Origin of the sequence: Pseudoalteromonas sp. T1lg65 (assembly GCF_051930985.1) — a bacterium.
GTDB lineage: Bacteria > Pseudomonadota > Gammaproteobacteria > Enterobacterales > Alteromonadaceae > Pseudoalteromonas.
Genome location: NZ_CP196837.1, coordinates 3,456,888 through 3,514,558, shown reverse-complemented (window position 1 = coordinate 3,514,558; position 57,671 = coordinate 3,456,888). Strand labels below are relative to the sequence as shown.

At 43.7% G+C, this 57,671-nt stretch carries 41 protein-coding genes, 1 tRNA gene and 1 pseudogene (2 of these 43 cut by a window edge); 27 read left to right on the top strand and 16 right to left on the bottom strand.

All coding sequences use genetic code 11. From position 1 onward, the window contains the following. The 9 genes from ACSLBF_RS15600 to ACSLBF_RS15560 form a co-directional block, all read left to right on the top strand. A protein-coding gene (locus tag ACSLBF_RS15600; RefSeq protein ID WP_440054276.1) for an amino acid adenylation domain-containing protein crosses the window boundary here: on the top strand, positions 1-4,842 show its final stretch. The gene continues 5,055 nt to the left of window position 1, outside the view; 4,842 of the gene's 9,897 nt are visible here — the last part of the coding sequence; its start codon lies beyond the left edge, outside the window; it ends in the stop codon at positions 4,840-4,842. Beyond that, a complete protein-coding gene (locus ACSLBF_RS15595) occupies positions 4,842-16,901 on the top strand; it encodes an amino acid adenylation domain-containing protein (RefSeq protein ID WP_440054275.1) in 12,060 nt (4,019 codons plus the stop codon). Before ACSLBF_RS15600 ends, ACSLBF_RS15595 begins: the two co-directional genes overlap by 1 nt. Positions 16,902-16,953: 52 nt before the next feature. Beyond that, complete coding sequence (locus ACSLBF_RS15590; protein WP_440054274.1) at positions 16,954-17,922, top strand: TauD/TfdA family dioxygenase; 969 nt, start codon at positions 16,954-16,956, stop codon at positions 17,920-17,922. 145 nt (positions 17,923-18,067) lie between these two features. Next, on the top strand, positions 18,068-19,456 hold the full coding sequence (locus ACSLBF_RS15585; RefSeq protein WP_440054273.1) for a serine hydrolase domain-containing protein: 1,389 nt from the start codon (positions 18,068-18,070) through the stop codon (positions 19,454-19,456). Between the two features lie 233 nt (positions 19,457-19,689). Then, positions 19,690-20,241 carry a YcjF family protein gene (locus ACSLBF_RS15580; RefSeq protein WP_440054272.1) on the top strand — a complete coding sequence of 184 codons (552 nt, stop codon included), beginning with the start codon at positions 19,690-19,692 and terminating at the stop codon, positions 20,239-20,241. Between the two features lie 78 nt (positions 20,242-20,319). After that, on the top strand, positions 20,320-20,496 hold the full coding sequence (locus tag ACSLBF_RS15575; RefSeq protein WP_440054271.1) for a hypothetical protein: 177 nt from the start codon (positions 20,320-20,322) through the stop codon (positions 20,494-20,496). Positions 20,497-20,573: 77 nt separating this feature from the next. Further along, entirely contained in the window at positions 20,574-22,235 is a 1,662-nt protein-coding gene (locus tag ACSLBF_RS15570; RefSeq protein ID WP_440054270.1) for a cyclic peptide export ABC transporter, read from the top strand. Continuing rightward, a complete protein-coding gene (locus ACSLBF_RS15565; RefSeq protein ID WP_440054269.1) occupies positions 22,232-23,332 on the top strand; it encodes an SPFH domain-containing protein in 1,101 nt (366 codons plus the stop codon). Before ACSLBF_RS15570 ends, ACSLBF_RS15565 begins: the two co-directional genes overlap by 4 nt. Positions 23,333-23,392: 60 nt before the next feature. Next, the gene (locus tag ACSLBF_RS15560) at positions 23,393-24,454 is read left to right on the top strand and encodes a DUF6765 family protein (protein ID WP_440054268.1); all 1,062 of its coding nucleotides are present in this window, start codon (positions 23,393-23,395) and stop codon (positions 24,452-24,454) included. Between the two features lie 698 nt (positions 24,455-25,152). Here ACSLBF_RS15560 and ACSLBF_RS15555 read toward each other — a convergent pair. From ACSLBF_RS15555 to ACSLBF_RS15545, 3 genes are all read right to left on the bottom strand, one after another. Then, positions 25,153-26,199, bottom strand: a complete 1,047-nt coding sequence (locus ACSLBF_RS15555) for a hypothetical protein (protein WP_440054267.1) — start codon at positions 26,197-26,199, stop codon at positions 25,153-25,155. Positions 26,200-26,295: 96 nt separating this feature from the next. Next, positions 26,296-27,009, bottom strand: coding sequence for a LytR/AlgR family response regulator transcription factor (locus ACSLBF_RS15550; RefSeq protein ID WP_440054266.1), 714 nt, complete (start codon positions 27,007-27,009; stop codon positions 26,296-26,298). Continuing rightward, on the bottom strand, positions 27,002-28,510 hold the full coding sequence (locus ACSLBF_RS15545) for a sensor histidine kinase (RefSeq protein WP_440054265.1): 1,509 nt from the start codon (positions 28,508-28,510) through the stop codon (positions 27,002-27,004). Before ACSLBF_RS15545 ends, ACSLBF_RS15550 begins: the two co-directional genes overlap by 8 nt. A gap of 232 nt (positions 28,511-28,742) precedes the next feature. On the opposite strand from ACSLBF_RS15545, the gene ACSLBF_RS15540 reads away from it, so the two are divergent. Next, complete coding sequence (locus ACSLBF_RS15540; protein WP_440054264.1) at positions 28,743-29,642, top strand: ABC transporter ATP-binding protein; 900 nt, start codon at positions 28,743-28,745, stop codon at positions 29,640-29,642. Continuing rightward, positions 29,639-33,127 carry a M1 family aminopeptidase gene (locus tag ACSLBF_RS15535; RefSeq protein WP_440054263.1) on the top strand — a complete coding sequence of 1,163 codons (3,489 nt, stop codon included), beginning with the start codon at positions 29,639-29,641 and terminating at the stop codon, positions 33,125-33,127. The genes ACSLBF_RS15540 and ACSLBF_RS15535 overlap by 4 nt, the downstream gene beginning before the upstream one ends. 904 nt (positions 33,128-34,031) lie before the next feature. On the opposite strand, the gene ACSLBF_RS15530 is transcribed toward ACSLBF_RS15535, so the two are convergent. The 9 genes and pseudogenes from ACSLBF_RS15530 to cutA form a co-directional block, all read right to left on the bottom strand. After that, positions 34,032-34,283: a hypothetical protein gene (locus tag ACSLBF_RS15530; RefSeq protein ID WP_440054262.1), complete on the bottom strand. Its 252-nt coding sequence runs from the start codon at positions 34,281-34,283 to the stop codon at positions 34,032-34,034. Positions 34,284-34,527: 244 nt separating this feature from the next. After that, a pseudogene (locus ACSLBF_RS15525) lies at positions 34,528-34,932 on the bottom strand (transposase); the annotation flags it as partial. Positions 34,933-34,958: 26 nt separating this feature from the next. After that, a complete protein-coding gene (locus ACSLBF_RS15520; RefSeq protein ID WP_440056250.1) occupies positions 34,959-35,132 on the bottom strand; it encodes an AlbA family DNA-binding domain-containing protein in 174 nt (57 codons plus the stop codon). A gap of 379 nt (positions 35,133-35,511) precedes the next feature. Continuing rightward, a tRNA-Ile gene (locus tag ACSLBF_RS15515) sits at positions 35,512-35,588 on the bottom strand. Positions 35,589-35,957: 369 nt separating this feature from the next. After that, complete coding sequence (accC, locus tag ACSLBF_RS15510) at positions 35,958-37,304, bottom strand: acetyl-CoA carboxylase biotin carboxylase subunit (RefSeq protein ID WP_440054261.1); 1,347 nt, start codon at positions 37,302-37,304, stop codon at positions 35,958-35,960. A 20-nt stretch (positions 37,305-37,324) separates the two neighbouring features. Continuing rightward, positions 37,325-37,780 carry an acetyl-CoA carboxylase biotin carboxyl carrier protein gene (accB, locus tag ACSLBF_RS15505; protein WP_440054260.1) on the bottom strand — a complete coding sequence of 152 codons (456 nt, stop codon included), beginning with the start codon at positions 37,778-37,780 and terminating at the stop codon, positions 37,325-37,327. Between the two features lie 35 nt (positions 37,781-37,815). Further along, positions 37,816-38,262 carry a type II 3-dehydroquinate dehydratase gene (gene aroQ, locus ACSLBF_RS15500; protein WP_440054259.1) on the bottom strand — a complete coding sequence of 149 codons (447 nt, stop codon included), beginning with the start codon at positions 38,260-38,262 and terminating at the stop codon, positions 37,816-37,818. Between the two features lie 202 nt (positions 38,263-38,464). Next, positions 38,465-40,234, bottom strand: coding sequence for a protein-disulfide reductase DsbD (locus ACSLBF_RS15495; RefSeq protein WP_440054258.1), 1,770 nt, complete (start codon positions 40,232-40,234; stop codon positions 38,465-38,467). Then, a complete protein-coding gene (gene cutA, locus ACSLBF_RS15490) occupies positions 40,234-40,554 on the bottom strand; it encodes a divalent-cation tolerance protein CutA (protein WP_440054257.1) in 321 nt (106 codons plus the stop codon). Before cutA ends, ACSLBF_RS15495 begins: the two co-directional genes overlap by 1 nt. A gap of 128 nt (positions 40,555-40,682) precedes the next feature. On the opposite strand from cutA, the gene ACSLBF_RS15485 reads away from it, so the two are divergent. The 4 genes from ACSLBF_RS15485 to ACSLBF_RS15470 all read left to right on the top strand — a co-directional run bounded on the left by ACSLBF_RS15485 (position 40,683) and on the right by ACSLBF_RS15470 (position 44,380). Then, a complete protein-coding gene (locus ACSLBF_RS15485) occupies positions 40,683-41,189 on the top strand; it encodes an FxsA family protein (RefSeq protein ID WP_440054256.1) in 507 nt (168 codons plus the stop codon). A 144-nt stretch (positions 41,190-41,333) separates the two neighbouring features. Continuing rightward, entirely contained in the window at positions 41,334-41,621 is a 288-nt protein-coding gene (locus ACSLBF_RS15480; RefSeq protein ID WP_336567574.1) for a co-chaperone GroES, read from the top strand. Positions 41,622-41,669: 48 nt separating this feature from the next. Beyond that, positions 41,670-43,316, top strand: a complete 1,647-nt coding sequence (groL, locus tag ACSLBF_RS15475) for a chaperonin GroEL (protein ID WP_440054255.1) — start codon at positions 41,670-41,672, stop codon at positions 43,314-43,316. 536 nt (positions 43,317-43,852) lie between these two features. After that, on the top strand, positions 43,853-44,380 hold the full coding sequence (locus tag ACSLBF_RS15470; protein ID WP_440054254.1) for a hypothetical protein: 528 nt from the start codon (positions 43,853-43,855) through the stop codon (positions 44,378-44,380). A 75-nt stretch (positions 44,381-44,455) separates the two neighbouring features. On the opposite strand, the gene ACSLBF_RS15465 is transcribed toward ACSLBF_RS15470, so the two are convergent. After that, the gene (locus ACSLBF_RS15465) at positions 44,456-45,169 is read right to left on the bottom strand and encodes a hypothetical protein (protein WP_440054253.1); all 714 of its coding nucleotides are present in this window, start codon (positions 45,167-45,169) and stop codon (positions 44,456-44,458) included. A 204-nt stretch (positions 45,170-45,373) separates the two neighbouring features. On the opposite strand from ACSLBF_RS15465, the gene ACSLBF_RS15460 reads away from it, so the two are divergent. From ACSLBF_RS15460 to ACSLBF_RS15420, 9 genes are all read left to right on the top strand, one after another. After that, on the top strand, positions 45,374-46,156 hold the full coding sequence (locus ACSLBF_RS15460; protein ID WP_440054252.1) for a sporulation protein: 783 nt from the start codon (positions 45,374-45,376) through the stop codon (positions 46,154-46,156). A 215-nt stretch (positions 46,157-46,371) separates the two neighbouring features. After that, complete coding sequence (locus tag ACSLBF_RS15455) at positions 46,372-47,316, top strand: CHAD domain-containing protein (protein ID WP_440054251.1); 945 nt, start codon at positions 46,372-46,374, stop codon at positions 47,314-47,316. Between the two features lie 24 nt (positions 47,317-47,340). Further along, positions 47,341-48,240: a DUF350 domain-containing protein gene (locus tag ACSLBF_RS15450; protein ID WP_440054250.1), complete on the top strand. Its 900-nt coding sequence runs from the start codon at positions 47,341-47,343 to the stop codon at positions 48,238-48,240. 48 nt (positions 48,241-48,288) lie between these two features. Continuing rightward, positions 48,289-49,980, top strand: coding sequence for a polyamine aminopropyltransferase (locus tag ACSLBF_RS15445; RefSeq protein WP_440054249.1), 1,692 nt, complete (start codon positions 48,289-48,291; stop codon positions 49,978-49,980). An 80-nt stretch (positions 49,981-50,060) separates the two neighbouring features. Continuing rightward, a complete protein-coding gene (locus ACSLBF_RS15440; protein ID WP_440054248.1) occupies positions 50,061-50,474 on the top strand; it encodes a DUF2170 family protein in 414 nt (137 codons plus the stop codon). Between the two features lie 15 nt (positions 50,475-50,489). Then, complete coding sequence (locus tag ACSLBF_RS15435; protein WP_440054247.1) at positions 50,490-51,179, top strand: PspA/IM30 family protein; 690 nt, start codon at positions 50,490-50,492, stop codon at positions 51,177-51,179. A gap of 64 nt (positions 51,180-51,243) precedes the next feature. Continuing rightward, positions 51,244-51,882 (top strand): DUF4178 domain-containing protein, encoded by a 639-nt coding sequence (locus tag ACSLBF_RS15430; protein WP_440054246.1) that lies wholly within the window; start codon positions 51,244-51,246, stop codon positions 51,880-51,882. 53 nt (positions 51,883-51,935) lie between these two features. Beyond that, positions 51,936-52,202 carry a hypothetical protein gene (locus tag ACSLBF_RS15425; RefSeq protein ID WP_440056249.1) on the top strand — a complete coding sequence of 89 codons (267 nt, stop codon included), beginning with the start codon at positions 51,936-51,938 and terminating at the stop codon, positions 52,200-52,202. Positions 52,203-52,614: 412 nt separating this feature from the next. Further along, positions 52,615-53,097, top strand: coding sequence for a DUF3016 domain-containing protein (locus ACSLBF_RS15420; RefSeq protein ID WP_440054245.1), 483 nt, complete (start codon positions 52,615-52,617; stop codon positions 53,095-53,097). Between the two features lie 44 nt (positions 53,098-53,141). On the opposite strand, the gene ACSLBF_RS15415 is transcribed toward ACSLBF_RS15420, so the two are convergent. Continuing rightward, positions 53,142-53,435 carry a prephenate dehydrogenase gene (locus ACSLBF_RS15415; protein ID WP_440054244.1) on the bottom strand — a complete coding sequence of 98 codons (294 nt, stop codon included), beginning with the start codon at positions 53,433-53,435 and terminating at the stop codon, positions 53,142-53,144. A 239-nt stretch (positions 53,436-53,674) separates the two neighbouring features. Between ACSLBF_RS15415 and ACSLBF_RS15410 the strand changes: the two genes are divergently transcribed. Continuing rightward, positions 53,675-53,884, top strand: coding sequence for a hypothetical protein (locus tag ACSLBF_RS15410; protein WP_440054243.1), 210 nt, complete (start codon positions 53,675-53,677; stop codon positions 53,882-53,884). Positions 53,885-53,926: 42 nt separating this feature from the next. Here ACSLBF_RS15410 and epmB read toward each other — a convergent pair whose 3' ends face one another. Further along, positions 53,927-54,940 carry an EF-P beta-lysylation protein EpmB gene (gene epmB / locus ACSLBF_RS15405; protein ID WP_440054242.1) on the bottom strand — a complete coding sequence of 338 codons (1,014 nt, stop codon included), beginning with the start codon at positions 54,938-54,940 and terminating at the stop codon, positions 53,927-53,929. 41 nt (positions 54,941-54,981) lie between these two features. Between epmB and efp the strand changes: the two genes are divergently transcribed. Together efp and epmA are read left to right on the top strand one after the other, a co-directional pair. Next, positions 54,982-55,548, top strand: a complete 567-nt coding sequence (gene efp / locus ACSLBF_RS15400) for an elongation factor P (protein WP_440054241.1) — start codon at positions 54,982-54,984, stop codon at positions 55,546-55,548. Between the two features lie 81 nt (positions 55,549-55,629). Then, positions 55,630-56,604 carry an elongation factor P--(R)-beta-lysine ligase gene (gene epmA / locus ACSLBF_RS15395; protein ID WP_440054240.1) on the top strand — a complete coding sequence of 325 codons (975 nt, stop codon included), beginning with the start codon at positions 55,630-55,632 and terminating at the stop codon, positions 56,602-56,604. Here epmA and ACSLBF_RS15390 read toward each other — a convergent pair. Next, a protein-coding gene (locus ACSLBF_RS15390; protein WP_440054239.1) for a methyl-accepting chemotaxis protein crosses the window boundary here: on the bottom strand, positions 56,601-57,671 show its 3' portion. The gene runs 144 nt beyond the window's last position; 1,071 of the gene's 1,215 nt are visible here — the last part of the coding sequence; its start codon lies beyond the right edge, outside the window — the gene reads right to left on this strand; the stop codon is at positions 56,601-56,603. The two genes, epmA and ACSLBF_RS15390, sit on opposite strands and share 4 nt — an antisense overlap.

Sequence of the window (57,671 nt, the reverse complement as noted above, 5' to 3'; positions counted from 1 at the left end):
GCAGAGCGTCTGATCGATGCCGAAAGCGAATTTATATTACTGGATGACTTGTTTGAAAGTGACGGTAACTTCAGTGGTTACCCAAAGACCAAGGAAGGACTGCCTGAAGGGAGCTGTGAACAAGATCTTTGTTATGTGATTTACACCTCCGGTTCAACTGGCAAACCAAAAGGGGTGCCGATCACGCATGCCAACTTAAATAGCTATTTGCAGCATGCACTGAGCCACTACTTTGTAGCAGAATCAAGCTGTAATAAATCAGTACTCAGCACCCCGTTGGCATTTGATGCCACCGTGACTGCGTTAATACCGCCTTTGATGCAAGGTTTTGAGGTTGAGCTGTTACCTGAAGATCATAGTCAGTTGAGCCTACTGACTGAGCGTTTGTTGGACAGTCGACCTTGTTTATTTAAATTAACGCCTGCGCACTTAAGGGCAGTACTGGGTTTGGCAGCAAAAAACGCTCAGAGCCACGCAGCGCATATCTTGGTTATTGGTGGTGAAGCGCTTGATAGTGAACTTCTTCAGCGGTTTGCCCAGACGTTGCCTAACAGTCGCTTTGTCAATGAGTATGGCCCAACTGAAGCCACTGTGGGCTGCACGACCTTTACCCTCGATGGTGCTAAAGCGGATGCAAGTTTAACGCAGCACTGTGATGTTAGTATCGGCGCTCCGATCACTGGCGCAAACCTGCTGGTATTGGATGAGTTTGAGCATCTGGCACCGCCAAATACACCTGGAGAGCTGCTTGTATCTGGTCCTATGGTTAGCCCGGGCTATATCAATCAGCCTAAACTCACGGCACAAAAATTTGTTTCGCAATCTTGGTACAACGATGCCAGTAACGTGATTTTGAAACGGTTCTATCGTACCGGCGATCGAGTGAAGTGGCAGAGTAAAGCCGCAAAAGCTGCGCCTAGTTTACGTTATTTAGGGCGCGACGATGAACAGGTCAAATTACGAGGTTATCGCATTGATTTAGAGGCCGTCCGCAGTCAGTTATTAAACTTGGCTGGTGTGAACGATTGCACCTTGACAGTTGATACGGAGCAACAAACACTCATCGCTCATGTTCTTTGGAGCGAAGAACGTTTGTTTGATGAAACCAAAATACGCGCATCCTTAGCTGAATATCTACCCAGTTATATGCTACCGGCCAGCTTTCACTGTGTGGCAAATATACCACTGACTGCCAATGGCAAAGTCGACAAAAAAGCGCTAGCAGAAGCGTTCCAACGTATTAGTCGAAGTAACCAAACCAAGTCACTGCAAGATGTGCCGTTAACGCCAATGCAAAGCTACTTACGCGAGTTATTTAGTCGCGTGCTGTTGAATGACCACATAACCCTGCATGACAGCTTTTTCGAATTAGGTGGGCATTCACTGCTGGCAATTAAATTAATTAGCCATATTCGTGAAGAAAAGCATTTAGATATCACCTTAGAGCAGCTATTTAAAACCCCGACGATCGCCACCTTAGCTGATGCGCTTAACAATAGTGAGGTAGTTAAAGCCGCTTCTGAGATAACCGCAGTATCGCGTGATGAAGACTTACCTTTGTCTTTTGCACAGCAGCGGCTGTGGTTGATTGACCAAGTACAGGGACAAAGTGCGCAATATCACATGCCGGCAGAGTTTACCCTGCACGGCAAACTAAATGAGAAAGCCCTGTCAAAAGCCGTTGATGCGCTGTTTGCACGTCACGAAGTGTTGCGTACGGTGATTATTCCGAGTGAGGGACAGAAGCCGCCATTACAAAAGGTCCTCGCTGCGAATACCGGTGCGATACAGGTTGTCGACCTGAGTTTGCTCACCACACAGCAGCAGAATCAAAAATGGCAACAGATAACAGTACGGGCCAGAACACAGGCTTTTGATCTAACCCATGATGTTGTGCTCAGAGTGCATGTTGCCAAGTTTGCAGATGATCACCACAAACTACATTTTAACATGCACCATATCGCCAGTGATGGCTGGTCAATGTCCCTGTTAGTGAAGGAAGTTATTGCTTTTTACCGCCACTTTAGTGCCGAACCTGACTTCCAGTTAGACCAAAAACTGCAACAACCACTGCGTGTCCAATACGCTGATTACGCATACTGGCAACGGCATTCATTACAAGGTGAGTTTCACTCGCAAGCATTAAATTATTGGCGAGCCCAGTTGGCGGATTGTCCTGTGGTACATCAGCTACCGCTGGATTTCGCGCGTCCAAAACAACAGCAATTAGCAGGACAAACACATATACAAAGACTGCCAGCAGAGTTGACGCGCGCGATTCATAAGCATGCCAAGCAACAAGGTGTCACCTTGTACATGTGGCTGAACAGTGTGTTCGCATTGCTCGTGATGCGCTTTAGCCAAACCAATGATGTCTTGATTGGCTCACCAGTCGCAGGACGTGAGCAGCCCGAAGTTGCCGATTTAATTGGCTGTTTTGTGAATACTTTAGTGATCCGAGCGCGCCATAGCGATGGCTTAACCTTCAATGCTTGGTTAACTAAACAGAAACACGAAATTCTGGATGCGTTTAAATATCAGGCGCTGCCGTTTGAGCAGTTGGTCGAAGCGCTACAGCCTGAGCGCAACTTAACACATCAACCTTTGATCCAAATTTTGTTTGCAGTGCAAAACAATGAAATCACGGATTTTGCGTTACCAGGTTTGCATATTGAAGCAGAACCTGCAGATGCGCCAACGATGAAGTTTGACCTTGAAGTTAATGCCATTGAGCAAGGTGACGGTATTACGTTGGAGTGGAACTCCAGTTGTGCACTGTTTAAGCCGCAGACTATATCCATGATGGCGGATGCATTTGCAACCTTAATTGACTCCGCACTGCGTGCTCCAGAGAAGCCAGTAGAAACACTCGCGCTTCAAACCTCAGAGCAACAACGACGACTGCTTAGTGCACATTATTTACCAGCTCATGTTGGGTGTGAGGAAGGCACAGTCATCGCCAAGCTCAATCAGCAGCTAGCAAACGAACCGCATCATCCTGCGGTGACTGACAGTAGCGGTACCGTACTCAGCTATCAAGCGCTATGTCGCCAAGCTTTACAGCTGGCAGCGTACCTTCAAGAGCAAGGACTACAAACGCAGGAAACCGTGGCTCTTAGCTTTACACCAAGCAATCAAATGCTGGTGGCGATGCTCGCAGTGTTCGCATCAGGTGCGGTTTATGTGCCTGTCGATCCCAAATTACCAACAGAGCGCCAACGCTTTATCGTCAAAGATGTGCAAGCAACTTGGTTGTTAACCTCTGAACCGGCGCATGAACAGACATGGAATGAAGTGGATTTGCCATTAACCGTGCTCAACATTAAAGACACCTCACTTTGGTGTGACAGAGCGGTTGCATCATGGATACCAGAATCTGAACCTCAGCAGTTGGCCTATGTGATCTACACCTCGGGTACCACAGGCACGCCCAAAGGGGTAATGATCAGCCATGCTAATCTGACGCATTACCTTCAACATGCCAGTGAGCGCTATTTTAATGCCGATTTACGCGGCTCCGTGGTGTGTACGCCATTGGCGTTTGACGCCACGGTAACGTCTATTTGGGCTGCGTTGTATGAAGGTCTCTGTGTGCGCTTATTGGGTGAAGGGGACACCATGTTGCCACAGCTTAAACAGCAGTTGTGTAGCGACGAACCTCAATTGTTTAAGCTCACGCCTGCACATCTGCAAGGTGTACAAGCATTGCTTGGAGATAATCAACCACCAGCAGCAAGCAAGGCAGAGCATCAAATAGTTGTAGGTGGGGAAGCGCTGGCCTGTGAAATCTTGATGGCTTATCAACAGGTGTTACCCAACGCGCGTTTTTATAACGAATATGGACCAACCGAAGCCACAGTGGGATGCAGTGTACAGCCATTGACCGCGTTGGAGGCGCAAACCTATCACCAGCAAGGTGAAACCAACGTTCCTATCGGGCGTGCCATCAAGGGTACGCAGTTAGTGGTCTTAGATAGTCACCAACAGCCAGTGCCTGCAGGGGTGATTGGTGAGTTGTATATTGCTGGTAACAATTTAGCTTCTGGTTATTTTGCTCAGCCTAAGCTCAGCGATGAGAAATTTGTCCGCTTACCTTGGGGCATAAATGGTAGCCAGAAACGTTACTATCGCAGTGGTGACTTGGTTCGTTGGATGCTGGATAAGCACGGTCAACCGACACAGTTGCAATATCATGGTCGCATTGATGAGCAAGTGAAACTTCGTGGTTATCGCATTGAACTAGATGAAATTCGTCATCACTTGCTGGTGCAACCTGAAGTGCTACAGGCCAGTGTCGTGCTAAATAGCAAAGGCGATAATTTAGAAGCCTACATTGTAAGCCCAGAGCTTTGTATTGGCGAAGTTTTACCGAAATCTCTAGACGCTGATAAACACGCCGCGCTCAATGCTCGTTTACAGCAAGTGTTGCCTGATTACATGCTGCCACAACGCGTGATTTTGATTAACGATATTCCGCTTACCAGCAACGGTAAGGTAGATAGTCGCACGCTGCGTAAGATGGGAGAAGTTTGCGCCGTAGCCAACATTTTTGTAGCCCCCAGAAATCAACTAGAAGTGACAATCAGTGAGGTGTTTGCGCGGGTACTGCAACAGCCGCAAGTCGGTATTCAAGATAGCTTCTTTGCGTTGGGTGGACATTCATTACTGGCAACTCAGTGTGCAGCAGAACTAGAACGCAAACTCGAGTTAAAAATTCCCGTACGGATCTTATTCGAACGCCCAACTGTGATGGCCTTTGCGCAATGGTGTGCGATTTGCCAAGCGCAAAATCACGTCAATGACGACACCGGAAATGACGCTTCAGAAGAGATGTTTTTGTGATGGATAAACAACTTCAACATATCGAAGAATTGATCGCTGAAGCTTTATCAGCAGGGATCACTTTATACGAGAAAAATGGTGGCTTGGCGTTTAAACAAACCCAAGGGTTCCCTGAGCATTTGAAGGCTAAAATAGTTGAGAGTAAAGGCTTGCTGATCGATTATTTTCAGCAGCAAAACTTTAACCAGCATCAAGCCGGTAATGAAGCGGACATTGTTATTAGCAAAGCCGCAACCGATCGCAGTGCGCCGCTGAGTTATGCGCAAGAAGGGTTGTGGTTTATTGAACAGTTGCAAGGCAGTCATCAATACTATATGCCTGCCGAATTTATTTTGCAGGGCAAGGTTGATCATCAAATACTTGCCAACGTGGTGCGGCTGATCATTGTCCGCCACGAAGTGTTACGGACTCAATTTATCACTGATAATCACAGTGGCAAACCGGTGCAAAAAGTTCGCGATGAGTTTGAGACGCCCTTCAAATGGCTAGATATTAGCGGCATTACCGCTGCGCAACGCGCCGAGTTTATAGCACAAAAAGTATCCGAGTTTCATGATCAACCATTTGATTTAGAAAGTGATCTGTTGCTCAGAGTGCTACTCATTGGTTGTGGTGATTATTATCATTTGGCTTTTAACATGCATCACATCGTGTCCGATGGTGCATCAATGGCAATCTTGCTGCGAGAGTTCCACACTTTTTACCAAGTGCTCAGTGGTGAGCAGGGGATGGAGATGCCGGCGCCGCTCGAAATCCAATACCGGGATTTTAGTTCGTGGCAACGTCAGCATTTGACGCGAGATTATTTACAACCACACCTAAGTTATTGGCGAGATAAATTAGCCAATCTTGAACCGTTACAATCGTTGCCTACGGACTACCCAAGACCTGCGGTACAAGCATTACAGGGGCAACTGTACCGTCATCAATTAGATGAGGCACTAAGCCAAGCCATTCAAAAACAGTCTACACAACAGCAAGTAACTCCATTTATGTGGTTATTGAGTAGTTTTATGCTGTTTATTGGCCGAATTAATCAAACCGAAGAAGTGGTGGTTGGGACTCCTGTACTCGGGCGAGGTCATCAACAGCTGCAACCGCTTATCGGTTTATTCGTCAACACTCAAGTGATGCATGCTGATATTGATGGTGAATTGCCATTTTCACAGTGGTTACAAAAGCAAAAAGTGGCTATTTTGGAGGCATTTGAATATCAAGACTTGCCCTTCGATAAACTGGTTGAGTCACTCGCTGGTACGCCAGATCTAAGTCATCACCCGATTGTACAGATTTTGTTTAGCTACGATCAGCAAACAACATCAGTGACGCAATTTTCTACCTTTACTATGAGTGAAGTATCGGGTTCGAAAGACGATTTGTGCGCGGTAAAATGTGATATTGAGCTGTACATCACGCACTCAGAGAGTGGTTTGTGTCTGAATTGGAAATTTGACCGAAATCTGTATTTGCCTCAAACCATTGCCCATTGGTCAGCTTGTTTCGAACAACTATTAAAGCAAAGTACCGTGTTTCCAGATACCAAGTTGGATAGACTGGTGTTATTGCCGGAGCGAGAAAAACAAAAACTCTTAGCGCAGCCGCAATATCGCGAAGCCGTCTGGCCCAAGCAAGGTACTATTTTATCTTTGTTCGCACAACAAGTATCACAATTTGCAGACCGTGAAGCGCTTACCGATGGTGAGCACACGCTTACTTATCAACAACTCAATGCTCGTGCGAATCAATTAGCGAGATTTCTTCAGCAGCAAGGAATTAAAGAGCACAGTTTATTAGCGGTTAGCTTGTCGCGAAATAGTGATTTAGTGGTGACTTTGTTGGCGGTTCTAAAAGCGGGTGCGGCGTATGTCCCCATAGATCCTGATTATCCTGCCGAACGCATCCAGTATATTGTGGATGATGTAGCGAGCGAATTCTTGTTATGCGATCAAGGTTCTGAAGCCGCGATGTTTGGCCTTGCAAAAACGCTAGTCAATATTGAAGCGAGCAAACCTGTCTGGAGTGCATTGCCAGAGCATGACCTGACTATTCAAATTGCACCACAGCAACTGGCATACATGATCTATACCTCTGGTACTACGGGTCGCCCCAAAGGCGTGCAAATTGAACATCGCCAAGTTGTACGATTGTTGCATGTAGACCCTAACTATTTTGATTTTAATCACACCGACATTTGGAGTTTATTCCACTCCTTTTGTTTCGATTTTTCCGTATGGGAAATGTATGGAGCATTGTTGTTTGGTGGAAAATTAGTGGTTGTTGATAAAGCGACATATAAAGATCCTCAGGCTTTTGCTCAGCTGCTCGTTGATCAGCAAGTCACCGTGCTTAATCAGACCCCAAGTGCATTTTATGTGTTGCAAACAAGTCTGTTATCTTTACGCCAATCAAGACAGGACATCGACAGTGCACTTCGCTATGTTATTTTTGGTGGTGAAGCACTGCAACCCTCTAAATTACAAGCGTTTGCAAAGCATTATCCAAGTTGTCAGCTGATCAATATGTATGGCATCACTGAAACCACAGTACATGTCACTTTTAAGCGATTAACGACGCAGGATCTCGCGCTCGGTGTGAGCAATATCGGATTACCTATCCCAACGACGGCTTGTTATATCTTAGACAAACACCAACAGCTATTGCCACAAGGTGCGGTGGGAGAGCTATATGTTGGTGGTGAAGGCGTATGCCGAGGATATTGGCAGCGTGAAGCGCTTAATGCTGAGCGTTTTATTTCGGATCCATTTACATCACACCCTAGCGCTAAATTATATCGTTCCGGCGATTTAGTTCGTGCTTTACCAAATGGTGAGCTTACCTATGTGGGCCGTATTGATGATCAAGTTAAAGTTCGCGGATATCGAATAGAACTGGGTGAAATAGAAAACCAGCTACGCCTGTATCCTGCACTGAGAACGGCGACTGTACTGTTAAATCAAAATGATCCTGACAATGTTAGGATTTCGGCATTTGTGGTGCTAAAGGAAGAGTGTGCGAGAAGCGGTGTTGGTGAAGCGGTGCGCCAGTTTCTACGTCAAAATCTACCTGAGTTTATGCTACCAAGCAATGTTATTGCCGTTGCTGAAATTCCCTTAACCAGCAACGGCAAAGTAGATAAAAAAGCCTTGCTTGCGCTGGACACGATACAAGCTGAAGGCGCTCACTACCAAGCGCCGCAAGGTAAAATCGAACAAGGTCTAGCCAATATCTTTGCTGAACTATTGGGGTGTGAGCGGATTGGCCGACAAGATAGCTTTTTCTCTTTAGGTGGACATTCTTTGCTTGCTGCGCAGCTAGTTAATCGGGTGCGCGAGCGATATGGTTATGCGCTGCCGCTGCGGACCTTGTTTCAAAGTCCCAGCGTACAATCTCTGGCAGAACACCTACCGTCTTTACCGTCGCAAAATGAGTCCTTCACCATTCATCCGGTAGATAAAACATCTGGTGTGCCACTGTCTTTTGCTCAGCAGCGGTTGTGGACTGTCGAGCAGCTAACGCCAAATGCGGCACAGTACCAAATTTCAGCTGCCTATCAACTGGTTGGTGAGCTGGATTTAGAGGCGTTTGCTAAGGCATGGCAGGCTATCTTTACTCGTCATGAGGTATTACGAAGTCAACTAACGACAGATGCGCAAGGTGAGCCAAAGCAGTGGCTAAAAATGTGCATTGATAACCCGGTGAGCTATCACGATTTGCGTTTACAAAGTGATATTCAGCAACAAATCAGTTGGCAAAAGCTATGTAGAGATGATGTTCAACGTGGTTTTGATTTTTCTCAAGATGACATGCTGCGAGTACTCGTAGCTCAAACTACGAAGCACAGTTTCAATTGCTGGATAAACATGCACCACATTGCTTCCGACGCATTATCATTATCGATCTTAGTGCATGAGCTGTCGCAGTTTTACGCCCATTTTGCTTTTGCTAAGCCGTTACCAGAATGTCTGCAACAAAAGCTGGAGATACAGTATGCCGATTTTGCTGTGTGGCAGCGTCAACAGCTAGAAGGGCAAACACTCATTGAGCATCAGGTGTTTTGGCAGCAACACCTTCAAGACGCACCGCCTTTGCACCAATTGCCGTTGGATAGACCTAGACCAAAGCAACCTAACTCCAAAGCATTGGTGTATCAGCAACCACTTGATTTAGCTCTGTCGCAGGCGCTAGAACGTCAGTGCGAAGTATTTCAAGTTACGCCGTTTATGTGGCTACACACTGTTTTTTCGTTATTGATAGGCCAGTTTTCCAATAGTCAGGATGTAGTGATTGGAACGCCATTTTCAGGGCGTCCGCAGCGACAACTAGAGTCTTTAGTGGGCTTTTTCATTAATGTGCTGCCTATTCGCATGCAGTACACACCTGAACAGTCTTTTACCTCTTTATTGACGCAACAGAAGCAACGTATTTTAGATGTGCATCAGCACCAAAGCATGCCGTTTGAGCAAATTGTGGAATTGCAACAATTGCCACGAGAACTAAGTCATCACGGTATTTTTCAAATTACGTTTGCGCTCAATCCACAAGTGGATATGGTGCCTCAACTCGCAGGCTTGTCTGTCATTGCACAGAATGAACAACCGCAGCAAGTGAAGTTTGACCTGGAACTCAGTTGTACCCAAAGCGCATCAGGATTACGTTTCAATTGGACTTATGCCAGTGCGCTTTTTGATGGTAAAACGGTCGAAACTTTGGCTGAGAGTTTTATCTACCTAGTAGAGCAAGTATTAGCATCACCGGACATTGCTATTGCTGAATTAGCATTACAACCACCAGCTCAAGAGCAACATGCTAAATTACAAGGATATGTTGATACGTCGTATTATCAGCATACGGTACTTGAGCGATTTGAACAGGCCTTACCACATTTGGCGGACGAAAGTGGGCTGTTTGAAGCAAACACTAATCAAGCGTTGAATTATGGTGCTTTGCAAGAGCAGGCTTCGTTACTTGCTCGTTATCTGGTGTACAAAGGTGTTAAACCTGAGCAGCCAGTGATGGTCGCGATGTCAGGTGGTATTGATTTTATCGTGAGTATTCTGGCGGTACTTAAAGCGGGGGCGTGTTATGTGCCACTGTCTCCAGACTACCCCAAAGCCAGATTGAATTACATTGTTGGCGATTGCCAAGGTGATGTGCTGTTGATGAATGATCATTCCGCAGCGAAAATTAACGCGTTAGCCTTAGCTCAATGCCATGTGCTCAACATTAATCATTTAGCGCTAAGCCCGGCACAGATCCCGCTGCAGATTGAATTACCACAGGTATCACCACAGCAGCTTGCGTATGTTATTTATACCTCAGGAACCACTGGCAATCCCAAGGGCGTGATGATCACCCATGCTGGGCTTGCCAATTTATGCGCTTGGCATCAACGCTGTTTTGCGGTAAACCAACATAGCGTCGCAAGTCAAACAGCCAATATCGCCTTTGATGCCGCTAGCTGGGAAATTTGGCCTTATCTTAGTGCAGGAGCAAGCCTAGTTTGTATTGATAAAACAATCTTGAATTCGGCCAAGGCGCTGAGTGAGACATTATCTGCATATCAAGTTTCTCATTGTTTCTTAGCCACACCGATTGCAGAAGCGTTGCTACAAGATGCTGCTTTTGTTCCGACGACGCTGGACTATTTATTGGTTGGGGGTGACAAGCTTAATGCCATTGATGTGACCCAGAGACCGTTTAAAGTGATCAATAATTATGGTCCCACCGAAACTTCCGTTGTGGCCACTTCGGGCATGGTTGATAGTCAAATCAGTGGTATAGAAGCGCCGGATATTGGTGTACCAATTGATAATACTTGTTTACATATTTTAGATCCCAATGGTAAGCCAGTACCTGCTGGTGTCGTTGGGGAGTTGTATATTTCTGGTGTTGGTTTAGCGCGAGGTTATTTGCATCGCCCTGCGTTGACCCAAGAACGTTTTGTGACGTTAACGCTCGGTGAAAACGAGCAACGGCGGGCCTATAAAACGGGAGATTTGGTCAGGTTAAAACACACCGGTAAATTAGCCTACGTTGGGCGTAACGATAGTCAGGTTAAGCTGCGTGGCTACCGTATTGAGTTGGACGAGATCATCACCCAGCTACAGCACTTACCTGAAGTAAAAGAATGTTCAGTAGAAATTGTATCGCGTGAAGTTGAAACCGCAAAGCAGCTGATTGGCTTTGTGGTGGGTGAACAATCACAACCACAATTAACCAGCTCACAGCTACAGCATATTCAGCATCAACTAAAACAAGTGTTGCCAGAATATATGATACCAAGTGAGCTTATTGCACTTGAATCGCTGCCACTGACGGCGCATGGGAAAGTAGATCACCGCACTTTACAGCGTATTGCACAGCAACAAAATCAGCCTCCTTTGGCTGCTGAACAACAAGGCGATCCTGTTACCTCACTACAATCCCGACTACTGAAGATTTATCGCCAAGTATTGAAAGTGCCAAGCTTATCTGTCCGTGATGACTTCTTTAGCCAAGGCGGTGACTCTATTTTGAGTATTCAAATTGCGGGTCGCGCAAAGCAACAAAATATCGACTTAACCGTTGCTGAGGTATTTTCTTATCCCTCTGTCGAGCAATTAGCACAGTATTTAGAGGAAACTCAAGCCATTGTTGCTGTCGAGTCTCGACAGCCGTTACAGGGTAAGTTGCTGCCTTTACCAATTCAACAGTGGTTTTTTGAACAACCACTGGCACAACCACAGCATTGGGATCAGGCTGTGTTGGTGGCAGTAGATAAGCAACTGAGCTGGCAACAGTTACAGCAGGTAATTACTGCATTATTAGCGCAACACGATGCATTACGTATGGTGGTGAATCATGAGCAAGAGTTACAGGTACTGAGCGAAGTGCAGAGCGAGGCAGTTTGCCACTTTGAAATATTGCGTGACTACGCTGAATATTGGCAATCTGCAATGGCTAAGGCATGTGACAAATTTCATGCAAGTTTCGCCTTTGACAATAGTCCACTATTTAAAGTTGTACTGTTTGAAACCCCAGTCCAGGAAAGGGCAAATCGCTTGCTATTAACTGCGCATCATCTACTCGTGGATGGCGTTTCGTGGCGCATAATACTGGCTGATTTAGAACAGCTTATCAGTGCTAGTCTATCGCAACAAATCACCCAGCTGCCTGCCAAGAGTGCGGACTTAGCTGCAATCGCTGCACGATTCGAAACGCTAGCCAAGTATGCCGATTACCGTCATTGGCAAGAAATCGCGTTGCTTGCAAGTCATCGTAATATGTTCAGTCATATCGATGACCCAGCACCATCAGAATCTGCCCCTATAATTAGCCATACTTTACGCTTGCCTCACGGCTTGACGCAAAACTTGCTCAGCGAAGCTAATCATAGTTATCAAACTAATATCCAAACCTTGTTGCTGGCAGCACTGCAATGGTGCGCATTACAACATTATGATACGCGCTCGCAAGTAGTGATGCTCGAAGGTCACGGTCGCGAACAGTTATCTGGAAAAGTCGCAAGTGATCGCACCATTGGTTGGCTGACTGCGATGTATCCGGTGCCATTATTTAGCAATGCGGATTCGATCCATGATGTGATTTATTCTGTGAAGGAACAACTTGCTAAGTTATCACCGCAAGCAAGTTTATATGGCGCAATTCGTTATCTACATCCGCAACAGTCGGTACGAGAATCATTGGCGATCGACACCAGTCATCAACTGTTTTTCAATTACTTAGGGCAGCTTGATACGGTTATTAATGATAGCGGCGTATTGCAAGATGCTGATGAATCAATCGGTGCGCTTATTAGCGAGCAAAACTTGCCACATTACGCTGCCCAGCTGACTGCTGCTGTGGTTTCAGGACAATTACAAATTCGTTTTGAAGCGGCTACAAGTGTGATGGGACAAGCACGCGCGCAACGATTTATGCAGCAATACCAGCGTTGTATAGAAGGTATTTCTGAACATTGTTTAGCAATGCGTGCGCAGTATTACACGCCGAGTGATTTTCCGTTGCTGGAGTCAGTGAGCAATCAACAGTTACAGCAGTTAGTAGAACAATATACAGAGCAACAGATAGAGGATATTTATCCGCTGAGTATGTTGCAACAAGGCATGTGGTTCCACAGTCAACAGCAGTCCTCAACAGCCTATCTTGAGCAAGCAAGCTTTTTATTCAATCAAGAGTTTGATTGTGAGGCGTTTATTTATGCATGGCAGCAAGTAATGTCGCAGCATAGCATTTTGCGTACAGCGTTTAATGCCATTTTATCGGTGCCGGTTCAGTTAGCCATGAAGCATTGTGATTTGCCGTTAGAAATCGATGCACCTGCAGCGGTGATCTCGGGATCTGAGTCGGAATATTTACGACAACTCGCAGAGCAAGAATACCGTCATGGTGTTGAGTTAACTACTGCACCTGGCATGAGGTTGCGGATAATCCCATTTAAATCAGGCTTTTTTGGCGTAGTGTGGACCTATCACCACCTGTTGATGGATGGCTGGTCAACACCTGTGTTGTTTAGTGAATTACGACGGCATTATCAAGCTAGAATTGAGGGGCGCAGTGTTTACTATGTGACTGACAACTACCGTGATTATATTGAGTTGTTGGTAACTCGTTCCGACATACAAGAGCGTGCATTCTGGCAGTCGCAATTGGCTGGAATCGATACGCCAACACTGCTCTGTGAGCAAATTAGCCATGCTACCGTTGCTGCCAACTCCGGCTCGACGGTACAAGAAGTGTCACGGATCTTACCTGACAGTTTATTATTGTCACTTGAGCAGCTTGCTAAACAGCAAGGGTTGACGCTAAACCACATTATTCAGGCGGCTTGGGCTTACTGGATAAGTAACGTATGTGAGCAAGACTATGCGCTGTTTGGTCAAACGATAGCGGGTAGACCTCGTGAGTTGGATCGGGTTGAGTCTCGAGTTGGACTGTATATCAATACTCAGGCGGTCGCAGTGTCGATTAATCAAGAAATACACGTGCTTGATTTCCTCAAGCAAGTGAAATACCAGCTGTCTGCATTGAGTGACTACCCGCACACGCCTTTAACGGTTGCCCATAGTCTAAGTGGAGTTGATAACGGCACTACGTTGTTTGATGCTTTGTATGTTTTTGAAAACTACCCAACTGATCCGCTAAGTGCTGGGGAAGACGGTGGACTGAAACCGAGTTACGCTGCGTATCGCGATGAAACACATTATCCAATTTCCTTGATAGTGGGAACTGGTAAGCAACTTTCACTGACCATCAGCTACCAAAGTGCACTATTCAGCGACTCGACGGTTGAGCAGGTGTTGTCCAGCTTACTGCTATTATTACAGCAATTTACTCAGCAGCCGTTGTTACCGTTAACAAAACTGAGACTACAGCCAAGCCTCCAGAATTTAGACAATCAATTGACCATTGACACGGTATCACTCAATAAAGCACCAGCGTCACAACACCCGTTTACTGGGAGTTTGTCTCAGTGTTTTGAAAATATCGCGCAGCAGTATGCAGGACAATGCGCTGTAAAATACTATTCTAGCCTTGACGGCTCGGTGACTGAACTCAGCTATCAGCAGCTGAATCAGCAAGCTAATCAATTAGCGCGATACCTTATTGAATACCTCGATAAAAAAGCGCCAGAACAAGCAATTATTGCAGTATGTTTGCCGCCTGGTATCGAGTTAGTGGTAACCACATTGGCGGTACTAAAAGCGGGAGCAGCATATTTACCTATCGCACCTGCTTTGCCTGAGCAAAGAAAAAACTACATGCTGGAAAATGCGCAGGCAGATCTGCTGGTGGTGTGGCAGCAAGATTGGCAAACAGCACTATCGTCACAGCGTGTTGTATGTGTGTCAAAGTGTGCAGCAGAGGTGGCTCAGCAACCCACCGAGAACTTAGATAGCCCATCCGTTGAGTCAGATTTGGCTTATGTAATTTATACCTCAGGAACAACTGGACAGCCAAAAGGGGTGATGGTTGAGCAACGTAGTGTATTGAACTACATAGCGTTTATATCACAGCAATACCAAATATCTGAGTCTGACAACTATCTACAATTTTCCAGCTTCAGCTTTGATGTATTTGCAGAAGAGCTTTTTGCTTGTTTGCTCAATGGTGCCACCTTGATTAGTGCACCCACATCTGAATTATTAGACCCGAACAAGCTTGCGCAGTTAAGTCGGGAGGCTGACATTTCATTGATGAGCTTACCTACGGCATTTTGGCATCAGTTAGCGGTGACTCATCTGGAATTAGGGAAAAAGTTGCGGTTTATTACTATTGGTGGCGAGGCCATGCAGGTAAAAGCCCTACAAGCATGGCAACAGCATTACGGAAAACAGATTCGCTTGATCAACGCCTATGGACCGACCGAGACAACTATTTCAGTGACCCTCAAAGAAGTTACGCATCATCAAGGAAATCAAATAACCATTGGTCAACCTATCGCGGGAGTTGCTTTACATATTTTGGATAAGCAGCTTAGGCCTGTTGCCGACTATCAGAGTGGCGAACTTTATGTTAGCGGTATTGGATTAGCCAGAGGGTATTTGGCGGATGAAGTAAAAACCCAACAAGCCTTTATAACGCATCCGGACACGGGCGTAAGACTCTATAAAACGGGTGACCGAGTGCGACTTGATAAACACGGTGAAGTGGTATTTTTAGGCCGCGTTGATGAACAAGTCAAAGTGCGAGGCTATCGTATTGAATTGGCTGAGATTGAACAGCAGTTACTGAACCAAACCAGCGTGTTAGGTTGCGCGATTATTGTGAAACAGGACCAAGCCGGTGTCGCGCAATTAATTGCCTTTGTCGAAGGGGGGAGTTGCAAACCGGAGCAGTTAGCCAAGGCATTAGCTGATGTTTTACCCAATTATATGGTGCCGCACTTCATTGAAGTCGTTGATGCTTTACCTTTAACCACTAATGGTAAGGTAGATCGCAAACAGTTGTCTCAACTTGCAGAGACAATGTTCAAGGCGAAGGGGGGAAGCGCAAGCGCGCTCACCACCATTACTCAGCAACTTATCGCCAAACAATTTGAACAGCTGCTCGGTGTTGAAAGCCTTGGGGCAGAGAGTGACTTTTTTGCACTTGGCGGTCACTCACTATCAGCAATACGTTTGGTAGGAGAAATCAATGCTCAATTGAACCTCAACTTACCGCTAGAATTGGTGTTTAAACAGCCTACCATCGGCGCATTAGCTGCTGAGTTAGAAAGGCTGCAACAGCGCCAAGAAAGTGCAGCAGACAATACACTCAACACACTCGTTTGCTTACAACAAGGTGAGGCGGGCTATACCCCGATAGTGTTAGTCGCAGGAGCGGGCGGATTACTCATGGCGTATCAGTCACTACTTTACCATATTGATAAGCGTATTCCTGTATACGGCCTGCAACCAGATGAAATTGCCTTAGAACACGCCGTGGTAACTTCGCTTGAGAACACCGCTGCTTGGTATGTTGACGCCTTATCTACCATTGGCACACACGTGCACCTGGTTGGGCATTCGTTTGGTAGCTTTATTGCTTATGAAATGGCAATTCAGCTTCAGGCCAAGCAAAGCCCACCTAGCTCTATAACGATATTGGATACGCCATTACCAACAGTTAGTGCAAGAAAGTTCACTAATGAACAAATTGCACAATATGTACTGCAAAACTTAACAGAGTTTTTTCAACTAAAACCGCGACAAAATGAAATCAGCGACTATATTCGGTTGACTGAATCAGAGCGTATGTCTTGGTTGGCAAATTACTTAAGGCAAGCTGGCTATTTATTCTCTGAACAACAGCTAACACGCTTTCAGTGTGTTTTTAAAGCCCAATTAGAGGCTGATGTGGAATTTAAGATACCAGTGGATGGCATTCCTCTTACCGTTATTAAAGCTAACCACACTACGGAATTTGAAGGTCGTCCAGTATCAGCAGATATGGGATGGACGTCTTTAAATCAACACGTTACCTGTGTCGAGATCGCTGGTGAACATCTAACGATATTGCAATCAGGGCAGGTAGAGCAGGTCGCTGAACAATTACAGCGTCACTATGTGTTGCACTAATTAGGTAAATACGAAGGTATACATTACTCATGACTTTTAAGGATGGGAAACAATGGATCAAGCATTATCACTAGAAATGGAATCGGCAGGTACAAGCCAAGACCTCTGGGTCCATGACCTTTCTGCGCAAAAGCAAAGCGGATTGGCATGGGTAAAATCACATGTGGACGAAATCAATAGCTGGGTAGACAGACAAGGGTTGGCGTTAATTCGTGGTTTAAACATCGTCAGTAGTAACCAGTTTGGCACTATTCTGGAAACGATTTTTCATGAGCCACTGAGCCAGTATGTGTACCGCTCTTCGCCGCGCACAGCGCTAAAAAACAATATTTACACCACTACGGAATATCATGCCGATCAAGTGATTTTGCAGCACAACGAAAATGCGTATTCCAATAGCTGGCCGATGAGAATGGGCTTCTTCTGCTTGGTCCCCGCCAAAACGGGTGGCGCGACACCTTTGGCTGATAGTCGCGAAGTGTATCAGCGAATACCTACTCCGCTGAGAGATAAATTTGAGCGTCTTGGTGTGTTGTATGTACGTAACTACGGTGACATTGATTTACCTTGGCAAGAAGTGTTTCAAACCGAGGATAAACAGCAGGTAGAGCAATATTGCGTCAAAAATCATATTGAATACCAGTGGTTGGATGACGATCGCTTGCAAACTAAGCAATACCGTCCCGCAGTTGCGGTACATCCAGACACTGGTGAAAAAGTATGGTTTAACCAAGCACATTTGTTTCATTGCTCAGCAATGGATGCGCAGCTCCCTCAACAAATGCGAGACAGCATCGGTAAAGAGCGATTGCCAAGAAATGCCTATTTCGGTGATGGCAGCGAGATCAGCGCTGCAGAAATCACGCAAATTAATGATGTCTATAAGGCGGTGACATTCTCATTTGAGTGGCAGCGTAACGACATTTTGTTGCTCGATAACATGCTATATACCCATGGACGTCAGGCGTATACGGGAACGCGTAAAGTGCTTGTTGGCATGGCAAAAATAGTCAGTGAATAACGGACGTTGGTGAACGCCACGTGTGATCCCGCTGATTAAGATGAATTAATGAACTGTTAGTAGTTAAGTAGTTGGCAAATGACATGATCTACATCCGGTTTATAGCCAAAAGTAGGTTAACTCAAAGGAACGTAAGGAAATAACCATGAATAGCTTTCCCTCATCACCACTGCGAGTGTTGGCTTTGCTTGCTGTTAGTCTATTGCAAACCTCGTGCTTGAATGAAAGTGTTGCTAAAGACATTCAAATCACAACGTCACAAATCACGCAGATTGATGCCTCAGTCAGAGAGTACTGTGACAAAAATGTGTTTTTTGGCACGGTCTACATTACCTCGGGCGACCAAGTGGTTTATCAAAATAATTGTGGTCCGCAAAACATGCAGTACGAAGTGGACAATACCATTGAATCCAAGTACCGCATTGGCTCAAACACCAAAGCATTCGCTGCGGCGATTTTGATGAATATGCTAGAGGGAAAAGACTTAAAACAAGAAACCATTGGTGACTATTTGCCGTGGTTTCCTAAAAACCAATGTGCGGATGTCTCGCTACATAACTTGCTAGCGATGTCTTCAGGTATCAATAACTATAGCGATAACTCGGAAGTCTATGACAACTATGGCTGGCGCCCTTACTTATATGACTCCGGAACAGGGGTTATAGATTTTAGTAAGCGTTTTTGTGCATGTGAGGCGCAAGGTGGTCAACCCACATTTACCCCTGGAACGCAGTATGAATACAGTAACTGTAATTACTTCTTAATCGGTAACATCATTGAGCAACTCGCAGTTGAGAATAGTGGTGACACGGACGAAATAAATAAAATCGGTAAAAGTGAAATTAAGCCTGAGTTTTGGTTCCGCAATATCGTAAAAGAGCAGATCCTAGACAAAATCAACATGACAGAAAGCGGTGGCTTCAGTCCTATCGGCGTTTATCCGAATATGACCACGGGTTATATCTATAAAAATAACCAATATTTGCAACTGGCTAATGGTCGACCTCCTGCAGTTGGTGGTCCCGGTGTCTACAAAGACATTCTAGAAAATCCATATAGCAACCCGCTGGTTCTTTATTCTGCTGGTGAAATGTACTCAACGGTCGTGGATATGCACAAATGGGATCAAGCGCTTTACACCAACGAGATCTTAGATGAACTGCAAAGACAAGCGGCATTTGCGCCTTACTCAAATACGGGTAGCAGTTCGGAGTGTGAATATTATGGCTATGGTTGGTTTGTCACTTATGTGGATCCTAATGTTTATGGCAAGGTCGCTGATTGTCCACAAGACCCAAGCCAAGCCAATCTATTGAAATATGAAAAGTTTTTACAATATTCAGGAAGCTACCCCTATTCATGGGTAACCAGCTTCACGCGTTTACTAGAACGCGATCAAAGCGTCATGGTGTTTAGTAACTACGTTAAAGAAGGAATTGAGTCAGATTGTATCTCGCAGGAGATACGCAACATCATTTTCTATAACGACCCGCATAGAACCACGAGTTGTCAGCAAGACTTGGATAACTCATAGCGGAGTGAGACAAATATAGTAAAGGAATAGCCTGTAGTTGGGTGCATGTAGTTTGTTGGTGTCTGTTGTCAATTAGCACTGTTAGGCCGTTCGTTGTAACGAATTACTTCCCCACTGGTGTGAGGAATGTAAAAAAGGGCAAGCCATCGCTTAAGCATAATGAGTAACACAAGCTTAAGCTTTGGTTTGGTGTGTTCAACAACTGTTTAAATCTAACTCATAGAGGATTAAGTATGACAACGACAAAAACAGCGAAGGACGAGAAGGCAACTGATAATGTGAGTCAACCGGAAGCAACGGTTGTAGACGCACAAGATCAAGCTGCTGTTGCGCAGATGGTTGTCGACAAATATACCAAATGGTCGTTTGGCTCTGGTTTCATTCCAGTACCTGCGGTTGATTTGGTGGCGTTGACAGGCATTCAAATGAAAATGATTGGCGAAATCGCGAAAGTGTATGGTCAGTCATATGGTGAAAACAAACTGCGTGGCACCGTTAGTGCTTTGATCGGCGGTTCATTCCCGCAAACCCTAGGGGGAGCAGGTCTGAGCAGCTTCTTAAAGTCAGTGCCAATTCTTGGCACGCTTAGCGCAATTGCGTTTATGCCAGTAGTTTCTGCTGCATCAACTCATGCGATAGGCTCGACCTTCATTCGACACTTTGAAAACGGTGGAACATTGATCAACCTGGATTTAGCTAGCATGAAAGGTGACATCTCTGAACTAGCGGCAAAGTATCGCGCGAAAAAAGGCAATGCAGCACAAGCAAGTAGCGCATCAGCGTAAGCTTGCAGCGAAATTAAATAAACCAGCAGAGCTTCTGCGATGTTGGTTTATTTATTCAACGACGTTAAGGAGCAAAAAATGTTAATAGCACTTTATGTGGTACTTTGTATTTTATGCGGTTATTGGGGTAGAAATACTTTTGCGGGACCTGTGGGTTTCTTTCTAATTTCGTTGGTTTTTACACCGATTATCGGCTTGATTATTTTGTTGGTGGCGGCACCGAAAAAGTCACAGTCGTTTCACGAGGAAGAATAGTTTTTATTAGTAAATAACGCGGATCACCCCCTTTGGGGACTGGGCGAAGTAACAACAGCAAATAAAAGATAATAACAATGGTATTGTATGATTTAATCCGCCGAAATATAACGATAAAGAAACGGACCTTCGTTCTATTAGGATGTACCTCAGGTCTGGCAAACGCGTTGATCTTGGCGCTGATCAATAACGTGGCAGCGAATATCTCTGATATTCACAAAGAAAACAACATCTTGTATTACTTGGTGTTGTTTACACTGACGATTACTATTTATGGACTAACGCAGCAAAGACTGATGAATAAAGCAGCAAGAATGGTAGAAAAAGCCATTGATAAGCTGCGCGTCGACTTATTTGAATGTGTTCGTAACACCGAGCTTTCGACCCTTGAAAGAATCGGCAAAGAGAGAATTTTCAACACCATTAGTAAAGAGCTACAAACCATTTCACAGTCGGCGCAATTATTTGTGATCATTGGGCAAGCGATAAGCTTGGTCTTTTTTACTTCTTTGTATATCGCATGGCATTCGTTTATCGCGTTTCTGCTTATTTCCGTGTTAATTCTCGCTGGTGCCAGTATTCACCGGCTGAGAGCAGACGAAATCCAGCGTAATATGCGCGTTTCGTTCGAAAGTGAAAATCAGCTGATCCAGCGCCTATCGGACTTGCTTGATGGCTTTAAAGAAGTGAAGTTAAGTGACCCAAGAGCGGACGATTTAGAAGGGCAATTTAAGCGTGATTCAAGCCGCGCTAAACGAGCAAAAACCACCACGCAAACGCTATTCGCTACAGATTTTGTCCTGTCACAAATAACCTTTTTTGTTGCAACAGGTGCGATGGTATTTATCGTCCCCATGCTCTCCGATGTTTACTCCGATGTGGTAATAAAAGTGACCACCGCTTCGCTGTTTTTAATCGGTCCAATTACCAGTATTGTCGGAGGGATTCCTATTTATACAACCGCAACGGAAGCGGCGCAAAACGTGTTGCAACTTGAAAAAGATTTACAGCAGATTCAAGCGCAAGAAGCGCCTGTTAGCGCGCCGGTTCAAAGTCAATTGAACAGCTTTAAAGAAGTACAACTGCAAGGCGCGTTTTATCAGCATAAATCTAAAGCTGGAGACCGCCCGTTCTCAGTTGGACCGGTCGATTTAACATTAAAACAAGGGCAAATCACCTTTATCACTGGAGGCAATGGCAGTGGTAAAACGACCTTTATTCGCATGTTGACTGGATTGTATGAGTTACAGGCCGGACAAATAGTCTTGGACGGTCAGTCGGTAACGGATAGCCGCCGTTTTACTTACCGTAGCTTGTTTACCGCAGTATTTGCAGATTTTCATTTGTTTAAACAGCTCTATGGCATTCGCAACGTGGCACAAAGTGAGGTTGATGAATGGCTAGAGTTTTTAGAAATGAATAATAAAGTCAGTGTACAAAATGGCGAATTTAGTACCGTTGATCTGTCATCAGGACAACGTAAGCGTTTGGCACTATTGAGTACGATTCTAGAAAACCGGCCTATTTATATCTTTGACGAATGGGCGGCCGATCAAGACCCGATTTTTCGCCGCAAGTTTTATGAGCAAGTGTTACCAAGGCTAAAAGCCAGAGGCAATACGGTGATTGCCATTACCCATGATGACGCTTACTTCCATTTAGCAGATGTGCATCTGAAAATGGTGGAAGGGCAGTTAATGGAACATCACGAAGTTGAACAAGATGGAGTCTCGTCATGAACATAGTCATTTCTTCTGAGTTAGCACTGATCATTATTATTGGCTCTGTTCTAGCGCTGATTTTATCAAACCTGACAATGCGCTTATTGAAGCGTTTTAAACCACGCTGGCATAGGCGTATTCGCTCTTGGCGTTTTAAAGCTGGGATCAGCTTATTGGTGTTTTTGTTCATTTTTGTGGCACTAATCAAGGTCATTTTTGTCCGCTTGGACTCTGGTCAAGTTGGGGTATTATGGAAACGGTTAGGGGGGGGGACGCATTTAGAAACCCATTTTACCGAAGGCACGGTGTTGGTTTATCCGTGGGATAAGCTAACGATTTACTCTAGTCGCTTTCAAACTGCATCGACAAAAGTGTATGCCATTACCTCTGAAGGGTTGCGGATAACGCTAGATGTAACTGTACGTTACCGTCCCTCTATCAAATATATTCCGTACCTTCATCAACTCGTTGGGCCTGACTACTTAAATGAAATGATTTTGCCTGAAGTGGGCGCTGCGGTGCGTTCACTCGTTTCCAATTTTACGGCCGAGGATGTGTACGGCAAGCAACGCTTGAAAGTTCAAAAAGAACTACTTGATGAAGTCTTGGCTGAATTGGAAATTCAAGAACAAACAATACTTGGCGACATGCACAAAGAAGTTGGTTCACACCGTTTGGTGAATCTTGATGATATGCTGATCCGCCGAGTCGATGTGCCTGATAAAGTACACAACGCGATTATTTCGAAAGTGAATCAAAAGTACCTAAATCAAGAGTATGATATGCGTCTTGAAGTCGCGGATAAAGAAGCCGAGCGGAAGCTAAGAGAAGCCAAAGGTATTGCCAACTTTCAAAAAGAAGTCAGTGGTGGCATATCTGAAACTTACTTAAGATGGCGCGGCATTGAGGCAACACTTGAGCTGGCAAAATCGAACAACAGCAAAATTGTAGTGATTGGGAGTGGTAAGGATGGGTTACCACTTATCCTTAACACAGAAAATAGCTTGGCAGAACCAATTACTAATCAGTTGAGTGAAATGGATAAGCAGCCTCATCAACAGAGAAAGCTAGAAATTGCTGATCAGGCACACCCTAAAGGTGACTTAGACAAATAACTTAAGCGGAAAAAGGATATTTGACGCAAGAGTTGGACAGATAAAAGTAAGGAAATAACAGTGCAAATAGACTTACACCATGGCATGACTTGGGTCGTAGCTAGAGCCGCAGGATTTAGCGCTGAGCAAGCGAAAACCATCGCACATGCCGCGCAATACGTGGATGATGCGACCAATTATGGCCATATTGAGTTTGATAATGGAGCGGCATACGAACGGGTTGCAACGGCACACAAAATGTTGGACTACAAAAACCTCGATAGTCTTAAAAATATGAAAGTGTGGGTGCCGTTTCACTTTTTACCGGGCAATGGTGGACTGCCCGCGGGCGAAAACCCAGATGGCAGCTTTATCCAAAAATTGGTATGTAAACCCGGCTCGTATGTGGCGCAAGATATGGTTAATGAATGTATCGCTGATAAACATCGGCCTTATGCGCTGCACCGTTTAGGGATCACGTCTCACGTATTTATTGATACTTGGGGACACCAAGGTTTTGCTGGAATTAATCACAAAATAAATGAAGTAACAGACATTGAAGATCTTAACGGTGAAGCTGAGGAAGGCTGGCTTGAACGTATTACAGAGTTCTTCAGTGGTGTCGCTCAAGATGACATACCCAGTTTAGGTCATGGCCAAGCGTTATCTCACCCAGATAAACCGCATCAACATTGGCGCTATATCAATGGACTAGGCGAAGTGGTTGAGCGCAACAACATAAATGATTTTTTGCTTGCAGCGGATGAACTTTGCAAGGTCTATCAGCAGTATCTTGGGGTGCCAACCACAGGACTGAGTCAGTATGTCAAAACCGAGATAAGTAAGTGCTTTGTTGAATTTGATATGGATGATGGCGAGCAACGTCATCAGTTATGGCTTAATGCAATCGCAGAGGATAGGTTTGACTTAGGCGCATATCAGCTTACTTACATTGCAAAAGGCGAAGGATCTTGGAAGCACCAAGCGCTCGGCACCACTCGTGCCAAAGGAGATGAAAAAGTTTATCCGTATTCCCCTGCCTTTTTGACGTCAGATTGGAAGCTGTTTCATGATGCTGCAAAGAAACACCGCCTGACTATTATTGATGATATTTTGCCGAAATATGGAATTTGCGTAAGTTAACTCCGCTTTGTTATACAGCCTATAAAATAGGCTGTATAACGCCCCCGAGCTAAGTTCTCTGTCACATAGTTTTTTTACAGGTAATTTTTGTTCTAGAGAGTCATGCAGGAATTTGTTATCAATAAAAAATAACAATGACGCGCAATCATTCATTGCTGAGGCTACCTATTCAAGGACGGAGAGCATATGCCTAAATCGAAAGTGATTACCATTGAAGAGAGCTATCAAAAACAACGTGTCTCAGTGGACGAACACTGGAAACAACCGATGAAGAGTCACAAGGCGCTTTTTCGATGTTGTCAGAATATTAAAATGGCAGCGTTTATATTAGCCACTATGACGGTTACAGTAAGTGGGAGCGTCATCCACATGGAGATGAGCTGATACAGGTGTTAAGGGTCAAACGATATTAGTTTTACTAGACAATGGTCAGGAACAGCGAAACCGGCTTTCAGTAGTTCAACTCTTAGTCATTCCTCAAGGTATGTGGCACCGCTTTCAAGCTCCTGAAGGAGTGCGCATAATCACAATCACTCCCCAGCCGACAGAGCACAGAGTAGATTTTCCAGCTGAAGCATAACTAACGAGTAAATGCTAACAGCTTGATTTTAAGTACAACATTACCATTTTTGATTAATCGCCGCCATTTATTGCCGATGATGAGCAATGGTTTATATAAATCGTTTTGTTCTCGGTGTTTACAGTGCCAATATTTTTCCGTGTGGAAATTTATCAACGGCTGCTCTTAGTGTCGGTATTGTATTTTTTGTTACATGTACATAATTTGGCTCAGAACGATCGTGTTCACTATTGTGAAAGTTTAATTTTAGCGTAGCTTGAATACTCGCAGCCTTGATGTAGACAAGGGTTAAATTTATTAGATTGTATTGGTACTCAGGGTTACAAATTTCTTTTCGAAAGATGTAGCGCACTCTATCTTCAAACGCAGAAGGTAAATCGTAGAAAAATTCAGGAGAGACTTTTTGGTTAGCTAACGCAGAGTAAAACTCTACGGCCAAGGCAAGTTGAAAATACCTTAGCGGTCCATACTTTAAACCGTGAATTTTGAGTTCAGGGTCGTACATTATTAGGTTCAGAGCTTCAATAAACTGAGGGGTGGTTTTACCTCTAAATAGAGTTTCACCTGAGTGTGTGGTTCTTCTGTATGTACGAAGCTCCTCTTTGATACGTTTTAGTAGCTTTTTGTTGCCATGAATAGCATGTAAAACGTTTTTTTTCGCACATTCAAACAGTGCTTGATTGCCCGCGATAAAAACGGATTCCAGTATTCTATCGGGGAAAGGCTTATTGTTAGATGGATGGTAGAGTAGTGACTCTTGCCCAGCGCATACACGTTTATGTTCTACGGTACAGTGTGTGTTTTTTTGCATGCCAAAATCGTCAACGTTCTCTATTTTAGCGATTAAATCATTTATTTCTTCTGCGTTAATATGGTGATGGACTGTATGTGAACCTTCGGGTCTTTCTTTGCTGGTAAGCAAAATAAAATCTTGATCACCAACACCTGCTCCATCCATCCTCCCACCACTGCCTGCACGTAATAGAGCTACGTTAGAAATTGTATTCAAATGACTGAAGCGAGATTGAGCTAAAATATTTGTATTTTCTTCAGCTGAAAATCCAAATAAATAACCAGTAGGGAACATACGTTGTAGGTGCGCGATAAGTATTTTTTCAGTCACTGGCAAGCTATTTATTTCTAACTTACGTATATCCATTTCCATTTAGCTATACCTTTTTTATTCTTTGTCTTTATAAGATTAAATCACTAGTCAGAATTTAAGTAATATTTCTTACTGCCCTCATTGGGGTATTAGCCACTAATACAAGCGATTGTGCAGCTGATCTTTATACGCTCGACCAATGCTCATCTCATTCCCGTCGAGCAGCATGACTTTTTGGCCTTTGATAAAGTCGATATGGGACAAATTGATGATGGCGGATTTGTGAATACGAACAAATTGGCTGTGTGGAAGTTGTTCTTCAAAGCTAGATAGCGTGCGAGGCGTGAGCACGCTTTTACCCTCACGCCAGACCTTAACGTAATTGCCATAGGCCTCAAAGCAGCTAACATCGCCTAAGTTAATCAGTACTTGCTTTTTATCTACAGTAATAAAAATAGTGTCTTGGGTTTGTGCCGTGACTTCTTCGACTTGATTGGCCTTTTGCCGTAACTCGTATTGGGCAGCTACCTTGTTGCAGGCTTGCAAAAAGCGCTCAAAAGAAAACGGTTTCAATAAATAATCATCAACACTCAACTCAAAACTTTCCAACGCATATTCTTGATATGCGCTGGTAATGATCACCTGCGGTTTAGTTTTTAGCACTTTTAAAAGGTCTAACCCACTCAGCATCGGCATGTTGATGTCGAGAAAGAGTAAATCGACCTGCTGGGTTTGCAAAAAGCTGAGCGCGTCAGTTGCGCAATAGCATTGCCCAACGACCTCAATAAAGGGAACGTTATCGCTGTAGGCTAGCACAATATTATGTGCTAGCGGCTCATCATCGATGATAAGAACATGGAGTTTATTCATTTGCATCCAGTTTTATTGCAAGCGAAGCGCTAAATTTGTAGTCACTTTGTTGAGTTTTCAAGGTATGTTTATCGGTATAGGCTAACGCTAATCTGCGGCGCAAGTTTTCAAGTCCAACTCCACCTTGTTGCTCATCTTTGTTGGAGATGTGTGATGTTGATTCAGGGACTGAGTTTTCGCAGATGATAGCTAACTCGTTGTCTATTAAATGCATTGAAAACCTTAGCCAGCAACTTTGATTACTTACATCAATACCGTGTTTAAATGCATTCTCAAGCAACACCACGATAAGTAGTGGGGCAATTGAAAGCTGAGATTGGCTTGCTAAGTTCGGATCTATGTCTACTTCAATCGTGGCTTTGTGACTAACTCTGAGTTGCTGAAGTGCTAGATAGTCTTTTAAATATCCAAGCTCTTCTTGGACACTCACTCTATTTTGACCGCCTTTATACACCACAAATCGCAGTAGGTTGGCAAGTTGTAATACCGCATCAGGTGCTTGCGGAGATTTCGTCAGCACCAAAGAATATAAGTTATTGAGGGTATTAAATAAAAAATGGGGGTTGATTTGTTGTTGTAACCATTTCAGCTCTGCTTGTGTACTTTTTTGAGTTAATTCAGCAAGTTCGGCAGATTGCTGTTGCCACTTAAACACTAAAATAATGGGGAGACTGAAAGCCATAATTAGAAAAGCGATGCGTAAATTCCACGTATCAAAAGGGTCTTGGTTACCACTTGGTAATAGCGTGAATTCAACGTTTTGATTGATAGGCAGCAGCAAAAGCAACTGACTCAGTACGGGGGAGCACAGCAGCAAGAATATGGCAGCACTCACCAAGTAGTAGAAAAAGCCATGACGCGCCATAACCTTGTCGATAAACACATGGTGATTGAGCCAATAAATACCATAGCCACAGCCGTAAATAATTAAAAACTGGACAAAGTAAATGAAAAACGCATCGAATCTCAGAAAATTTCTTTTTAGATCAATGAGGATATGAATGGGCTGATTTTGCATTGGGTCGTCAATAGAATTAAAAACCAAGGCCCAAAGCACACTAAAAAACACCACGATTGCAAGTAAGATACGATCAAGCGTCAAAAATTGCTTGAGCGTTGAAAATGTCACCGGCACGATAAATCGTTTTGCAAGTAAGCCCAATTCAACAGCAAATAAACTGATAAAAAACGTGGCGTTTTGTTGAAAAATCGCGGCATATTCTCGAGCGTTATACTGCAATGTGAGATGGACTAACGGCAAACCAACAAACCCAACAAGCCACCATAATAACTTAGTCGTGCTCATTTGCGTTTTAGTCATGCTTTGGAACTTACAAATGAGGATAGGACCAAGCAGAAATGTCGCGCCAGTTAATGAAGGTAGCGTGTTACGCCAAGTAAGCGCATCGAAGGTTAGCCAAGTGTAGAGTAAAACAAAGGCAACATAAGGGCTGACAAACGATAAAAGTGCAGTCAGCTTGTTGTCGGTGACACGACCCATTCGAACAACCCTGTTTTTCTAAAAAATTACGTACCAATCTGCCGTGACTTAGCAGTGAAGTCAGCACATAAATGTTAAACGACATTATTTCGATGATAAACGACACATTTTACTTATAAGTTGTTATTTGTGTTGTTCATCATCGCGTTCCTATAGTTGGTCATTCAAGCATGGAAGTCAAACCTAATATACTGAAAACTAAGATAACAGTAATTAATACGGTGGTATTCCCATGTTATCAATCGCGGATCTTAGTAAGACTTATCACAATAAAAAAGGCCCAAATAAACAGGCTTTAAACGGTGTGACGTTTACAGCTAATGCAGGCATGTTTGGTTTATTAGGACCAAACGGGGCGGGTAAATCCAGCTTGATGCGAACCATTGCGACATTGCAGAAGCCGGATTCTGGCAGCATAGAGTTTGCTGGGCACGATGTTATCCGTCATCCCGATTACATGCGTCAGCATTTGGGTTACTTGCCGCAAGAATATGGTGTTTACCCTGGTGTTTCTGCCTATGACTTGTTGGATTATATGGCTAAGTTGAAGGGTATTAGCTCAAGCTCGCAGCGAAAAACACAGATCAACACATTGCTAGAACAAGTCAATTTGGCCGAACATCAACACCGAGCCGTGAGTCAATTTTCAGGAGGAATGAAACAACGTTTTGGAATTGCACAGGCCCTGCTCGGAGAGCCAAAAATCTTAATTGTGGACGAACCGACGGCAGGACTAGACCCTGAAGAGCGTAACCGTTTTCATAATCTTTTAGTGGACATTAGCACTGAAAAGGTTGTGCTTTTATCGACACATATCGTTGAAGATATCGCAAACCTTTGCCCCAACATGGCGATTTTAGCTCATGGCCAAATCATCCAACAAGGCTCGCCAAAGCAGCTTATCGAACAGGTGAAGGGGAAAATTTGGCAAATTACAGCAAGTAAAGAGCAACTGAATTATGAGCTTGCACACTACCAAGTGATTAGCCAACGTTTATTCGCAGGACAGCTGACCATCCATGTTTATAGCGACACTTGTCCGGGAGAAGGCTTCACTCTAGTCGATCCGGATCTTGAAGATGCCTATTTCAGCGCGCTGTACTTAAACAAGCACGGTGGAGGTGAGTCATGATAGGAAAATTGTTGTTATCTGAGCTCAAAGTACAAGCAAATCACTGGAGTTGGTTTTGTGCCTTATTGCTGTCGTTCATATTTGGTGCGTTTGTGATCAACAAACAAACTCCCGATATGGATATTCAGATTTCTGGTGTTTACTTTCTGATTAAAACATTCGCAATTCAACTGCTTATATTACCCATTGTAGTGGCGGTATTTTCTGCCAATGCCACCGTGCGAGACTCTGAAAATCGCACGGTAGAGCTGGTTTATGCCGGATGTCGTAGTTTGCAGATGTTGCTATGGGCAAGGTTTATAGCACTTATTGCTGTGTGCTTTTCGGTATACATCAGCTTTGCCTTTGGTTTGGGTTTAGGGCTATTAAATCAAAATCCAGCGTCGGTGTGGCTGGCTTCAACCACAATTGCAATAAGTTTACTTGTATTGGCACTCCCCGCAGTGGTGTTGATTGCTGCCATCTTTTTCTCGGTAGGGATAACGACGAGGCGCGTTGCGTATTTATATGTAGTAGCGTGTTTGTTGTTTTTTGCTTATCAGTTTTTCTTGGTTATTAATGGCTCGCCTTTGATGGCAAGGGCAACGCCTCCATCCGCTTCATTATTGACTCTGTACTCATGGTTAGATCCGTTTGGTTTAAGTGCTTATTTTGAACAAGCTAAAGGGTGGAGTCCTGAGCAAAAAAACCTTCAATTGCCTTGGATGGAGTCAACATTACTTTTAAACCGAGTATTAACCTTGGGAGCCGCGTTGTGTTTAACGTATTTCGTTGTACGTGGTCAATCGCGTGACCCTCACCTAGACTCGCAAAATGCTCACTCTTGGTTTCAATCAAGAAAAGGGAAAGTATCTCGTCGTTCTTTAAGTCATTCCTATTTGCCCTTTTCACAAACCCTGACAATCGCCAAAATGCAATGGCAACTCAGCGTTAAAACTAAAACGTTTATGTTGATGTGTTTGATGTTAAGTGTGGCAGTCGCAACGGAAATTTATTCTGGTTATCAGTATTTGGAATCACTCGGAACTTCCGCTGTAGCGTCAACTATGATTACGGTTAATCGGTTTATTAGCGATGTGTTACCAAGGTTCGGTGGTTTATTCTTATTGATCCTTGCCGCAGAGGTATGTTGGAGAGACAGTGAAAGTAACATCAAGCCTTTGGTGGACTCAACACGCATTGCCAATAGCAAATTGTTATTTGGGCGCTTAATTGCCTTGCTTTTTGTTCCGATATTTTTTGTGACTTTGGCCGTATTTGTGGCGGTTTTAATGCAATTGCTCAACGGCGGAGAGATCAATGGTTGGGTGTATATCGCGCTTTATCCATTAATTGCACTGCCGTTAATGTGGCAGGCAGCGCTTTATCTTATATTGAATTCATTGCTGGCGAATAAGTATGTTGCGTTGGGTGCTAGCTTAGTATTGTTTATTGCCACCCAAACGAGTGTGATGGCCTCTATGGGACTTGAGCATCCATTTTGGACACTTGGCCAACTTCCTGAATTTAGTTATTCAGAGATCACAGGTTTTGGCGCTCAGTTAGATGGTTTTACAGGTTTTATGCTGTTTAAACTGAGTATCATTATGGTGCTAGGAGCTATCGCACTACACTATTTCAATCGTGGTGAGGAGCGGGTACATTCCTTTAATCGCGCTTTTCCTTGGCAGCAGAAAGAAAAGAACTTGCTGGTTTCGGGTGGAATAGTCACGCTTATCAGCGTAGTGAATATTTTTTATCAAACCAGCATTGAAGGGAATTATCAATCCAGTACAGCGAGGCATGCTTTCAAAGCAAGCTATGAGCAAAAATTTGCCTCTTATAAAGCGTTACCAACGTTAAAACCCAAACAAGTCAAAACCTGGTTTGAACTGGATTTGAATAGCAAGCGCATTGCCGTAAAAGGGGAATATGTGCTGGAAAATCGCACCAATTCACCAATTTCACAGTTACTCGTAACAACCCCTGCACCGTTTAATTACAGCCAGATCGAGGTAGCAAGCGGTGAACTTATCGAGCACGATGCGCAATTGCACACACGGTTATACAAACTATCCAAGGCGGTAATGCCAAATGAAAGCACGCGTTTTAGTTTTGCGGCTGAATATCAGCAAAACGGATACTTGCCGTTACCAGCAGACAACTACTTAAGTAAGGATTTCACTTACCTGCGCTTTTTGCGCTATCTACCTTGGTTTGGGTATATCAAACATTATGAGTTGCAACATCAAAGCGTTCGCGACGACTATGCGCTACCTGCCCTTGAGCGTCGTACTTTAGAAGAAGATCTAGAACACTATCAAGGCGATATGTCATCACTCTATGACTGGGCACAATTAGACACTACAATTGTGACAGGCAGTGACCATGTTGCCGTCGCGCCAGGCAAGTTGGTTGAGCATCATACCGTTGAGGGTACAAGTGTGTTCCATTACCAAACAGGCGGACCAGTTCGTAACCTTGGATATATTGTGTCGAGCCCGCTAGAAAAACACAGTGGCGTTCACGACGGTATAAAAATTGACATCTTTGCACCCGAGGCTAAACAGCAATATACAGCGTTACACATGCAGGCAATTAAGGACGCCCTGCAATATGGTAATCAGCATTTTGGTAAGTTGGGCTTCAACCAGCTTAACCTATTCAGCGTTGCTGATTTCTTCCCTGCAACAGGTTACGCATTACCACAGAGCATATTCATTGGCGAAGATGTTGGCTTTCATGTGGATTTGGACAATGAGCACGGATTTGATCACCTATATCGCAGAACCGTGCATGAAGTCGCACACCAGTGGTGGGGACATGGACTGAATGGAGCACCAACCGAAGGTGAAGCCGTACTCGTTGAAACCCTAGCAAAGTACACAGAAATGGTGTTATTAGCGCAGAAATATGGTGAAAAATACGTTAAACAGTTAATTGAGTTTGAACAGCAGCGGTACTTTGCTGGTCGAGCATTTGCTAACAGTAAAGAATTGCCACTCTATCGCGCAGATGACAATCATCTTGTTTATTCAAAAGGAGCTGCGGCAATGTATGCGTTGCGTCAGCAGTTAGGAGAAAGTGCAATTAATCGCGCTCTAGCTGATTTGTTTAAACACCACCGTTATCCGAATAAACCTGCGACTACACTGGATTTAATCACCTACTTAAAAGCCGCAAGCGATGACGAGCAACATCATCTGATTGATGATTGGTTTTCCAAGGTGGATGTAGCCGACGTTTCAGTAACAACGCTAGAGCGCAATCAGTCAAGTGCAGGTGAACAGCTACGGTTTTGTGTCGATGGTGCAGAGAACATGAGCGTACCCGTTGCGGTGTATAACGAACACGAAAAATTAATTGCCCAAAAAGTGATTATGCCGAGCGCAACGCACCCTTGTGCCTATTGGCAACTCACAAAGAAGCCTGATCTGCTGGTCTTAGACCCTGATCTGCTCTTACTCGATAGCAATAGAGACAATAATCGTGTTTACGTTAACTAGCGAACATATTACATGCCCTAACTGTGTATGGAGGCTAGGGCGCTTTAGCCAATCAACAAATTTGAGAGTGAGTATTAGATTTCGGCGTTTTAGGCCTGAAGCAAATTAAGATAGGAAGCAGTGTTGTTTTGAATAGTAATGGTGGCCTCTTCTGGAGTCGAAGCAGAGACCTAACGATTATGAGGCTCCATTGGCAAGTTTGTAATCGCTCGGTTTGTGCAGCTTTGAAGTTGGCTCAGACCATTAGCTTACGAGTTTCGTTACCAGCGCTTGGCTGAGAGGTCACATTTATTGGTAACAGTTTAATAAGTATTATTTTCGAGCGATAATTCTGAAAAGTTACTACTCAATCGTACCATGCTATTGCTGCATTTTTCCCTAATCCAATTGTTTAAATCACCCCTAACCCATGCAACAGATCTGCACTCCTGTTTGTAATATTACAGAAAACTCTAATTAAACATGTCTCATGTTAAGGGAAGTGGACATAACGAATGCAGTGAGAAAAAGCCAACTGTTAAAAGCCCCGCACTGCAATGGCTTGTTATGTGTAAACAATACTCAAATTTAAGAAAAATACTTTGATGCTACGCCAATACCAACAAGTAAAATAATCAAGACAACCCAATGTCTTTTTGAACCATCTAAATTTTCACCACACACGGGACAAGATGAAGACGCGATTGTAGTATTATTAACGTGTGTTGTTTTAACTATTGGAGAAATAATTCCAGATTTACACTTTTTACACTTCATAAATATCCATTTTAATTAGAACCAAACTCGATGTTCAATTTACCAACGCCGCAAATAAACGGCAAAAATTAGTTGGCTAAAATTTGTGAGGTACGAACAAAGCCAGCTGTTTTTTGTCCGCACTTTTTAATTTGCCTTGTTATGTGCACTAATCACCACCGCCTCCCCCACAGTCTCCACTACTCCCAGAGCAATCTGAATCATAGGAGTTAGTGCTGGAGTATATACCTGCACTACGTGACGTGACTCTGGACCTGTGCTTTTGGTGAGGGCCAGAAAGCGAACTAGCTAACATTACCACCCCAGCAATCACAGCAAGCCAAATCAATAATCCAGAGCTTCCCGATATGATATTAATAACTCCAATTATTAATAGAATGGCACCTACAAATCCCTTCATGTAATCCTCCTTTTTCCATCAAAGTTAAAGCAGATAAAATGTTATCAAATACACTCTCAGCACAACGAGCCTGTAGAATAACTCGTTTCAAATTTGTTTTTGTAATCCACAAACGATAACTGAGTTCCTATTTTGATTCAATCGTTTAGTTGGGTGTGAGTAATTATTTTAGGGCGTTTGGTTTAAGCTGGTTTGTTGTGGTTTAAGAGGCGTTTCGGAGCTGTTAGGTCAGGTTGTTATTGGCTTACGACACCCTTTCTCGTAACTTTTCGATATTGTGAACAAGGCAGTATAGCTGCCATTGCGCATTGACTTTTACTTGACCGCGTAATGTAAGCTTATTCATCCCTTTATTCACCGTGATGTTGCCGAACACAGGTTCGATACATCCAAGTCGCTTGCTGTATTGTCGTCGTCCCATTGGGCTGTCTATTTTCACTTTCATTTTATCGATGAAACTGATTATGTTGCGTGATTCATCATTCTTAAACTGCACTTGTCGCCCTGTTTTTATCGGTGGTTTTCGCATACATTGCTGTTGCAGGGGGCAGATTTTACAGTCTTTTAAGTAACCGCAGAATCGCGTGTATTCGTGATGATGACTTTTTACCTGAGTACCACTTCGCCACATTTCTTTACCTGCTGGGCAGCAGACTTTGCTAGACACCCAATGAGTTACATTGTAACCCCTACAGCTTGGAAAGTACCGTCACCTAACTCCTCAACACCTAATAAAACAGTTCCGCCATTTGTGTTTGCAAACGCACTGTATGTCTCCCAGAAATCTTTAGGTAAGTCCTTCTTGGACTTTTTACACTCTAGCTCATTACCTTCGCGAAGTTCTGTAATACCAATCTTCTAAATTAGTCGATCAATTTTGAGTCGAAAAAAGCTAGTTGATAACACCGCTCTCGCGTCCTGCTAACGCTTAGGTACCTATATCCGTATAGGCAAGACAAAAATTTTGCTATTTAGTTGTTCTAAATGAGAAGTTTTTAACGCAGTTAGCAGCAGGTTTTATCTCTCAAATTGATCAGATGCTTAAGCGGATTGGTATAATTAGCTCGGACTAGACTCGTTATTGACCATTTGTCATGTAGGCTCGATATTTAATGTTAGGAACATTGAACCTTGTTTCACTCAAAACTTAAAGGGGATACTAAAGTAGCACAGAGGTAGCACCGAAGAGAGTCGGTTAGTAGTTAATAACATGGAAAAGTAGAAGAAATGGTGGCCCCACCTGGACTCGAACCAGGGACCTAACGATTATGAGTCGTGCGCTCTAACCAACTGAGCTATAGGGCCATTTGTGATTTTAGTGCTCATAAATTCATCCTGAAGAGGTATCCTGTCGGCTTCCTGCCTCCACCTCATCAAGCTGCGAAGCGTTGCTTCGTTCTTGACTCGCCCAACTGAGCTATAGGGCCATTTGTGTTTCTAAGAATTTACCTAGTAGAAGTGTAAACCCCTGAAAGCGCAGGCAGTATAAAAATTTTTACCTGCAATGTCACTACTAAATCTATAAAAAACTGGCATTCATTGTCTGATTGGTTAATAAAAGTGCAATGCGGAGTGTTGGTTATTTGGGAACGGGGTGGGGGATGTTTAAATCCTAAGGTATAGATAAAAAGAAACTGGCGAGTGCCAGTTTCTTTTTGGAGAACGAATTTGTTCTTATTTGTGCATGCCTAGTTTTTTCTCTAGGTAATGAATGTTGGTACCGCCATTTTGGAAGTTTTCGTCAGACAAAATCTTCTTGTGTAATGGGGTGTTGGTTTTGATACCGTCAATCACTAGCTCGTTAAGTGCATTTTTTGCACGTGCTATAGCAACATCACGGTTTTCACCATAAGTGATCAATTTACCAATCATTGAGTCATAATGCGGAGGTACTGTGTAGTCTGCATAAATATGACTGTCCCAACGAATACCTAAGCCGCCAGCAGGGTGGAAACGCGTGATTCGACCCGGTGACGGGATAAAGCTCTCAGGATCTTCGGCATTAATACGGCATTCAATGGCATGACCACGAATAACAACGTCGTTTTGGGTGATTGAGAGCGGTTGACCAGCTGCAATCTTAAGTTGCTCTTTAATCAAGTCTACACCAGTCACCATTTCTGTTACCGGATGCTCTACCTGAATACGGGTATTCATTTCAATGAAATAGAACTCACCGTTTTCATACAAGAACTCGAATGTACCTGCGCCACGATAGCCGATTTCGATACATGCACGAGTACAACGATCACCAATGTACTTACGCATTTCTGCAGTAATACCCGGTGCAGGTGCTTCTTCCACTACTTTTTGGTGACGACGCTGCATTGAGCAGTCGCGCTCACCCAAGTGAATCGCATTACCTTGGCCGTCAGCTAGAACTTGAACTTCGATGTGACGAGGGTTTTCTAGGAATTTTTCCATGTAAACCATGCCATTACCAAAGAACTGTTTCGCTTCTTGTTGCGTTAACGCAATTGAGTCTACTAGCTCTTTTTCACTACGAACAACGCGCATACCACGACCACCACCGCCGCCTGCGGCTTTGATGATTACTGGGTAACCAATGCGTTTAGCGATTTGAACATTACGCTCGTTATCTTCTGTTAATGGTCCGTCTGAACCAGGAACACAAGGTACGCCCGCTTTTCTCATCGCTTCGATGGCTGAGACTTTGTCGCCCATTAGGCGAATCGTGTCACCTCTTGGGCCAATGAAAATAAAGCCACTTTGCTCAACTTGGTCGGCAAAGTCAGCGTTTTCTGACAAAAAGCCGTATCCAGGGTGAATTGCCACAGCGTCAGTCACTTCAGCAGCTGCAATGATACGAGGGATATCTAAATAACTTTCGCTCGCAGCCGGCTTACCGATACAAATTGTTTCGTCTGCAAGAAGAACATGTTTGAGATCACGGTCAGCGGTGGAGTGCACAGCAACCGTTTTAATCCCTAGTTCTTTGCAGGCACGCAATACGCGAAGTGCAATTTCACCTCGGTTTGCGATGACTACTTTATCTAACATAATGTTGACCTTCTGCGAAATTATTCGATGATAAATAGCGGTTGGTCGAACTCTACTGGCTCACCGTTTTCAACCAAGATTGCTTTTACTACACCGGCTTTATCTGCTTCGATTTGGTTCATCATCTTCATCGCTTCAACGATACAAAGTGTGTCACCTACGTTAACTTTTGAGCCAACTTCAACATAGTTAGACGCAGTTGGAGAAGAAGCTGCGTAGAAAGTACCAACCATAGGCGATTTTACTTGATGACCTGTAGGTGCAGCAGGGGCCGCCGCTTCTTCAGCCACTGGTGCAGCAGGAGCTGCCGCTGGCGCAACTGGTGCAGGAGCTGCAAAATGCTGTGGTTGAGCATATACCGGAGCATTACTATGGCGATTGATACGGACTGACTCTTCGCCTTCCGTGATCTCTAGCTCTGCAATACCTGATTCTTCTACTAATTCAATAAGTTTTTTAATCTTGCGAATATCCATTTTTTGACCCGCCTGTAAATTTAAATTTGAGTTATCTATTTTCGCAGTTTGGCTATTGCTGCATCAATTGCTGCTCTATAGCCCAACGCGCCTAAACCGCTAATTACCCCTTCAGCCATATCAGAAAAATAGGATTTATGGCGAAAAGGCTCTCGTGCATACACATTGCTCATATGCACTTCATAAAAAGGAACTTTGATACAAAGTAACGCATCTCGTAGGGCAATACTGGTATGAGTAAATGCCGCAGGATTGATGATAATTGCATCACAAGCATCAAATTGGTTGTGTATTGCCTCAATTAACTCAGCTTCACTATTACTTTGTAGGTGAGTTAATACAACCTGCTGACTATTTGCATAGTTGGTTAAGGACTCCACAAGCTCTGCAAGAGTCTGTGTGCCGTACTTCTCTGGCTCACGGCGACCTAACATATTTAAATTAGGTCCATTAATGACAAAAATGTGTAATTTTGCAGGCATAATACGTGAATTTCCTTTAACTCAACAATCAACTAGTTATTTTTTATACACAGGTACATAACTTAAGCTGAATTGAAGTAAATAGCAAATAATTCTGTATTTCGAGGAGTATTATAGATATTTCGAGGTAAATAGCAGCAAAATACTGGTCTAATGAGAGGGTGAGGGGTAACTCACATTACCCCAAAATGGTATTTTTAGGCTATTTTTTAACCTTTCTGAGGTGCTCGGCAAACTCGCCAGCCCCCATGAAGCCTGTGATCCGCAGCTTTTTGAGCTCTTTTCCATCAGAATTGAAGATCAACATGGTAGGTAAACCGAAAACGTCGAAGTTTTGCATAATTTCCATCGTTTTCTCGTTACTTTCCGTAAGATCGAGTTTTATCAGGTTAAAGTTTTTAAATTCATCCTGCACTTTTGGGTCTGGAAATGTATAGTTTTCGAACTCTTTGCAGGCTACACACCAGTCAGCATACAAATCGACGACAACAGGTTTATCGGTCTTTTCCAAAAAGTCATTTAACGCAGCTAAGTCCGCTAATTTAACAAATTGACCTGTTGGTGTAGAAACGCGTTGTTGAGTCGTTGCTGATTCACTTGGGAATAGGTAGTTCTTTGTTAGTGTAAATCCACCAATAAAGAACAGCATGGCAAATGCCCACATAATCGACTTAGCTTTCCCTGCATTTAACGTGGTCTGCCAAAAGTGTAAATACACCGCGGTTGCCATGCTGAGTAATCCAGCAAGCAATAAGATCACTTCGAAAGGTAAAATGCGCTCTAGCAAAATAAGTGGCACAAACAGCATCACAAAGCCAAATAGTGTTTTGACTTGTTCCATCCAACCGCCAGCTTTAGGTAGGAGTTTACCCCCCGAGGTGCCGAGCAATAGCAGCGGTAATCCCATTCCAAGGCTAAGTGCGTAGAGGGTTACTCCGCCAATCACAAAGTCACCTGTTTGCGCTACAAACAACAGTGCGCCAGACAAAGGAGCGGTAGTACACGGAGAGGCGATAAGACCCGACAACACGCCCATACTAAATACACCTAGATAATTACCACCTTGCTGCTTGTTGCTCATTTGCGTCAACTTATCCATCATGCCGCTAGGAAGCTTGATTTCGTACCAGCCAAACATAGATGCAGCTAATATCACGAACAGTAAGCTAAAGCTGATCAAAACGGTTGGATGTTGTAAGTAGCCTTGTACTTGGCCACCAAAATAGGCAACAACTAATCCGAGTAAGGCGTAGGTGACAGCCATCCCTTGTACGTAAACAAACGAAAGACTAAATGCTTTTCTGGTTGATAGGCCTTGTTGTCCGGCAATTAAGCTCGACAAAATAGGAAACATAGGAAACACACACGGCGTGAAAGCTAGACCGATTCCTAGACCAAAAAAAGTTAAAATATTGGCCAGTAAACTGCGTTGTAATAGTTGCTCGGTAAAAGATAAGTCTTCGTTATCGACTTGTTCATCGCTTTCGACGTCAATGTCGTCACTATCATCATTGTTGCTCATCGCTTTGCTGGCGATGACACTAAGTGGGATCTCGACGATTTCAGGTGGATAACATAAGCCTGCCTCAGCGCAGCCTTGATAGCGAACTTTAACATAGGCGCCCTGTTGGATATTAGACAGCTTAGAAATGATAGATAAATTGTTAAAGTACACTTCGGTCCGACCAAAGAACTCGTCTTCAATCATCTTGCCTTGTTCAAGCTCTGGCACTTCAATGTCGGCTTGTTTTGCAATAATCTGCAGATTCTTCTTATATAAGTAGTAACCCGGCGCGATGTCCCAACCCACAAATAAGGTGGAGCCTTGTTGATCAAAATCGAGTTTAAAAGCCTCGTTAACAGGTAAGAAAGTTTGCTGTTGTGCCGGAGCGAGTAAATCGTCGAGTACCGAGTTATTTGCCTGCGTGCCAAAAACAACAAACAGTGAGAAAAAAAACACCAAAAAGCGCATTAACGTAATACCTCATCCATCCATTTAAAGTAGTCGGGGTTGCCGCCGGTTATATCAAGTACCTGAACCTCTGGTACCTCATAGCTGTGCAACTCACACAGTACATCAATCGTGTTTTGTAATTTGTCGATGTGGGTTTTTATTAGCAGTTTTGTCTCGTTGCTCTGTTCTACCTGTCCTTGCCATGAGTAAAATGACTCTATATTAGGGATTAGGTTTACACATGCCGCGAGCTTTTGTTCTACTAATTCACGTGCGAGATGTCTTGCTTCTTCAATAGAATCACAAGTGGATAAAACCAGTTTGTAAGTGTTTTCCATGATGTTTCCAACAGAAGTTAGTGAATCAAATACTATCTGATAGCGAATACATTCGAAAGTACATGAGATAATCAGCTTGAATTAAGACCTGCCGACCCATACTTATCTTTCAATATTATGGAGACTCTATGTTTAAAATATTATTTATCCTGTTTGTTGCAGTACCTGTCATTGAAATAGCCTTGTTAATTCAAGTAAGTGATGTCATCGGCGGATTTGCCACCATTGCACTTGTTATTGCCACCGCGATATTAGGAGCAAAACTGGTTAAGCAACAAGGGCTAGGTGCTTACGTGAATGTGCAACAACAAATGGCGGCAGGACAAATGCCAGCGCAAGATTTGTTTACGGGTCTTTGCGTAATTATTGCCGGAGTGTTTTTGATGACGCCGGGCATCATGACGGATGCAATTGGATTTTTGTTATTAACGCCCGTGGTGCGTAAAAAACTTGCCAAAGCCCTACTTAAGCACGCCAGCGTGCGTGTACAAACACAAATGCATGGGAGTCACACGCAGTTTTATGGTAAAGCGACGCCTGATGAACAGTCAGATTTTGACAACCAGCACGTTAATAATCAAAGAAATAAAGATAGCTCGACAACAATTGAAGGCGAGTTTGAGCGGAAAGACTAAAAAAATTTATTTTTTTCTCTTGGGTTTTTAATTGTACATCCCCATAAATGAAAGCAATCAAAAATGGGCAAGTTGAGAGTAAAAACTCTAACCTGTCTAAGATTTTTCTGTCATTGTTCAGAAACAGTTAGGAGAACTAAACCAATGAACATTCGTCCTTTACATGATCGCGTAATCGTTAAGCGTCTGGAAGAAGAAACCAAGTCAGCTGGCGGTATTGTGTTAACCGGTTCTGCAGCTGAGAAGTCTTCACGTGGTGAAGTAGTTGCAGTTGGCAACGGCCGCGTGTTGGACAATGGTGAGACCAAATCGTTAGAAGTAAAAGCAGGCGATACCGTATTGTTCGGCTCTTACATCGAAAAAACTGAAAAGATCGAAGGTCAAGAATACTTGATCATGCGCGAAGACAACATTTTAGGCATCGTAGAATAAGCCTACTTTTTAGTTTAAACGACACAGAATTTAAGAGGAATTTTAAACATGGCAGCTAAAGAAGTCCGTTTTGCAAATGACGCTCGCACTAAAATGCTTAAAGGCGTAAACGTACTAGCAGATGCAGTAAAAGTAACACTAGGTCCAAAAGGCCGTAACGTAGTTTTAGAAAAATCATTTGGCGCACCTACAATCACTAAAGATGGTGTTTCTGTAGCGAAAGAGATCGAACTTGAAGACAAGTTCGAGAACATGGGCGCACAGATGGTTAAAGAAGTTGCATCAAAAGCAAATGATGCAGCGGGTGACGGTACAACAACAGCGACAGTACTGGCACAATCTATCGTAAATGAAGGTTTAAAAGCGGTTGCAGCGGGCATGAACCCAATGGACCTAAAGCGTGGTATCGACAAAGCAGTAATTGCTGCTGTTGAAGAGCTTAAGTCATTGTCTGTTCCTTGTTCAGATGCTAAAGCAATTGCGCAAGTAGGTACTATCTCAGCTAACTCTGACACTGAAATCGGTGACATCATTGCAGAAGCAATGGAAAAAGTAGGCCGTGAGTCAGGTGTAATTACGGTTGAAGAAGGTCAATCTCTACAAAACGAACTAGACGTTGTAGAAGGTATGCAATTTGACCGTGGTTACCTATCACCTTACTTCATCAACAACGCTGAAAAAGGCCAAGTTGAGCTTGATAACCCACACATCCTTTTAGTTGATAAGAAAGTATCAAACATTCGTGAGCTACTACCTACGCTAGAAGCTGTTGCTAAAACAAGCAAGCCACTATTGATCATCGCTGAAGATCTTGAAGGTGAAGCGTTGGCAACATTAGTTGTAAATAACATGCGTGGTATCGTTAAAGTCGCAGCCGTTAAAGCGCCTGGTTTTGGTGATCGTCGTAAAGCAATGCTACAAGACATCGCTATCTTAACTGGCGGTACGGTTATCTCTGAAGAAATCGGTCTAGAGCTTGAAAAAGCAACGGCTGAAGACCTAGGTACTGCGAAGCGCGTAGTTATCACTAAAGATGACACAACTATCATTGACGGTGCTGGCGATCAAGAAGCTATCGACGGTCGTGTATCGCAAATTAAAGCACAAATCGAAGAAGCGACGTCTGACTACGATAAAGAAAAACTACAAGAGCGCATGGCTAAACTAGCTGGCGGTGTTGCAGTGATCAAGGTTGGCGCAGCAACTGAAGTAGAAATGAAAGAGAAGAAAGACCGCGTAGAAGATGCATTACATGCAACTCGTGCAGCGGTTGAAGAAGGCGTAGTACCTGGTGGTGGTGTAGCACTAGTTCGTGTTGCAAACAAACTAGTTGACCTGCTAGGTGACAACGAAGACCAAAACCACGGTATTAAAGTGGCACTTCGTGCAATGGAAGCGCCGCTACGTCAAATCGTTTCTAACGCAGGTGACGAAGCTTCAGTCGTTGTTAACGCAGTGAAAGCGGGCGAAGGTAACTATGGTTACAACGCAGCAAATGGCGAATACAACGACATGATCGAAATGGGTATCCTTGACCCAACTAAAGTAACGCGTTCTGCACTTCAGTTCGCAGCATCTGTTGCTGGTCTAATGATCACCACAGAAGCAATGGTTGCTGAACTACCTAAAGACGAGCCAGCTGCTCCTGATATGAGCGGTATGGGCGGCATGGGTGGTATGGGCGGTATGATGTAATAAACATCACCTCCTAAGCACTAAACGCTTTGGAAAAACCCGGCCTTGGCCGGGTTTTTTGTGTTTGATAATAAATTCTTTAACTTGCTCGCCATAAAATTACCAAAGATTCAGGGAGGAATATCTATCTTATCGTGGAAAGGGTGAAGGCGGCTCTGATGAGCTAAGTAACCTAAGCTGCAAATAAGCGAATTTGCCCACTCTCTTCGTTGCTTTCACTTGTCATAGCCAGCTATTACAGCTTAAGAACGTCTTGATATTGAACAAAATCGCATCATTGGATTAGAAGGTTTATCCATTTTTGAATAATTACACTTTCAAAACTCTTATCCGCAGCTGAGGTTAAGTAACTTAGTAGTGCTGCATCCTAATTATCACAGGCATAAATATTTGGTTCGTAATTTGCTGGTAACTTGAACATGGCGTGGCTTTGATACTAATTATTAGCCTCATTACATATTCAGTGGCAAAAGGTTGCCTAAAGCGGCAATTAGATTGAAGGTCAGCTAAATCTACTGCGATCTGAGGGAGTTTTCATGGAAGTAAACAGTTACACAGCAACCAACTATGTAAGTAGAGCAAGCAGTAAAACAGTGGGGTCGACTGAAAAAGCGCCGAACTCGCAAGTGCATAACAGTGGCTCTGCACCTGAAATAGATAACCGAGAAAGGTACGTCAAATATATAAATTCAGCCAGCGAGGAACAGTTAGCAGGCTCTATTGATGTAATTAAAAAATATGGACCTCCAATCGCCATGTTTAAAATGAGCGATATTGTAAACGCAGCGAATCAGGACGAAATGCATGGCCGTATTGGCAGGGCGATTGATAGCTTTGATGTAGAAGCACAGCAATATCACACACAGGAACTCGCAATTATCAAAGAAGGTGAACAAGCTGGAAAGTCTTCAAAGGAAATCCTACAAGCGATTGTCGCGTTGCGCGATCAACAATCAGAATTATTCAAGATGGGAACTAATTGGGGAAGCAAAGGGCTTGCTCACCGTGACAATTATGAGAAGTTGGTTGCTGTAACTCCAAATTATGTGAATCTTTATGCGTAGCTGGAATAAGAGAGTGATTAAGCACTGACATTTAGTAACCCGTCATAACAACACGAGGGGCTACGTATAGAAGTCTTAACCCCTTTCATGTTGACCAGCTTTACGACTCAGTTGCGCAGAAATATTATCGTGTAACTTCATCCAGTTATTTTCATAACCCCATGCACTTTTAAACGCATCATCGGCCTTTGAACTGTCTAGCATATCTTTAAGATCAAAAACTTGTGAGAAGTTTTCTTCGTTAACGTCATACCTTGCCCAGCCACGAACTTCCATATCAATATACTTTAAATAGCTGGACTTGAACTCATTCGCAGCGGCAACAAATTCATTGTTGTTATTGAGCGTTTGTTCTACCAATGTTCGCTCATCTTCCGTTAAAGAACCCGTAACTTGTAGTTCGCCCGATTCTGCTATTGAAATGCCCCAGTCTTTATTGGCTAGGTGAGGTTGTTGTTCATTCAGCTCAGACATTATACGTTCGTATTGTTTGGTCATTTGCTCAATGGACTGAGAAAGATCTCCGCCAGGTGTGTACAGATGAACGGTTGCAAGTGCGATATCATCCAGCGCTTCATCCACTGTTTTTGTTACGACTGCGTCATTAGATGATATCGAAAGGGGTCGTTCATAAGTTGCTGTAGGACTGTTAACTGGGGCTTTATGATAGACGTCAGCAAGCATGTCTTGTTTATTTGGTGGTTCAGCTTTACTGCTTAGCGTCGACGCCTTGTGAGCGTGAGAAGCGGTAGGTTGTATCAAGCTACCGCCATGTGTATTAATTTTCATACTTTTTCCTTGTACATTGCTATCTTAGCTTATCGACATGTTACGTATTTTCTTGAGCATATATAGCGATAGAATAAAACAGGAAAGATCAACACGCTCTAGTTTTATTTACTAAAAAATAAGCGGTTGACGCGGATTTTGCCTTTCCTATAATTGATACGGACAACCTTCCATGGTGGAGGGGAATAATAAATAAGGATGCATATGTCTTTTTTTAAAAAAGCGTTGGGTGCTGTAGGTATTGGCGCAGCAAAAGTCGACACTATTTTAGACCACCATCAGTACGCTCCCGGTGAGGAAATTTCAGGTACAGTTCTTATCAAAGGCGGAAAAGTTGCTCAAGAGATCAACAAAATCGATCTTAAAGTGATGTGTAACTATACCATTGAAAGAGAAGATGAAGAGGGCGAGACAGAAACCATCACAAAACACCATACGCTCGCTAAATTCCATATCAATGAGCGTTTTACCATTGAACCTGGTGAAGAAAAGCACGTCCCGTTTGCGTTCGATTTAGAGTTAGAAGCTCCGATCTCTGTGGGTCACTCCGAAACTTGGATTGCCACTAACCTAGATATCGACATGGCGCTGGATAAGTCAGACAGAGATTATATCGATGTGGTTCCGACGGAGCTTCAACAAGCTGTTATTGATGCACTGGAGGAGCTAGGGTTTAAGCTTTATGAATCTGACTGTGAAGGTATCGAAGAGGTCTCTTTCTCACGTTTGCCGTTTGTTCAAGAGCTGGAATTCAAAACCATCGCCGGTGACTTTCATGGCCGTTTTGATGAGGTTGAGGTGGTGTTCTTTAACCGAGGCAGCCAGCTAGAAGTGATTTTCGAAATTGATCGTAGAGCACGAGGGTTTAAAGGGTTCTTTGCTGAAGCGCTAGATCTAGATGAGTCAAAGGCTCGATTAGTTGTTGATGAAGGCAACGTTGATGAGCTAGAAGACTTGATTTATGAAATGCTTGAGAATAACAGTTAAGCCTTGTGTGATCCTGCTCATTTTATGATAGACATCAGCTGCGAAGTGCATAGCACTGTGCAGTTGATGCTAAGTAACTTCATGGAGCTATCGACTTCGCGGAGCATTGTCATTATTACAGTGTGTAACCACATATTAATGTTGCTTGGTAATCCAAATTAAATATGTAAAATAGAAAATTCAAATTAGCATCAAGGTAGATTAGGTGACAATGAATGTCCGATTATAAAGTTTGGAAACTAATCAGTCTGCTCTGTGTGGCCTTGTTAATGTTGGGATGTGAATCGAAAGAAGAGCGTATTCAACAATCAATTACAGCTACATTAGAAGACGCCTCAAAATCAATTAATACGCTGGGTGATGCACTTGATAAAAAGCAGGTTCATAACGCCAACCTATTGACTGAATATGGCAAAGTACTGAGTCAGCAAAACCCTCAGCTGACTCAAATTGCACAGTTAATTGCACAGGACGCAACCAAAAATGGTCCTCTGTATCAAAACTTGCTGACTCGTCATCAGGAACTCAAGTCTCCTCCGCCGGAGATGAGCAGTAGCGATATTATTGAGCAAGCGGTGTTACTTAAAGAAGCTGCTTCCTTAAGCTTGTTTAACGATGCCCTTACCGATCCCATCAATGTACTAGCTGATATGTCTAACGGCACCTTAGCTCGGGTTGGTGCTGTAAGCTTAGCTGCAGAAAAAGCGGCCAATAATGGCCAAGAGGTTGTCGGCAACCAACTGGTCGGTAATGAGAATTACGGACAATGGCAGACGAATTCCAATGGAACCAATTTTTGGATGTGGTATGGCATGTATCGCATGTTGGGCGATCTGGTGGGCGATGTCGAATATGGACGCTGGAGCAGACACCGTAAGTATAGCTATTACAATGACTATGGACGTAAACGTTATACCAGCTACAAGGGCTATAAACGTCAAAACACGATAGAGCAGCGTACACGCCAGTCGTACCAGCGTCAGGGTAAGCAATTTACCAGCCCGTATGCGAAAAAGAAGTCGGCTGCGACCGGCCTGAGTCGTGCTAGTCATACCCCATCGTCAATATCGCGAAGCAGCTACTCGAAAGCTAAGTCTAGTTCGGGTTCCATTCGCAATAGTTCAAACCGGACCTCTCGCGGCGTGAGCCGAGGCAAGTAGCGCATTAGATAGCGGAGTTTACACATGTATCAATTTAACGGATTAACCGTCTGGACTTTCCAGGCACTACTTATCGATATGGCGGTGATCATCGCCTTATTTGTGAGTTTAAAATACATCAAAGGCTGGGTTTCTAACCTACATGCTAACGATGAGATCACTGAACGAGATAATTTTGCATTTGGCTTGAGCTTTGCGGGTGGTTTAACCGCCCTTGCAATCGTATTAACGGGTATTTCTAGCGGCGCTTTTGCGAGTACGTTAATGCAAGAAGCATTGCAAATGGCAGGTTATGGCGTCGTAGGGATAGTGCTAATAAAACTGGGTCACTTTTTTCAAGACAAGGTGGCATTGCGTAAAGTTGACTTACACAGTGAAATTATCAAAGGTAACATCGCTTCAGCATTAATAGACTTTGGTCATGTGGTGAGTGTTGCTATTGTGATCCGCTCAGCTTTGTTATGGGTGTTGACTGAAGGCTGGCACGGGCTACCAATTGTGGTTGTCGCTTTTGTGATTGGTAATGTATGTATGCTGCTGGTTAGTCAGTATCGTGTGCAGTTATTTAAACGCACTAATCGCAATGGTGACTGTTTGCAACAGGCGATCAAAGATAACAACATTGCAGTAGGCATTCGTTATGCTGGCTTCTTGATTGGTTCTGCACTGGCATTAACAGCAGCTTCTGGCTTAGCGCCTTATGTTGCCGATAGTATTAGCAGCAGTTTGATTTACTGGGGCGTTGCGGCATTAGGTAGTATTGTCTTGTTTATCTTATTGCACTTAGTGATGATCAAAATCATCCTTGCAGGTAAAGATATTTCCGATGAAGTTAACCGCCAACAAAACATTGGCGTAGCGACCATCTCAGCAGCACTTTCTTTTGCTGTTGGTATTACTATGGCGACTTTACTTGGTGCCTAACTCTTGAGCGCTTCAGCTTCTTCAAATCAGTCTAAGGTGACCAGCTGCATGTCGCTGCTTGGTCACGATGTCTTACTGATAGGTGTCATGGCCATACTTGCTGGCTGTGGACTGATCTACGAATATTTACTTTCGCATTATGCTGGTCGGGTGCTTGGTTCAGTTGAAAGCGCCATTTATGCCATGATCGGTACGATGATCGTGGCGATGGGGATTGGTGCGTTTCTAGCGCGCTGGTTTAAAGACCCTTTTACCGCGTTTGCTTGGTTGGAGAGCTTAATTGCGTTGTTGGGGATGAGCAGCATTTTGGTCATCGCTAGCATCATCGCATTTACTTACACTCTGCCTCATACATTATCCAGTCTTTATAATTTACCATCAGACAGTTTACTTGATGGTATGCCACTTCAGCAGTTGCAGAGTTTTGCACGCTTTTTACCTTATGTATTTGGTCTGCTGTTGGGGATATTGATTGGCATGGAAATCCCTTTAATCGCGCGTATTCGTCAACAGGTTTATGGCCGATTTTTAGAAAACAATGCGGGGACAATCTATGGGGCTGATTATATTGGCGCGGGTGTTGGCGCAGCGATCTGGGTCGTTATCATGCTCGCACTGCCGATTATGCAGGCAGCCGCTTGGACAGCGCTATTCAATATCATTGCTGGATTGATATTTTTGTGGCGCTATCACGCTTATGTGCGCTTCGCAAAACTGCTGCTCGTTTGCCATCTCATACTGTTTGGGGTGTTTGCTCTTATCCTTCACAACGGCACTGTGTGGATGAAAGACTTGAGTAATGTACTGTACAAAGACAAAGTGATTTATTCAGAATCGACCAAGTATCAACATGTGGTGATCACCGAGCGACTGAGTCGCGCTCACTCAACGCCTATCAATGATTTATTTTTAAATGGCCGCTTACAGTTTTCATCTGTTGATGAGCAAATTTATCATACCATGTTGGTTTATCCTGCGATGTTGGCGTCTAACCGACACGATAAAGTACTGATCATTGGTGGTGGTGATGGGTTGGCGCTGCGTGATGTACTTAAGTGGCCAGTGCAACAAGCGACGCTAATCGATTTGGATGGGCAATTACTATCATTGTTTGGTCTGCAGGGGCAGCAATATACACCAAGACCAGAAATCACTGATAAGCTGGTACGACTCAACCGCGACTCACTTAATGATCCTAGAGCAGAAGTGATTGTAGGAGATGCCTTTTTAGAAGTTGAAAGCATGCTCGACCGTGGTTTACAGTTCGACACCATTATTATCGACTTGCCAGACCCAAACCACCCTGATCTTAATAAACTGTACAGTGATTACTTCTATAATCATGTGCGGCAATTACTGGCTCCTGATGGCGCTTTAGCAATTCAATCAACATCGCCTTACCATGCCAAGAAGGCGTTTATTAGTATTGCTAAAACAGTCAAACAAGCGGGTTTTATGCACGTAGAGCAATATCAACAAAACATTCCTTCTTTTGGTCAGTGGGGGTGGACTATTGCAACGCGTACGGGTCAATCTGCGAGCGCTAGAATCGCTGATGTTGAGTCTTTACCAGTACCGAGTAACTGGGTAAGTAAAAAATATTTATTGTCTTCTTTTGCGTTTCCAAACCGTTTTTTTGAAAAGAATAAAGATATTGAAGTCAATAGGTTAGGTTCTGGTGTGCTATACGATTACTATCGTCAAGCATGGCAAAGAGAAGATGAGTTGTATAAAAATTAACGCAAGGGTGTTGACATAATATGTCGCACATGCAAATCTTAACTCAGACATAATATGTCAAATCGAAAAGGTAAATAAAGATGGAATTAAACGAGTTATCAATCAAATTGGCATCATTTGAAACCGAAGGTGCGAATTTCGAATCCTTCCTGATCTCTAATGAGGGTGAGCAGGATGTATTGCAAGTGATTGTAGATGGAAATGACGAATTACCGATCTTTGTGACTCAGACAGAAGAGCAGTTGGTGTGTATCAGCTACTTGTTCAATGAGAGCGAAGTGAAGCCTGAGTTACTGAACGAGTTAAATGAAGCGCTGTTAAAGCTTAACGTACCAATCCCACTGAGTGCGTTCGCTAAAATTGACGAGCAGTATGCTATTTTTGGTGCGTTGGCTGTTTCCTCCTCAATTGATGAAATCACGCACGAGCTAGTCACACTGGCAGACAATGCGATTGAAGCGCTTGATGCAGTGACTGTGTATCTGAAAGATTAAGAGTGGAGAAGTGAGATGAGCATTTTAAAGAAATTATTTACAGCAGTACGTGGCGGCGCCAGAGAAGTTGGAGAGGCGATTGTAGACGCTAATGGCATTCGCATCTTCGAACAAGAAATTGCCGATGCAAAAGATGCGCTGGCAAAAGCGAAGAAAAGCCTAACAGAAGTGATGGCAAAAGAAATGCAAACTAAGCGTAAGCTTGCTGCGATAGAAGAAAGTATCGTTGAGCACGAAGAATACGCTGGTCAAGCTCTACAACAAGGCAATGAAGCGCTAGCTGTAGAAATCGCTGAGAAGATCGGTGAATTTGAGTCTGAAAAAGCAGAGCACCAGCAAGTGCTAGATGGCTTTAGTAAGCACGTTATCTTGCTAAAGCAGCAAGTAAAAGATGCCGAAAAATCTATTAAAGAAAATCAACGTCAGCTGACTATGGTTAAAACCACTGAAAGTGTACAAAAGGCGACAATGGCTGTGAACAGCACGCTAAATACCAACGAATCCTCTATGGTTAATGCACGCCAATCGCTAGAGCGCATCAAACAGCGTCAACTAGACAGACAAGACCAACTAGCAGCGGCGAAAGAGTTAGAAGCTGCGGCAACCGGTGCGGACTTGAAAGCAAAAATGGCCGAGGCAGGCATTGGCTCGACGCAAAAGAGCAATGACATTCTAGAGCGCATTAAGGCAAAACAAGCCAAGTAATGCAGTTTGTTTGATAAAAGGAGGCTTGGCCTCCTTTTTTGTCTATTTTCTTCATAGGTGAGTTATGTTCGGTTTTTTCAAATCTAAAAAAGCCCCAGAGCGCCAACTTAACCATGCTCGCGACTTGCGAGTGGGTGACATGCTGACAGTGATTGATTCCTTTGCTTATCCAGATTGGCTAAAAGGTCAAACGCTTAAAGTTACAGCGGTGCAGACCTATCAGTATCAACACAGCGCAGAATACGAGTTTGTACTCGAATCAGACTCGGGCAAGATTGTCTTTTTACAAATAGAACAAGATGACGGCGAGGAGTTTGCCAACTTTTCCGTTAAGATCCAACGTGATGATGTAGATGCGATATTCACGTTAGATGAATTTGCTCGGATCTTTGATGAAGAGTCGTTGACTCACATAGACACTCATTCAAGGCCTGCTGCATTTGAGCGTTTTTTAGGACAAAGCTATCAGCAGAACCAAGCGCCGTATGTCGCCTACTTTTATGAGCAAGATTATCGCAATCGCACGTTACCGCGCTATCAAGATGAGAGTGGAGAAGTCTGTGAAGTAATTGAATTAATCTCGCCAGATGAAAAGCACGGTCTTAACATTGAAGTGTGGGATGGCGGCGAGACTGAGGTCTCACTGACACTTACCCGGCCATTGAGTGATATTGTGGAGCTTTTCCCTGGAGCGGGTTCGTGACAGATAAACAGGCAAAATGGCAACGTCAGGAAAAAGCACTTAGGGCCACGCAAATGGCCTTTGATCTCAGTACGGAAGTACAAAAAAGCTTAAAAAAACAAGCTATCGACGAGGAGCTTACCCCATCGGATATGATCCGTAAGATCCTCAGTCTTGAGGTTAAATCCAAGAAAACCCGACAGCGATTGTCGTTTAACCTTACCGACGAAGAAATTGCCTTGTTGGCACAACGTTTCGGTGTGGATCCTGAAGACAAGCGAGCAGTTAAACAACAGGTTGCAAGTTTGTTGATCAAGCGATACGCAAACACCAAGGGCTAGTATTGCTTTTCAGCGGTACTAGTCCTACCGCTCGTCCTAAATAACCTCAGCTGCGCATAAGCGAATTTGCCCAATAAAGCTATTTTGCACACTCTCTTCGTTGTTTTCACTCGTAATAGCCGGCTATTACGAGTGAAAACGCCCTTGATATTGAGCAAAACACCATCATTGGATGTTAAAAACTAAGCGGAATCTTAGTTTTGGATTACCAAAACCCTTATACGCAGCTGGGGTTAAATATGGTATGAACGTTCAGATCTAAACATGGTCTAAAAACTAGGACTATCAAGCATGTAATTTTTTGTTTTTGAGTGTAAAGGGCGGTAAAGTCACTAAACAACAGGCTAGAAGTTCGTTTATTATTTAACCTCAGCTAAGGTTAAATAAGCTGCTTTAAACAAAACAGGAGGTAATGATGAAATTACGTATGGGTTGGATTGGCTTAGTGCTTTTGCCAATGATGGCTAGCGCTGGTGAGGCAAGAGTAACTTGGTTGGATTTTAATGATTATCGCGATGTCAGACCTTCTAATGAGAACCGTAGTGGCTATCATGATCGAGTGGCTAAGCAGCTTGAAAAGCATATTCAAAAACTAGCGAAAGAGCTTCCTGAAGGTTACGATTTAGCACTGCAATTTGATGACGTTGACCTTGCTGGTGATGTTTTACTAAACCGTGAAGAAATTCGTGTTATTAAACCTATTTATTTTCCTCGCTTTAAGATCAGCTACAGCTTTACCGCACCAGATGGCAAGCTACTGGCAGTTGAAAAACAAAAAGAGCTGAAAGACATGGCGTTTATGGACCGTATCAGAATCGGCATGGATGAGAGTCTACATTACGAAAAGCAGCTGCTAACTGAATGGTTTGAATCAGACCTAAAAAGCTTACTTTAGGTCATGTAAAGAAGAGCGGCGTATTAATACCGCTCTTTTTAATTTTATTTGAACGTTGCTAGCAGTTGTAGCAAGTTTTGCAGTTTCACTATGGTTTGCTTGAGTTGTTGCTCGTCAAGCGATTCGGCTTTACTAAGCGCTTCGACATCGGCTGCGACATCTAATAAATAGGGTTTAAAGCGTTTTGCTTCAAAGCTAAACCCAGCGTCTTCGCTGAACAGTGCTTTAAATTTTCCATGCCCTTGTTTTTGCAACTCATCTAATTTGCTATCAGCATCAACGGCTTGTCGGTATGCCAATTTTAGATTTTCATTGAGTTTGTCTATAACGCTTTGCATGGTGCCCCCTGTAAAATTAATAGTCGGCTATTTTAAGCGTTTAAAAACCAAATGTCAGTCTGTAAACGCCCATTATATAGACTTTCTTGTTGCGCATAATGTTGTTGTCCGAGCAGCGGTAAAATGAGAGAGCTTTAGCTCTAAAGTATTAGAATCAATTTTTAAAAAATTATCCTAAAGTTTTAGATTGAGTTGCCGATACCAACCAAGATCCATCAATAAAAGTTAGGTAAATACTTATGAATATTTCCGGAAGTAACCTACCTGCCATGTCTGGAGCGGGCCAAAGCGGCGAAGTATACAGCGCCGTATTGGCAAAAAAGCAACAGAAAGCAGATGGACAAGCCGCGCTTGCACTTATTGAAGCCGCGGGGAATTCAGCAGCTGCTAAAACTCCCGCCCAATCAGTAACTGCAACGTTAGGTAACAACATCAACGTTTACGTTTAATCAAACCTGACGTTGATGGGTAGTTGGCCTAAGGATTGTCCGTTAAGTTAACTGCAAATCAATCGGCGTCTTACTTTGTTTGCCGCCGATTTCTCTTACCAACTTGGGTACCAAAAAGCCGGGGAGGTTTTCCAACATTTCCCGCGTCACATTAACAGCCTCAACCTCTTCTACGTCAAAATGACTCGCGCCTTCTACTTTGTCTAACAAATGTAAGTAATAGGGCAAGATGCCTGCTTCGAATAGTGCTTCGCTGAGCGCTGTTTGTGTGCGTGCATCAGCATTAATGCCTTTTAATAACACGGCTTGGTTTAGTAGTGTCACGTTCGCATTTTTTAACTGCTGCATGGCATTTTGGAAGTTGGTGTCAACTTCGTTGGGGTGATTAACGTGAGTCACCATGATGGTCTGCAGCTTGGTTTTGGCTAATAGATTGCACAGTTGCTCAGTGATCCGTGCAGGGATCACCACAGGTAATCGGCTGTGTATTCTAAGCCTTTTAATATGGGAGCTAGATTCGAGCTGGGTGATCAGCCAGTCAATCATGTCATCTTTGGCCATGAGTGGATCACCGCCACTGAGAATAACTTCGTTTATCTCAGGGTGTGCTGCTAAATAAGCAAACACCTCTGTTAAGCCTCGTTTGTTTAACTGATTCTCCTGATAGGGAAAGTGACGACGAAAACAGTAGCGACAATTTACCGCGCAACCCGTTTTTAGCATTAATAGCACGCGACTTTGGTATTTATGCAACAACCCCGGTACGGGGGTGTCCTGTTCATCGAGCGGATCTTTGCTAAATCCAGTTTTTGCTAAAAACTCTTGATGCTTAGGCAATACTTGCAATAACAGCGGATCGAGTGGGTCGCCTTTACGCATTTTTTCGATAAAAGGACGTGGAACTCGCATTGGAAACAAACGCTTAGCAGCGATGTCCTCTGCGCTAAAATGGCCCTCTAACGCCAGTAATTGGATAAGCTCTTGCGGATCGGTGACAACATTTGCCAATTCTTTTTGCCAGTTAGTATGCAAATTTACTTCATTTATTTGTATCATTAGCAGGTTTATTACTCGAATACGTAGAATTAGAGGATACGATGGCGAATTATAGCACCAACGAGTTCAAGGGCGGTCTAAAAATCATGATCGACGGTGAACCTTGTTCGATCTTAGAAAACGAAATGGTAAAGCCTGGTAAAGGTCAAGCATTTAACCGTGTAAAAATCCGTAAGTTGATTTCAGGTAAAGTACTGGAGAAGACATTTAAGTCAGGTGATTCAGTTGAAGGCGCTGATGTAATGGATACCGATCTTGCTTACCTTTACACTGACGGTGAGTTTTGGCACTTCATGAACAATGAAACCTTTGAGCAAATCGCAGCAGATGAAAAAGCTGTGGGTGAAAACGTGAAATGGTTAGTTGAGAACGATGTTTGTACCATCACATTATGGAATGGCAACCCGATTGCTGTGACTCCGCCTAACTTTGTAGAGCTAGAGATCACAGAAACTGATCCAGGTCTAAAAGGCGATACAGCGGGCACTGGTGGTAAGCCAGCGACGTTAAGTACGGGAGCAGTAGTTCGTGTACCGCTATTCGTACAAATCGGTGAAGTGATTCGTGTTGATACTCGTAGTGGCGAGTATGTAAGCCGGGTTAAGTAACTGAAATACTAATTTACTCGCCTACATCGTGAGTAAATCGATAGGATCCCAGCTTAGGCTGGGATTTTTTTGGAGTGAAAAATGTCTCACAGCAACTGGCAGCCGAGTGCAAGTATTGAAACATTGCGACAAAGGGCGCTTATTCTTAACAAAATCCGTGCTTTCTTCGCTGAACGAGGTGTGATGGAAGTGGAAACCCCGAGCCTATCTCAGGCATCGGTCACCGATGTGCACTTAGATACTTTTAGTACGCAATTTGTTGGTCCGGGGCATGCGCAAGGCTTACCACTTTACCTGCAAACTTCACCAGAGTATGCCATGAAGCGGCTTTTGGCTGCGGGAAGCGGCGCTATATTTCAATTGTGCAAAGCATTTCGAAACGAAGAATCTGGTCGTCATCACAACCCCGAATTTACCATGCTGGAGTGGTATCAACCCGGATATGACGAATTTGCACTCATGGCTGAAATCGATACGTTAATGCAGCATATTTTAGCCTGTCCAAAAAGTGAATCGATGACCTATCAGCAGGCATTTATTCAGCTCTTAGGTTTTGATCCACTCATTGCAACTATTGATGAGTTAAAACAGATAGCACATAGCTATGGATATGAAGAAATAGCACGAGATGAGACGAGCGTAGATGCCTTACTACAACTGCTATTTTGCATGGAAGTGGAGCCTAAAATAGGTCAAGAACGCCCTTGCTTTGTCTATCATTTCCCCGCTTCTCAAGCTGCACTTGCAAAGTTAACGGAACATGATCCTAGAGTGGCAAGTCGTTTTGAGTTGTATTATCAAAACATGGAGTTGGCGAATGGCTTTAACGAGCTAACGGATGCAGGTGAACAACGCATTCGTTTTGAGCAAGACAATAGTCTGAGAGTTTCAATGGGATTACCGCCGGTGCAAGCTGATGAACGCTTATTGGCGGCGTTAGAATCAGGGCTGCCGAGCTGTTCAGGCGTCGCCTTGGGTATCGATAGGTTGATTATGTTAGCACTGAACAAAACTCAGATCAGCGATGTGATTGCCTTCGATGTTTCACGTGCTTAAGCACGTGAAACAAAACGCTTCAGCTCTTTTTGGGTAGTTTCAGTGAGCTGCTGGGCGTGTTCGCATTTATTGACCGCACTGTCGATTTGCGACTTGGATTGTTGACCTAGTTCAACAATTTGTTGCACCGCCTGATGAGTATGATTCTGTGTATCTTCTAATTGATGCACGGCACTGACAATTTCCTCAAGTTGTGCTTGGTTTCGCTCAAAGTCATGACTCATGTCTAAAAAGCCTTTTGACGTTTTGCTAATGGCGTCTTCCGCTGAGCGAGAGTGACGGATCAACAGTTCGGACTCTTGATTAGTTTCGCCAACTAATACATTCATTTGGTTGATAAAGTCACTGATTTGACGAGTGGCGTTGTTCACTTTCACGGATAGTGAGCGCACTTCATCGGCAACTACGGCAAACCCTCGACCTGCTTCACCGGCTCTGGCAGCTTCAATGGCTGCATTGAGTGCTAATAAGTTTGTTTGATCGGAAAACTCTTCAACCATTTTTAAAATACTACGAATGTTCTCACTGTTCTCTTTTAGGCCAGTAACCGTTGAAGAAAAGTTACCCAACAAGGTGGTGATTTGTTTTACTTCATCAACCAGTGTTTGCAACGATTGTGAAGAACCACGCACGAAGTGTAAGCTTTCAGTGTTGGCTTGGTATACCTGATCGGTATTGTGCACAATACTTTGTAGACTATGTGACACCTGATCGGACGCCGCGATAATGGTGTCACCTTGTGACAACTGCTGTTTACCATAATCGGCGGTGGCCTTCATTGATTGTGTAACAGTTTGGTTGCTCGTTGTTGCGGCAGAAGCGCTTTCATAGGTTTTTGCCAGCAAATGTCCGAGATGAGAAGTAAAGTGATTGTACTGTTCACTGAGCTCTCGAAATTCGTCAAATGTAAACTGAGGAAGTTTCGCGTCTAAGTTGCCGTCTTGCTTGTTGACTCGCACCAACACGTCTCGCATTGCTTGTACTGGCCTGACTATTAGAAACCGCATGTAAAACACGGTAAAGGCAAAGGCACTGATAATCACAAGGGTGAGCAGCCAAAATAGACC

Excerpts from the sequence above, each read along its gene's own strand:
- ACSLBF_RS15595 (WP_440054275.1), top strand. The coding sequence starts at position 4,842 with ATGGATAAACAACTTCAACATATCGAAGAATTGATCGCTGAAGCTTTA.
- ACSLBF_RS15590 (WP_440054274.1), top strand. The coding sequence starts at position 16,954 with ATGGATCAAGCATTATCACTAGAAATGGAATCGGCAGGTACAAGCCAA.
- ACSLBF_RS15585 (WP_440054273.1), top strand. The coding sequence starts at position 18,068 with ATGAATAGCTTTCCCTCATCACCACTGCGAGTGTTGGCTTTGCTTGCT.
- ACSLBF_RS15580 (WP_440054272.1), top strand. The coding sequence starts at position 19,690 with ATGACAACGACAAAAACAGCGAAGGACGAGAAGGCAACTGATAATGTG.
- ACSLBF_RS15575 (WP_440054271.1), top strand. The coding sequence starts at position 20,320 with ATGTTAATAGCACTTTATGTGGTACTTTGTATTTTATGCGGTTATTGG.
- ACSLBF_RS15570 (WP_440054270.1), top strand. The coding sequence starts at position 20,574 with ATGGTATTGTATGATTTAATCCGCCGAAATATAACGATAAAGAAACGG.
- ACSLBF_RS15565 (WP_440054269.1), top strand. The coding sequence starts at position 22,232 with ATGAACATAGTCATTTCTTCTGAGTTAGCACTGATCATTATTATTGGC.
- ACSLBF_RS15555 (WP_440054267.1), bottom strand. The coding sequence starts at position 26,199 with ATGGAAATGGATATACGTAAGTTAGAAATAAATAGCTTGCCAGTGACT.
- ACSLBF_RS15550 (WP_440054266.1), bottom strand. The coding sequence starts at position 27,009 with ATGAATAAACTCCATGTTCTTATCATCGATGATGAGCCGCTAGCACAT.
- ACSLBF_RS15545 (WP_440054265.1), bottom strand. The coding sequence starts at position 28,510 with ATGGGTCGTGTCACCGACAACAAGCTGACTGCACTTTTATCGTTTGTC.
- ACSLBF_RS15540 (WP_440054264.1), top strand. The coding sequence starts at position 28,743 with ATGTTATCAATCGCGGATCTTAGTAAGACTTATCACAATAAAAAAGGC.
- ACSLBF_RS15535 (WP_440054263.1), top strand. The coding sequence starts at position 29,639 with ATGATAGGAAAATTGTTGTTATCTGAGCTCAAAGTACAAGCAAATCAC.
- ACSLBF_RS15530 (WP_440054262.1), bottom strand. The coding sequence starts at position 34,283 with ATGAAGGGATTTGTAGGTGCCATTCTATTAATAATTGGAGTTATTAAT.
- accC (WP_440054261.1), bottom strand. The coding sequence starts at position 37,304 with ATGTTAGATAAAGTAGTCATCGCAAACCGAGGTGAAATTGCACTTCGC.
- accB (WP_440054260.1), bottom strand. The coding sequence starts at position 37,780 with ATGGATATTCGCAAGATTAAAAAACTTATTGAATTAGTAGAAGAATCA.
- aroQ (WP_440054259.1), bottom strand. The coding sequence starts at position 38,262 with ATGCCTGCAAAATTACACATTTTTGTCATTAATGGACCTAATTTAAAT.
- ACSLBF_RS15495 (WP_440054258.1), bottom strand. The coding sequence starts at position 40,234 with ATGCGCTTTTTGGTGTTTTTTTTCTCACTGTTTGTTGTTTTTGGCACG.
- cutA (WP_440054257.1), bottom strand. The coding sequence starts at position 40,554 with ATGGAAAACACTTACAAACTGGTTTTATCCACTTGTGATTCTATTGAA.
- ACSLBF_RS15485 (WP_440054256.1), top strand. The coding sequence starts at position 40,683 with ATGTTTAAAATATTATTTATCCTGTTTGTTGCAGTACCTGTCATTGAA.
- ACSLBF_RS15480 (WP_336567574.1), top strand. The coding sequence starts at position 41,334 with ATGAACATTCGTCCTTTACATGATCGCGTAATCGTTAAGCGTCTGGAA.
- groL (WP_440054255.1), top strand. The coding sequence starts at position 41,670 with ATGGCAGCTAAAGAAGTCCGTTTTGCAAATGACGCTCGCACTAAAATG.
- ACSLBF_RS15470 (WP_440054254.1), top strand. The coding sequence starts at position 43,853 with ATGGAAGTAAACAGTTACACAGCAACCAACTATGTAAGTAGAGCAAGC.
- ACSLBF_RS15465 (WP_440054253.1), bottom strand. The coding sequence starts at position 45,169 with ATGAAAATTAATACACATGGCGGTAGCTTGATACAACCTACCGCTTCT.
- ACSLBF_RS15460 (WP_440054252.1), top strand. The coding sequence starts at position 45,374 with ATGTCTTTTTTTAAAAAAGCGTTGGGTGCTGTAGGTATTGGCGCAGCA.
- ACSLBF_RS15455 (WP_440054251.1), top strand. The coding sequence starts at position 46,372 with ATGTCCGATTATAAAGTTTGGAAACTAATCAGTCTGCTCTGTGTGGCC.
- ACSLBF_RS15450 (WP_440054250.1), top strand. The coding sequence starts at position 47,341 with ATGTATCAATTTAACGGATTAACCGTCTGGACTTTCCAGGCACTACTT.
- ACSLBF_RS15445 (WP_440054249.1), top strand. The coding sequence starts at position 48,289 with ATGTCGCTGCTTGGTCACGATGTCTTACTGATAGGTGTCATGGCCATA.
- ACSLBF_RS15440 (WP_440054248.1), top strand. The coding sequence starts at position 50,061 with ATGGAATTAAACGAGTTATCAATCAAATTGGCATCATTTGAAACCGAA.
- ACSLBF_RS15435 (WP_440054247.1), top strand. The coding sequence starts at position 50,490 with ATGAGCATTTTAAAGAAATTATTTACAGCAGTACGTGGCGGCGCCAGA.
- ACSLBF_RS15430 (WP_440054246.1), top strand. The coding sequence starts at position 51,244 with ATGTTCGGTTTTTTCAAATCTAAAAAAGCCCCAGAGCGCCAACTTAAC.
- ACSLBF_RS15425 (WP_440056249.1), top strand. The coding sequence starts at position 51,936 with ATGGCCTTTGATCTCAGTACGGAAGTACAAAAAAGCTTAAAAAAACAA.
- ACSLBF_RS15420 (WP_440054245.1), top strand. The coding sequence starts at position 52,615 with ATGATGAAATTACGTATGGGTTGGATTGGCTTAGTGCTTTTGCCAATG.
- ACSLBF_RS15415 (WP_440054244.1), bottom strand. The coding sequence starts at position 53,435 with ATGCAAAGCGTTATAGACAAACTCAATGAAAATCTAAAATTGGCATAC.
- ACSLBF_RS15410 (WP_440054243.1), top strand. The coding sequence starts at position 53,675 with ATGAATATTTCCGGAAGTAACCTACCTGCCATGTCTGGAGCGGGCCAA.
- epmB (WP_440054242.1), bottom strand. The coding sequence starts at position 54,940 with ATGATACAAATAAATGAAGTAAATTTGCATACTAACTGGCAAAAAGAA.
- efp (WP_440054241.1), top strand. The coding sequence starts at position 54,982 with ATGGCGAATTATAGCACCAACGAGTTCAAGGGCGGTCTAAAAATCATG.
- epmA (WP_440054240.1), top strand. The coding sequence starts at position 55,630 with ATGTCTCACAGCAACTGGCAGCCGAGTGCAAGTATTGAAACATTGCGA.